We start from the raw sequence: 57,671 nt of genomic DNA on the forward strand, positions 1-57,671 counted from the left end.
ACCGAAGGTCTTTTTGTCATATTCAATTTTCGAATTTTAATTGATATTTCAAAGTTATTTTTCTATTATTATGCCAAATTAGCCCTATGCTATTTTTTCATACGAAACTTTACACTATCCATTAGTATTTGTTTAAGTATTATTTTTCATTTATCACACCTTACATATTAATTTCAGTTATAACTTAAAATATAGATGAATTTGATATACATAAATCTTTTTACAAACAAAAAGAGACTAGTGTATAGCAAATAAAGCTATACACTAGTCTCATTATTTAAGACAAGCCACATGTAAAAACCAGTATGTTGACTTGCCACGTATTTCTTATACGCCAATTACTCCCTAGTGAGTATAACAACCATTAAATTATATCATAAAATATAAATATTTAAATAATCTACTTATACCACCTAAAGACAAGATATCGCAAGCTACATTTATTCATTAGATTTTAAAGCATCTATCATATTTATTTTCCTTAATTTTCTATGCATCATAAACATTACAATTAATGAAAATACAATTGTTAATATAACAGAGTAAATAAAGCTCATTATATATATATTAGGTGAAAGCATCATATTATCTGCTTCTGCTGTTGTAATTACAAATCCATGAAGTATTTTCCCCATGAATACACCTATTATTATACCTAAAGCTGTTAAGATGAAGTTTTCCCTTAAAATATACATAGTTACTTCATAATCATAAAATCCTAAAACTTTAATTGTTGATAATTCTCTAATCCTTTCAGATACATTAATATTATTTAAGTTATAAAGAACAACTAGCGCTAGTCCTCCAGCTGAAATTATTAATATTATCACTACTACATTTAAAGTGTCCATTGATTCATTAGTTGTTTTTGCTAAATAAGAAGTCATTGTAACATTTATGACTTTATTAGATTCCATAAGTTGACTAGCAATATCATCTTCATTGTAATTATCTTGACTTAATTTTATAAATTGCGAATTATAAATAACATCATTATTAAATACATTTTTATAATATTCTTTTGACATATAAATTGCATGAGTTAAATAGTTTTCTGATATGCCTTTAACTTTAATTTTGTATGAATTATTATCTGCATTATTAAAACTTATTTCATCACCAATTTTTACTTCTAATAACTTGGCAAGTTTTTCATTTATTATAGCTCCATCAGTAGTTAACTGATATTTTTCTTTAGTTATTCTATTATTTAATAAAACAAAATTATCAATTTTAGTATTTGATTCTGGAACATATAAAGTAACATTTTGTTTATTTATATTCTCTTTTGAAATACTTACTATTTCTTGATGAATTTTTAAACTATCTTCATATCCTTCTATATTATTTAATTTATTAATATATTCATCTTCATTCTCATTATCTATGTTTTCATTAAATATTACCGTAGCTTGATACTTCCAAAGCTTGTTAAACTGTTTATTTGTTAAATCTCCTATTGAATCCTTAAGACCAAAGCCAGTAATAATCATAGCAGTACATGAAGCTATACCAAATACAGTCATTATCATACGTTGCTTATATCTAAATAGATTTCTAAATGTAACCTTTTCATTAAAATTTAATCTTCTCCAGATAAGTGTAATTCTTTCTAATAGTATTCTTTTTCCTATTTTAGGTGCTTTAGGTCTCATTAATATTGAAGGAGTACTATTTAAATCTACATTTAAAACTATTAATGCAGCTCCAACCGTACATAATATTGATATTATCATTGCTTGAAATATATATGATGAATAATACACTATTGTTAATTCAGGCAAATCATATTGAGTACTATATGCCTTATATATTATTCTTGGAAATAAATTAAACCCTATTATTACACCAAGAATTCCACCTAAAATACTTGCTAATGAAGCATATAGTATATATTTTATAGATATTTCACTATTACTATAACCTAATGCCTTCATTGTTCCTATCTCAATTCTATTTTCTTCTACCATTCTAGTCATTGTAGTAAGACAAATTAAAACTGCCACTATAAAAAATACTATAGGAAACACTGTTGCTATTGAATTAATTCTCTTAACTACATCATAAAATTCAGAGTATCCTGGGTTATCATTTCTATCAAAGAAATAATATTTTACATCATCAATCTTTGGTAATTGACTTTCTATCATAGATATATAGAAGTCACTTCCTATTGCATCCACATAGTTTTTTCTTATTTCCTCTATAGCCTTTATTTTTATTTCTTCAAGCCTTTCATCTGGTCTACTTGAAAATAATTCTTCAATATATTTCATATTTTCTTTCATTTTTTCAGCATATTCATCACTATATGTTTCTAAATCCTTAGTATTTTTAAAGGTAATATATATTTCTGAATAAACTTCCATAGAAAAATCGTTCTTATTTAATATAGCAAAATAATCTACAATCCCCTTACCTACAGTTGTTGTACCTTTTGCTAGCTTTTCTATATATAATGGACTTCTAACAATACCTACAATCTTAAATGAATTATTATTTAATTGATTTTCTATATTATCATCACACTGAATTGTATATGTATCACCAATTTTAAAATCACCATACTTTAAAGCTTGCTCATCTAGTGCTATCTCTCCTATATTTTTTGGTAGCCTACCTTCTAATATCTCTAAAGAGTTTATGTTGACAGATTTATCTTGGTCATATTCCATAAATTTAACAACACTATTTATATTAGTTAAATTGGCATCTATAGTATGTGATGCATAGTAATCTAATATTTTATCATTATTATCTAGTAACTTTAAATCTTCCTGACTTAACCCTACACTTGAAACTATCTTAGCATCCATCAAATTATATTCATTATAAAAATTTTCAATTGCTGCTTTCATATTAGGTCCTGAAGCTTTTATACCTGAATAAAAAGCAACACCTAACAAAATAATTACTAATATCGAAATAAATCTAGCTTTTGATGATTTAATTTCTCTTAATATTGACTTACTATATGCTTTTATTTTCATATTCTCCTCCTACCACTCTATTGTTTCAACTGGTGATGGATTTGAATTAACTTCAATGCTTCTTACTTTAGCATCATTTATTCTAATTACTCTATCAGCCATCGGTGCCAATGCCGAATTATGTGTTATAACAATTACGGTTGTCCCAGTATTTCTGCAGGTATCCTGTAATGTTTTTAATATTTGCTTTCCCGTAGTATAATCAAGAGCACCTGTTGGTTCATCACAAAGTAACAACTTTGGATTTTTAGCTATTGCTCTTGCTATAGCCACTCTCTGTTGCTCTCCTCCTGATAACTGAGCTGGAAAATTATTCTTTCTATGTTCAAGCCCCACTAATTTTAATGTTTCATCAATATCTAATGCATTAGTTACTATTTGTGAAGCCAGTTCAACGTTTTCTCTAGCTGTTAAGTTTTGTACTAAATTATAAAATTGAAAAACAAATCCTACATCATTTCTTCGATATTTGGTAAGTTGCTTACTATTATATTTTGAAATATCCACTCCATCTATAATTATTTGACCTTCATCACAGCTATCCATTCCTCCAAGTATGTTTAATACAGTAGACTTACCAGCTCCACTTGGCCCTAAAATAATAACAAACTCACCTTTTTCTATCTCAAAATTGATATTATTATTTGCTACTATTGTGCTTTCTCCCATTCTGTATCTTTTACATTCATTTATCACTTGTATATATGCCATTTTCTCCTCCTAAAATCATACTTATAGTTATTCATAGTATACGTTTTATACTTAATGATACTATTTTAGTATAATTATATTAGATTTAAATAACAACCATCAAATATACGATAATATTATTACTTTTTAAATAAATCTTTAAGCTTATCTGTAAATGTAAATTTTCTTTCTGTAGTATATTCATTATTACCTAACCTCTTGCTTTCTACTTTATCTAAAATAAGCATTTGGTATTGATCAGATTGTCTCATTAGCTTATCGCATTTTTCATTTAAGTCACTATTAATCTTAATTAACCTACGAATCTCTTCATCACGGTCTGCTTTTTTCTCTTTCTCTAGCTTGGCTATTTTTGCAAGCACTTGTATATAATTAGCTTTATAAACTTTCAGTTCTGCTATTTCAGAACTTTTAGTAGAAGCTTCCTTCACAATCCCTTTTATTTCTCCCACTAAATTATTGAAAGCCTCCTTAGCATTATTTCTAGTAGTTGTTAGTTCTACTATATCTGCTTGAGCTTTTAAGATTTCCTCATTTAATTCTAAATTATTATCTTTCAACTCACTAATAAGTTGATTTTTTTCATTAAGTTTCTTTCTTAATATTGCTATTTCTTTTTTTAAACTCTCTATTTCTTTTTCAAAAAATTCCATGGTATTTTTATGTTTTCTTAAGTTATTCTCATTATCACCTATTGATAATGTTAATTGATTAACCTTTTTTGTTAATATAGCATTTTCTTCTGCATAATCATCTATTATTCGCCTAAGCTTATCTATCTCACTGGCACTTCTTCTGCTTTTACTACTTTTATTGTTGCTAGATACTATATCTTTAGGTTCAACAGTTTCTATATTATCTACCACTAGATCTTTTCTAATATTCTTCTTATTTAGCATAATATTATTTCTCAATATTTCTATATCTGAAAGACTATAATAATTTTTATTACCATAACGCTTAACTGATATTATATTTTTTTTCCTGTAATTATCTATAGTAGTAGGACTTATATTAGCAATCTTACACGCATCCTTTTTATCAAAGTATTCTATTCCTATTTTATCTTTAATATTTTCTTTACAAGTATCTGTACCCCCCATTTCATCCTCCTCTTTAAATCACTGAATACTTATAAAGTTATTATTCTATATTTTTCTTCCAAATCCTTCATATTTTTTTAAAAATTCATTTTTCTTATGCCATAAATAGTTTATATTATACTAATTAAACTTATGTGAATCACTAGTTAAAGATTTTTTTATATCTCTCTAAAGTTCTAATTCTGTCTAATTCCCTATCTTTCTTCATGTACTCTACAAAAAAGTCATTGAGCTTAATGGATTTAAAAACATCATTTAATGCTAAATCCAATTCACTTATGGCCGCATAAAAACATGCTCTATTATAATAAAGAAAACCTTCTTTTGGATTTTCTTTTATTCCTTCATTAATTATTTCTATGGCCTTCATATAGTCTTCTTTTTCACGATAAATTACAGCATAATTAAGATAACTATACGGATAATATGGCTCTACTTCAATTGATTTCTTGTAATATTCTATAGCTGCTTCTTCATTACCTAATTTTTTACTAAATACTCCCATATTAAATAGAATTCTAAAATGTTTCGGTGAAAGTTCCAGCGCTTTTTCCATATATTTAAATGCTAGTCTTGTATCCCCTAATTCGTCATAAATACATCCTAAATTGGCATTTGCCCATAAATCCTTTGAATTTAACTTAAGTACCTCTGTATAGTTTTTAATAGCTTCCTCCTTATTACCAAGTTCATCATAAGCATTCGCTAAAAAGAAATAAGCTTTTTCATATTTATTATCATTTTCTATGGCTTTTTTATAACATTCAATAGCTTCTTCATATAATTCATCATCATCATAAATTATACCTAAACCATAATAAGCTATAGCACAAGTATTATCAATGTCCAATGCCATCTTATACATCTTTTCTGCTGAATTAAAATCAGCAATTTTATCATAAAGAAATGCTAAATCTAAAATTAAATCTATATCTTTTTTCCCATCTGGACAAGCATAAGCTTTCTTTAAAAACTTTAACGCCTTAAGATAATTTTTTTCTGCCACAAAGCTTCTCCCAATCGAAATATAATTTTCAAACATATATGTATTATCCAAAATATCCACCTCTTCTTTATACAACTGCAAAAATAAAAGGCTGTAGTTAAAAACAGCCATTATTTTTTCTAAATATATTAATTAAAAAATACAATTCTATCTTTAATTATATCTTAAATTTATTTTTTTAATCCACCACTTTTCTAAAAATAATATGGCAGTTTACCATAATTAGTATACCGCCATATATAATCTAATCCCATTTTTTTATTTCATCATTAAAACTACTTTTCTTTCGATGATTTATTATAACTTTAGCAATAAATCCACTGGCAAAAACTAAAAATGTTACTGACCATCCTCCCATAATATTAGCCCATAATGGATATCCTGATTCCCTTCCATATATGCCTCCTCCAGCAAATAATGAATATAAATTCCAAATGCAGAATCCAGTTAAAGCTATTGGTGCAATAAACTTAATTGAGCCTATAAACCACCATTTAGGCATTTTATATCCTGATGCATTCCTATTTACTTCCTTTAAAACCTTTGCTGGCTTAAATATCCATCCAATTACTATACATTCTAAAGTGCCTATGATAATCATATTATATTGATTAGTCCAGTTATCAACAATATCTAGCCATGCTAATCCTGATCTAGATATAAATATTAAGGAAATTAAAGCTGCCACAATACATATGGTCATTGTAGTTTTTCTTTTATTTAGTTTAAATCTATCTGCCACTCCTGTTGAAACACCTTCTACTATAGAAAATGCTGAGTCTACAGCTAAAGAAGCTAAGCATAAATAAAATATCATACCGAAGATCGCATTAACCCATCCAGTGTTTGTTAAATTTGCGATTGCTTGTGGAAAAATAATAAAGGCAGTTGCTATTCCTGATGCTGACATATCATTTATAGTCATTCCAACACCATACATGGTAGTAAACATGACAATTCCTGATAAGATACTTACACCTAAGTCAGCAAAAGCAATTACTGTAGCATCTTTAGCAATATTAGCTGAATCACTTAAATAAGAACCATATGCAATCATAATAGCCATCATAATAGATAGACTATAAAATACTTGCCCAATTGCATCAATAACTAAATTTGACATTAATCCTTCATCTATTATTTTAGCAAAATCTGGGGTAAATAGTTTTCCTATACCTTCTATACCACCTGGCATGGAAATACCCTTAATAGCCATTATTATTAAAAATAACAAAGGTAATGTAAGACCTGTATATTTTACTACCCTTCCTACACTAGAAGTTCCTCGCCTTATGCATAAATAAATTAAAGTCCAAGCCACTAAAAGCATTATTATCATAACCCACGGTATTTGAGCTCCTGAAATAGTCCATGAAGTTTCTGTTATATTAGCAAATAAAGAACTTGCTGCTTGAGAATCACCTACCATCCCAGTAAATTTAAAGCTAAAAACAGCCATAGCAATTACCCAAGCAAAAACTACTGCATAATAAGTTGAAATTGCAAAAGCATTAGTTGTAGCTGCCCAACCAACAAACTCTGATTTTTTATTTATGGTTCTAAATGCTCCTGGAGCTCCTTCTCTTGTTTTTCTACCAATAGCTATTTCCATAGTTAACAAAGGAATTCCTAGTGCTAGCATAGCAATTGTATATATCAGTAAAAAAGCTCCTCCACCATATTTTGCAGCCAGACCTGGAAATCGCCATGCATTACCAAGCCCCACTGCCGATCCTATTGCTGCCAAAATAAATGTAGTTCTTGAATCCCATTCTTCTCTTACCTTCAAATTATCACCTCATCAAAATAATAAAATACTTGTAATAATTATATTGATTTGGTAAAAATAAAATTACTTTTTTATAAATCATTTGCAAAAAATAGAAGCTATAATATAAATTTAATAAAATATTATATTCTCTATTTTTTAACTCTATCAACTCCTCTAAAATTATTAATTTCTATTAATTAAAATTAAACTAAAAAATAGGTTCCTGATTATTCATTGAGTATCCATCAGTCTTAACATCTTTAAGCTCAAGTTCAGTATCTTTAACTTCTACATTGCTGAGTTTTTTCACTGGTCCGTAAGATTCATCTAATGAAAGTTCATCTCCCCTTCCTGATATTACCCATAAAGTCCTATATCCCCTTGGAACCACTTCTAACTTTCTTTCACCCTTACCATCAGTGAAGTATATAAGAAGATTACACTTAGTGTTATTAGCATATTCAAATACAGGAGTAAACTTAGTAGCTCCTCCTGATGTCAGCCTTTTCTTTATGTCTCTCACTGATTTTGCCTTATAAACCCTTTTAACTTCCTTGTCACATTCAATGATAGTAATTTCATGATTATAGTTCTTTACAATAGACAACACTTCTTTTATAGCTTGTTTAAACTCTTCATTACTTATACTTCCACTTATGTCAATGGCCACAGCAATTTCAGACTTATGGTTTCGTATTTCCCCTCTTAAATCAAGTCTATTAGGTTGCCTTCTATTTCTTCTAGTTATAGTCTTCTTTTTATTACTTTCTACAGTACCCATAAGTTTCTTAAGCATAATATTCCAAGGTATTTCTCCTTGACTATTTTTTAAGTTAGCTATTAATGACTCCACTTGTGAAGGAATTGTTCCCTTTTGTGATGCATTAATAACTTTTTCCGCAAATTCTCTTAAAGTCTTTTCATCAAACTCATCACTTTCCTGCCACATATCATGCATCTTTTCAGGATTATAAGACTCTATCATAGAATTTGTCATTTGACTATCATCTTCTTCTCCTTCATCATTTTCTTCCATAAGATCCAATTCACTTTGTATTTTTTCAGCATAATACTCTAAGGTATTATATGCTTCCATATTAAGATTATATTTAAGATTTACACCCTTTAAAGTAGTTGAATAAGGAGGTAGATTGTCTAGATATTGATTTACTACTATATCCATTGCTAAATTCACAGTTAATGTACTATATTTATTTTTAAGCTCTTTTGCTCTAGATAAATGAAGTGATAGAACATGATGTATTTCATGCTTTATAGTTGTTTCCATTTGTTTCATATTCAATTGAAGAAACAATATAGGATTAAAATAAATAACATATTTAGCACCTTTAAAACTTACTCCACTGGCACTGGTTATATCAAATCTTATTTCTCTTCCCATTTGAAATAAAAAATATCCATAAAAATTATCCTTGTCTTCCATAAGACTTAAGATAACTTTATCAACTAATTTAAAAAAATCTTCCTTAAACTCTTTTGTTATTTCAGGTTGAAATTTTTCACCATTTCTCTTGGCTTTATACATCTCAGCACTATCTATAAGTTTATTTACTTGTTGATAAAGTTTATTTACTCGCCTTTCAAAATAACTTTCCATATTTTATCCCCTTATCATACTATAAGACTCAAAATAACTTTCAATAAACTTTTCATTATTAAGTGCTTCTTCATATATAACTGGATAATTACTTTTAATATCCTTCATTATGCCTACCATTAAATCAGTTGGATAAACTTTTAAAAATTCAATTAATCTCTCTAAATAAAAATCATTAGACAAGCTTTCAGCAGTTAATTGAGTTTCTAATGCCTTTAAGATATTATTAGCGCATAAATACAATCTAGTATGGCTTTCTTCTTTAACTTTTTCCTTTACCTCTTCACTTAGAAATTCACCTGTAAAAACATCTTCATAAGCTATAAGAGGACTATGTTCTGCTTCCACAAAGCTAATAAATTCTTCTGCAATAACCTTTCCCACATTACCTCTTATTACATTTAAAAATACTGTTCTTGGTATTTCTCCATTACTTTCTTTATAAAGCTTATAGGACTTAGATACTCTTTCATAACTTCTTGGAGTTGCTCTTACATCCTCTTCATTTGACTTATTTAAGTATTCAGGGAATGTAGAAATAAATTCTATTACTTTACTATCTATATTTGATTCTATAGCCCATTTTATCCATGTATTTTTATCACTTTCCATATTAAGCCATACAAATCTATTTTCCTGTGCTGCATCCATATCAACTACTTGATAGTCAAAATCTGCACTATATTTGCTAGATGGATTCATAGCTGCTAGTATGTTTACATTATCATGTAGTTTATAGCCATTTATTTCTCTATTTAATATTAAATTCATTAATTCCTGTTGCACTGTATGTTCACATCTATTGATTTCATCAATGAATAAAAGTACTGAATTCCCTTTTGATATTTCTTCATCAACTTCTCTTAACTTACTATGAACAGCATATACTGTAGTTTTAATTTCATGTAATATCCCATTACTATCAACTTTAGTGTAAGATTCAACAGTAGGAAGTCCACCTATTTCTCCTTCCTTTAATAAGTTTCCATCTATTACAATAAAGCTCCATCCGTTTTTTCTTGATAATTTCTTAGCTAACGCTGTCTTTCCTATACCACTTTCACCTACTACTAAAGGCACATCACCACTGGCTAATACTAATTCCACACTTTTTAATGTATCAATAAAATTCATTTTATGTCCTCCTAAATAATCCTTAGCTTTTCATCAACAGCTATTCTTTTTGCCTTCTTACTGCCATATTCATAGATAAATAATATCTTATCCAAATCTATCTTATCACACTCTCTATCAATGCAACTGCATTTTAAAAAGTCTCTTACATATTTTTCATCAACATCATCTTTTGATAATACCTCTTTCAATACTTCAATAACATCATCTTTTTCAACTCTTCTTACGATATATTTTATTACTAATATATTAGCCCTTAAAAAAGCCTTCATCTTATTAGCATCTAATCCATAAATAAAGTTTATGGCAGCTTCATTATTTTTAACAGCCTCTATTTCTGCCTTAAAACAAGGAGTTTTAATATATCTTAAAGCATCATACTTTGCCTTTACTGCTTCAATTTGAACCGCTTCAGATGGTTCCTCTATATATTTTATAGAATCATAATCTTTTCGTACAGCCATTATTTGCAACTCTTCAGCTACTTCCTTTACATACTGTATTGCCCATCCCCTCTGCTCTATAGCTAGCTTTATAACATCATAACTTGGTTTTTTTATATAATTTAAATTGCTCCATCCAGCAAGAACAGCATATTTCATCATTTCTTCTGATGGATTCTCTACAAACTCTATGGCTCTTGGATTTGATTTTATTGCTATCTCTTCCATTTCCTTTGTAGTATTTTCTATGTATCTTAATAAAAGCCCATCTCTTTTAAGAGCTATAATTTTCATTTCCTCAGTAGGATTATCTATATTTTTTATAGCAATTGGATTTAATTTCAGCATTCCTAATATCTTTGCTTCGTCCATTTTAATTGCTCCTTCCTTTTATTAAGTTTTTACTTAATAATAATTATCTACTAATATTATAAATAGTTTTTTCCTTAATTAAAAGTATAATTTTTTTAATGCATATGAATAAGTAGAAATTAATACTAAATGATAATTTTTATTTTTAAGTAAAAAAGCATGGAATTTAAAAATCTCCATGCTTTTCATCATATATATCTTTATATAACGGTTTTCTACCTTTATAAATCTTCTTTTTTTCCTATTAATTCAGGTTCTTTTGTCTCTTGATTTTCAGTATCATCAGTATCTACAGCGCTATTATCACCAATTGTTGCTACTATTGCATCCTCAACGGCATCTAATCTCATTCCTTCTGGAATAACTAAATCTTTAACAAGTATTTTATCACCAAAATTTAATTTTCCTACATGACATTTAATATTTTCTGGAAGCTTACTAGCTTCACCATATAATTCAACTTCTGAAATTAAAACTTCTAATAATAATTGACGCCCTTCTAGAGCAGATTGTCCATCAAATACCACTGGTATCTTCATCTTAATCTTTTCATTTTTCTTAATATCTTGAAAATCAATGTGTATCACCTTTCCAAAAGGATCTGTTTGTAATTCCTTAACTACACAATTTTCAATATGTCCATTTAAATTTAGAGAAAGAATTGAACTTTTAGCCAATGTTAAAAGTTTGTACATGTCTTTTCTAGTAATCTTAATTGACACTGTATTGTCTAAATGTGATCCATAAAGTACTGCTGGTACTTCTCCATGCATTCTTACTTTTTTACCTTTTTCATTTCTTTCACTTACATTAAATACTACACTTTCCACAATAACCCCTTCTTTCAATTATTGACTACATTTTTATTATAGTGATTATAAAAACTTATTTACTTGTAATTATTTCCATTTATTTAGCTATTAAACTTATTTTGTATAAATTTTCATAAATTCACTTAATAATTTTATTATAATACTTTATAGAAATTATTCCCAGAATAATTTTTACTTTTTTTCCAATAAAGTTTATTCTACCTTTCTTTTTTAAAATTATTATTAAAATACTCTATAATCCTCAAATCTTCTTTTTAATTTACATATTAGATATTTGATAATTACTATTAAAAACTATATAATATTGCTAAATGAAATATATCATACAATTTTGTAAATACATATAAAGGAGATTTAATATGGCTAATAATGAAAATTTAACAAAGAAAACTATTGAGGTTCAAGCACCTAAAAAAATTAAATATCAATGTCTTCACACAACTGAAGAAAAAGAATGTACTTGTATCAGAAGCAAAGGCTTAGTATTAAAGAAAGAATCATAAAATCAAAAAGTATGGCTTAGATAATTGGTAAAGTGGTACCTATGTCAAGGACATTTTAAAAAAGAGAGTTAGGAATTTAAAAGCTGATTTCTGTATTGTACAGAGTTAGCTTTTTTAAATTCCATTTGCAACGATCATTGTTATAATAATCAATATAGTCATCTATAATTAATTGAAGTTCTTGCATCTTTAGCAAATTTTAAATTAGGATTTTCAATTAACTTACTAATATTCTTCTCTTGTTTAGGTTTTGAGTGTCTATATTTCAAAATTAATTCACGATATACTTTGAAACTTTTCTGGTTATTTTTTTTCTTATTATTTTCATCAATAAATATTCCTTTTCTCTAACAACTTTTAGCCCAGATACATTATAGTATTCTAAACATTCATTTAATTTACAAATATCATAATAAATACTTCTTTTAGATACTTCTAGTTTCTGGGATATTTGATTAAGAGAACTATAATATGTAGCTTTTAAAAGCATGTCCAATATTTTTTGCACCTACTATTAATGTAGACAATGATAACTCCTCCTAAATTCTACCTAATATAAATATAGTATATGAAAATATCCCATTTTTTCAAGTAAAACTAAATATGTATATTTTAAAATCAACATATTTAACTTTGTAAAATAAAAAATCAACTATTTTTCATATAGTTGATTTTTTATATAACTACTAAAATATATTAATCTCAAAAAACTTTATTATCTACTTCTTATTTTTCTCTTTATATTTAATTACACATTCTTTACAAATACAAGCCTTACCTCTTAAGTTTTCAGGTATCATTTCTCTTAATTCTTTGGGAACTTCTATTTTCTCACACCAGCAACCATTATGTGTTAAACCATTTTCATATCCACAATTATTATGTTTGCCACAAAGTGGACATATGCTTTTATTAATTTTCATTTTACTTTCTCCTTTATGTTTATTAATTAGCATCTGTGATTTCATATACTTTTTCATTTCATATCAAATCACTTTTATCTTCTTTACACTTTCACTAAACTAAAGTTCTTTTATTTATTTCATAAATAAAATTTTAAACAAACCCTTCTTTTTTCAATAGTATATAATATAAATCTAATGATAGGAGATGAAATACATGTCATTTAATGACTATAATAATGAAATTTCTTGCTGTAACCATTTTTATAATTATGGCAATGATTTTACAGCCTTTAGTAACTCCTGCTTTAACTCACTAGTAATATTATTCTTATTTTTTGGTGGTGGACGAGGTCCAGGTAGCTTTTGGAGCCCTTATAACCAAATATATGGATGTAGTGGCTTTAATTCTGATTGGTGTAATAATACTGGCTTTACGAAGCTTGGAGCCAATACTCCTACTTCACTTAATTCCCTTGGACTTTCTAATGGTAACTACCAACCATAAAATATTCCTAAATCCATCTTCCTAAACTATTTTTTCATATAAAAATAACGCTCAGTAATATTCTAGTTACTAAGCGTTATTATATAAAATTATACTATATTGATTATAAATAGTCAAAGATTAATACTATTTTATTTATCTTCCTCCATGCTATTTTCTGTATCTTCTGCTTTTTCTTGAATACTCTCTACCTCTTCAACTACTTCAGCTTTCACTTCTTCCACAAGTTTTGCTCCACATTTTGAACAATATGCTACAGTATTATCTTGTTCTGTTCCACAGTTACTACAAATTTTTATTCCCTTTATAAGTTGAAGCTCTTTCTTCATTGCTTCCAATACTTGAAGTGACTCTGTTATACATGAACAAATATCCTGTATCTCCGCCACTTGATTTCTAGCATATAGTGTAAAATATTTCTTTCCTAATTCAGTATATAATCCATCAATCTTCTTTTCTTCATCTTTTATCTTATTAGTTAGCTTGCTTATCTCAGCTATTTCCTTAGTTCTTTTAACAGTTTCTTGCCCTACATTAGATATCTTTTTACCAAAATTACTAAAAAACTCTGTCATAAAATTTCTCCTATTTTAATCAATCTATTCATTGTAATTTTATTATTTTTTTATGCTTTTATTACTATATTTAATTAAAGATACTATTTAAAGAATCTTAAATCAGACATAGAGATATTCATTTTTATAAAAAATAAAATAAGCATTCCAATAACTACTTTCTTTACTACCTAATATCAATATGAAACCATTTCTAAAATCTATATGAATCTTTTTTTATTATTTTATTTCTCTTATAACATGTGCTTTCTTATTATTAATCCAGCTATTTTTATCAATTTCAATAAAATAGCCTTGTCCATTTTTAACTTGCCAATTATAAAAGTCCTCATGTGGACTAGAATACTTGTCTAAAATAGCCATTATTGTACCGCCATGAACAATCAAGGCAACACATTCTTCACCTAACGATTGATTTATTATTTCTTCAAAGCACTTCTGACATCTTGTGATAAACTCTTCACGCCTTTCACCATTTGGTATATTGAAAGTTCCACCACTAGCCAACCATCTTTGATAATTAAGGTCATCTTTTAACTGATCATAATTCTTATTTTCAAAATCGCCAAAGTTTGTTTCCTTTAAATCATCTTTTATTATGATTTCTGCTTTAGGATATATCATCTTAGCCGATTCCACACATCTCTTCATTGGACTTGAGTATACTTTATAAGCTCTTGGATAAATTTCTTTTGATATAGCATCAAATAATGAATATATACCATTTAGAGAAAGACTTTCATCTGTAACACCTATATATTTTTTATTTTTATTACCTTCAGTTATACCATGACGAATTAATGCAACACTTAAAGTTGAACTGAAATTTGTCTTTTCATTTCTCTCATCATGTGTATTTTCTTTTTTTATAATTACAGGTACACCAGCCATTACTCTGATAACAATGGCTGCTTTCTTAGCAATATTTGTACATGCCCTTCCTGTTTCTTCTCTCCAAATTCTTTCTTCTTTATCTAAAGGGACAATTCCACAACCAATTTCATCACTAATTATGATAATATCATTATTTTTTTCCAATAGTGCTTCAACAAAAGAAAGTATATTAATATTATCCTTTAAAAGCCTTCTACATAATAAATGGAAATTGTATAATACCCTTTTATTTATATTATTGTAATCACATTCTTCACCATTACAAACATCCTCTTTAGTCAGATTATTCTTATCCAATACATATTTAAGCTTTCCTTGTGCTGTTCCGCCTATTACAAACTCTATCATGGTGTTCCTCCAAAAATAACTACAGCTATTAATAGTATAAATTCTAATATTTGTAAGAAATATCCAGCTAAGTCACCAGTTATTCCTTCAAATTCATTATACGACATTTTCTTATACTTAACAAAACATAAAATTGTCAAAATTATTGTACCAATGGCCAATAATCTATTTATAAATAGCATTATAACAAAAATAATCCCAATGTAAACAAACATACATTTCTTTACCACTTGTCTTTCAGCTGCATTGGAAAACATATATGCAAGACCACTATTTTTCGAACATTTAAATGTAACAATTGCAAATGCACTAAAAGCTCTTGATAGCATAAATACTAGAGCAATAAAAATTATATTATCTATTGTTATATTAACTTCTGTCCAAAAAGAAAATACTGCAATGAAATATACAACACAATATATTAAAGCAAAGGCTCCAATATGAGGATCCTTTAAAATTTCCAACTTTTTTTCTCTACTTTGATGTGAACTTCTAGCATCTACTGTATCACAAAATCCATCAATATGTATTCCACCAGTAATAATTACTGGTATAATAGTAGCAATACCAGCAAATAAAATACTACCTATTGCTAAAAATTTAGCTAAGTACATCCATGCAGCCATTATTATTCCTATTACAAGTCCCACCAATGGGAAAAAGCACATGGCATATTTCATATTTTCCTTTTTCCAATCAATATTAGGCATAGGAATTTTAGAGTACATAGAAAATGTAATTATCATTGATTCTAAAATATTTTTCATCTTTAATCACCTACAATTTCTAAACTTCTATAAGAAGAATTATTTTATTCTTACTTCTATTCCATAAACTATCTCTATAACTTCATCGGCCATAATTGATAACTCTTTATTTATTATAGCTAAATTTTTAATATAATCTTCTGTATCTGCATCATATTTATTCCCATCAGAAAAAATTTCATTACTTACAATAACCAAATTTTCACATTTATCTTTTAATATTCTAATTCCTCTTATAATTTCTGCTACAGCATTTTCTCTACATCTATTTTTATTATACATTTCATTAGCTAATAAATTAGAAATACATTCTAACAGAATTGTACTATCCTTAGTAATATCCTTACTTTTTATGGAGTCTAAACCATAAGGGCATTCTATTGTATGAAATCCCTTTTCTATTCTCATTTCTCTATGTCTTGCTATCTTTTTATGACATTCATCATCATAGGGCATCATTGTAGCAATATATATTAATGAACCTTTTTTTCGAGACATACTTATATTTTCAGCATATTCTGATTTTCCACTGGCTGCCCCACCAGTAACTAATGCAAGCATAAAACTACCTCCTTTAAAAGAATTTAACTATACAGTATTTTTATTTACAAGCTAATTAAATCAGAAACCCCTAATAAAGAAGTTTCTGATTCTTTGCTAAAAACTATATAATTATAAATTAACTTAATGGTTTGTATTTATCAATATTTATTTCTTCAAAGGTGCTCATATTTTTATACACTGTCATGGCCATATCTAATAATGGCATTACCGCTACAGCACCTGTACCTTCTCCTAAACACATATTGCAATCTATAAATGGATTTAAATTCAATTCTTCCATAATTGCAATTGCAGCAGGTTCTTTTGATAAATGAGATGGTATGATATATCCTTTAACTTTTGGACAAATCTTCACAGCCACTAAAGCTGCCACTGCAGAAATAAATCCATCAATGACTATAGGAATATTTAATGCTGCTCCACCAATAAATACACCCACAAGTCCTGCAATATCAAGGCCTCCAACTTTACTTAAAACATCAATCGGATCTTCCTTTTCTGGATTATTAATTTCGATGGCTTTCTTTATTGAATTTATCTTCTTATCTAAACCACTTGATGATAACCCTGCTCCTCTTCCTGTTACCTCTTCCACATTTCTATCTAAAAGAACAGCTGCAATTGCGCTGCTAGTAGTTGTATTACCAATACCCATTTCACCGGTAGCAATTATTCCATATCCTTTATCCTTTAAATCTTTAACTATTTTAATACCGCATTCAACAGCTTCTATAGCCGTATATTTTGTCATTGCAGGCTCTTTAGTCATATTCTTAGTACCATACATCAACTTTTTTTCTATTAGACCATCAATATACATATCTCTTGCTATGCCTATATCAACAGGTATTACATCTACATTTACACACTTTGCCATATTATTAACAGATGTCTCGCCCTTAACCATATTTGCAGCTACAATTGCTGTAACTTCCTGTCCTGTCTGTGTTACTCCTTCTTCAACTACCCCATTATCAGCACACATCACTACAACAGCTCGCTTTTTAAGATTTACATTGGGGTTCCTTGTTATTCCAGCTATCTTAATAACTACTTCTTCTAATAGACCTAAACCATTAAGCGGCTTTGCTATGTTATTCCAACGTTTTTCTGACACTTTCATAGCATCTATATCTAGTTCTTTAATTACTGATAACATATCTTTTAAATAAACTGACATCCTACCTCACCTTTTTATAATCATTACATTTATCTATGAAATTACTTGCAAAGGCAATATTGAAATAATAATGCTACTCAACTTGAGTTAATAATCTTTTCATTACATCCTTAACTTTAGGCATTCCTAACTCTTCTTGCGCTATGACAATAACTGCCTTTATATCATTATCCGATGAATCCATTTTATATGCTGCAAACTTCATTATTACATCATCATCAAGGAATTCTTCTATTTCTACTGCAATTTCTTCTGTAAGAGCCATATACTCTTCAAATAAAATGTCTTCATCTAATTCACTTAAATTAAATTCTTCACTTAACTCTTCATTTAACAAATCAATGTTCATACTTAAATTGAAAGCAACTATATCTTCTCTCTTAGAGCCTTTACTCATATCTTTTATTACTTTAAATTCAGTATTATCCTCAATTAATTTTTTCATATCCATGCTGTCTACAACTCTATTTCCAAATGCTATATACATTAAACTATCTCCTATATTTTTTATTATTTCATTGTTATATTGTTTGTCTTTGGGAATAATCCTTCAAAGAATTTATCAAATCCATCATCACATAATTCAATATTCTCATTATCATTTACATAGAAATTATTCATAGTTCCTACTATTAAATCAAATTTCTTTAAATTGCTTTCTTCTAATAATACATTATATAAATATGCTAAATGATTTTGCATATAAACTTGCATTTCTTTTACTTCTTCATCAGTAAGCTTTCCTTCTTCTTGTAATTTCTTTACTGGTCCATTTTTAAATATAAAATATGTACTTGCTTTAGTAATATTTTTTATATATTCTTGTAAAATTTTTCCTTCCATTATTACAACACCTCATACACTTAATTTTTCACTCATACAGTATATCATATTTACATAACTAATATCAAAATATGGTGATTTTTAATAATATTATCTATAAATTTAGCAAATCTATGCTTATAATATAATAAATAAGTATAAATAAAGGAGATGTTTATTTGAATTCATTATTAAAAACTAATGACTATATTGGACTTGTAGCTAATTCTAATGGTATTGATATAGCAAATAAAGATAAAATCGATACTTTAATAGCATGTCTTAAAGAGCTTGGATTAAATCCCCTTCTTTCATCTATATTTTATAAAAAGCAAGGACCATTTAATGGTACTGGGCAGGAAAGAGCTGATGTACTCAATACATATTTTAATGACCCTAACATCAAGGCTATCTTTGACCTTTCTGGTGGAGATCTTTCTAATGAAACACTAGATTACATCGATTTTCAAACTATATCAGATAATCCTAAGCCTTTTTTTGGCTATAGTGATTTATCAACACTATTAAATGCCATAAATACTAAATCTCATATAGCTACTTATCATTATCAATTAAGACACCTTATAGGTAGAAACTCTCTTGAACAAAAAGAATACTTTTTAAATAGCTTTATGAAGTCTAATATGCCTAAATTTAAATATGAATTTATTCGCGGTTCACAAATGGAAGGTATTGTTATTGGAGGTAATATACGTTGTTTCCTTAAGCTTATGGGCACCAAATATCAACCTGACTTTAATAATAAAATCTTATTCCTTGAAAGTTTAAGTGGAGATTGTGCAAAGATGGCAACATTTCTTAGACAATATAAGCAAATAGGTGCCTTTGATAATCTTAATGGAATCATACTTGGAACCTTCACTGAAATGGAAAAAGAAAAATATAAACCTACCATTGAAGAAATGATTATTTCTTTAGTAGATTCCTCTATTCCTATAGCTAAATCTTTGGAACTAGGCCATGGTGAAGATTGTAAATGTATTATAATTGGCAATCATTATTCATTAAAAAAACAAAAACTGGAAGTTTAATTTCCAGTTTTTATTTCATTCATATCATAAAAATTTTCAGATATAAACTTAAATAGTACTTCACTTAATTTTTCCAAATCACTATAATCTATGTTATCAAGATTATCATTATTAGTATGAACAATATCTATTATATTATCATCACCAAGTACAAGTGATGGGTATCCATACATTCTAAATATTTGATGATCACTGGTTCCTCTGAGAACACCATTTTTAGTTGCATAAATATTATCATTATATGCAACTCCTTCTTCATTAAACAGTTCTCTCATAGCACTATATAATTTCTCAGATTTTACATCATTATTTCCCATTGCTAATTCCATACAATTTTTTGCACCAACACAATCAATATTTATATTATAGCATTTGTTATATTTCTTATTATATTTTTTCATAAATTCATTACTTCCATTTAAACCTGTTTCTTCAGCATTATAGGCAACAATTACAATATCATCTTTAAAAACTTTTTTCTTGGCTTCTACATTTAGTTTTCTAGCAGTTTCTAAAATTACGCTTATACCTGACGCATTATCAATAGCTCCCATTAATTTCTGTCCATTATCACCTACAATATGATCAAAATGTGCTGTTAAAAATACAGCATTTTCTCCTTCAGTTCCTTTTATAACACCTACCACATTATTAATAGCGAAATTCTCCTTACCTCGATATCTCAATCCTGTTTCATTATAAAAGCTTTTTCCATCAAATATATCCAATTCTATTTCTGTAAAATAATCTTTTATATACTCAGCAGCCTTTATATTTTCATCTGTTGCTACTACTCTACCTCTATATTCATCTGAGCATAATGTTTCCATTATCTTTTGAACATTTTCTGTACTTTCAACTTCATACTGTTCTTTATTAATTAATGCCTCAGCACCAATATTACTTAATATAAATATTAGCACTGATAGTAAAACTTTAATTACTATTTTTTTCATTTATCAACTTTCCCTTTACAATAAATATAAAATTTTAAATGACATAAAACTTTTAATTCTATGTCATTTAACCTTCAACTACCTTCTTAATAAATATACTCCTAGAGCACCTAATGCCATTCCAACTCCTAAATACATTAAGGGTTTGGAATCAAATTGCATCATATTTCTAATATTAAATCCTTCATCTTCCTGCTCATCATTTTCATAATCATAATTATCATCACAGCAAAATATACACTCTTTCTTATCATGAATTTTCGGTCTTTTCACTCTTCTCATAATTGCATTTAATTCTTTTTCGAGATTTATTCCTGTACTTAAATTCATTAATTATCACCTCAAAGTTATTATAAACATTTTATTTAAGTATTACTCTCCATATCTTATTCTATTTAATATATTTTTTTATTTTTCTTAAATTTAATTGTTACACTAATTTTTTTTATTGCTTATTCTCATTTACGAGTATTTTATTTAAGACTTTATATGGTATAAATTTTTAAATCATATCTGCTTTTTCATATTAAGTCTAATGCAATATATGATTATAAGAATGAGTAACAACTAGTATATATTTACCTCTTCATAAAAATCTAACAGTTACTTTTTATTATTACTTATACTTATTTACGAGTATTTTACTTAAGTTTATATAAAAAATATTAATACCCTCTTCATAATAGAAGAGGGTATTAATATTTTTTATAATTTTATGTTAATTGCATCTAATAAAAGCTGAGCTGATTCCACATTAGTTGCTAGTGGTACCTTATATACATCACATAACCTTAAAAGTGCCATAATGTCAGGTTCATGTGGCTGTGATGTTAGAGGATCTCTTAAAAAAATTATCATGTCTACATTGTGATCTGCCACTAAAGCACCTATTTGTTGATCTCCTCCTAAAGGTCCACTCTTATATCTATAAATTTGTAAATTTGTATTTTCCATTACTCTAAGACCAGTTGTTCCTGTAGAAACCAATTCAACTTTCTTTAAAATACTTTCATTCTTTTTTGCAAATTGAATCATTTCTTCTTTTTTCTTATCATGTGCTATTAAAGCTATTCTCATTTTCTCATCCTCCATATTCCCTATTTACCTATATACTATCATTATTTGCTATTTAATTCATCTATTATTTTTTTTACATCTTTATATCTAGGATCATATTGATAAACTATATTGAAATATTCATAAGCATCTTCCTTATGTCCCATAATCTTAAAACATCTTGCTAAATTATAATAAACATCAACACTGCCTTCATCTAAATCTATCGCTCTTTCATAATTTTCTAAAGCTTTTTCATAATTCTTATTAGCCATATGATATTCTGCTATACCAATATATACACTACCTATATTTGCATCTAATTTTAGAGCATCTTCAAAATCTGTCATTGCCTCACTAGATTTATGTAAATATTTAAGCTTAATCCAACCTACATTTGCCTTTATATGTGCTGCATCTGAACTACTTAATGTATTTGAACTAAGCACTTTTTCTGCTCTTGCTATCCCTTCTTCATATCTTCCAAGTTTAATATCTATATCTGTAAGATATGCTACTACAAAAAAACTATTAGGATTACTATCTAATATTTCTATAAAGACTTTCTTACTTTCTTCATATCTTTCTAAATAAAATAAAGCTTCACCTTTTAAGCTTTTAGCATAATTAACATTAATAATATTCTTTTCTAGAGCCTCATTTATTTCTTCTACTGCTCCCTCATAATCCTCTAATGCCATTAAAGCATCAGCTACATAAACATGTATTTCTGGATTTTTACTATTTTCTAATTCTTCCATGGCATAAGCAAGAGCTGTTGCTGCATCTTCCTCTAATCTTTCTGCGTATCCCCATAAAAATTCTTCTCTTATTTTCATTTATAAATTCCTCCTAATTAATCGAAGTGATTAAACTTCATAACTATTTCTCCTATGCTCTTTTTTTATCTAATTTTCTATTATATAAATACATATATAATGACGCTCCAAAAATTACTACGTATCCTATTATACTCATATAATCTGGTAATACTCCAAAGATTACAAAGCTAATTATAGCTGAGAAAATTATATTGGAATAATCAAAAATTGAAATTTCTTTTGATGGTGCATATTTATATGCTAAAGTAATTCCAAATTGCCCTACAGTAGCAAATATTCCAGCAAATATCAAGTACATAAACTGCATAATTCCCATAGGTTTATATACAGCTATCATAAATGGTGCTATTACTATTAAAGAAAAGGTTGAAAAATAGAATACAATAGTATAATGCTTTTCCTTTCCTCCCAAAAATCTTAAACATGTGTAGGCTGCCGCTGCACATATTGCTCCTAATACTCCCACCATCGCTGGAACTACTGCCATATTAAATTCTGGCCTAATGATAAATAAAGCTCCTATAAAGGCAATTATTATGGAAATCAACTGTCTTGAATTTATTTTTTCCTTTAAGAATAATGCTGAAAAAATAATAACAAGAAATGGGCTTAACTTATTAAGCATATTTGCATCTGATAAGACAAGATTATCAATAGCATAAAAATTAAATATTATACCTAAAGTTCCAAAAGCTGATCTTGTTATTAATATCTTCTGGTTCTCTCTTTTACCAAAGAAACTCTGCTTATGTTTGATAATAAAAAACATTGCTACAAAACAAGAAACCAGATTTCTAAAAAATGTTTTCTGAAATGATGGTAAATCACCTGCTAATTTTACAAAGGCAGACATCATAGCAAATCCAAAGGCAGAAATTATAATTAAAATTATTCCTTTGCTTCTATTTCCTATCTTATCCATATTGTATATTCTCCTTATAAATTTTTTAATATAATTTAGAATAACATAATTAATTTATAAATTCTACTTAAAAGCTATCTATATGCCCTTATCACATTTCTTATCACTATAATATTTCCTTAATCCTTCAAAAGTTGCTTTTTTTCCTGAAATTATACACTTTTCAACATACTCTTTCAATACATAAATACTCATTTAAATCACCTCTGAATTTATTTATATTCATATATATGTATCTATAATTATGTAAATGACAAAAAAAAGAAATCAGCAAAAATTAATTTTTACTGATTTCTTTATTTAAGATATTAAACCGATTCTAAAATTTTAATCTGCCTCTGTCTCAAACCTATTTTCTTATTAATTATCCATGAGAAAGCAACAAGTAATAAAAACGTAATTCTAAAGTTTGTTAATAAGGAGAATACTGAGAATATTAATGATAATTTATATAATGCCTTTGACTTATTTCTTATTATTATATACTTCATAACAAATGAAAGTGAATCTTTTATAATGAAGTAAAAGAATATTACTTCTACTGACATAATAACTACTCTTAAATAATCCATTGTTATTTCTATATTATAAGCTTTAATAAATTCTACTATGGCTACATATACTATAGAAAATCTATACGCTTCTTTACTACAACATAAAAATGCACCATATTTATTAAATTGCTTTATTATGTTAAATTTTCTTTTAGTATTTTTATCTAATATCCTTAGTTTATTTCCTAAAAACATAGCTCCTAAATAGACCGCAATCACTGTTCCTACTGGTATGGTTGCAATACTTAAATAAATAACCAATGATGAATAATACTCTGGTAATATTATATTAGGATTATATGTACTTACTGCCATTATTACAGTTTGTAGAATTTCTTCTGAATCTTTAATGAGACTGTACCCTGTAAGTGTTGAAAAATATATATCCACAAATATTATTATAAAAGTGGCAAGTACTGATGACAATAATAAATCATCAAAAATACTGCTATCCTTACTAATAAATAATGTACATATAAATCCAATTATCATACCTTGTGCCATCCAAACTGCTGCTATAACATTACCTAATACAAAAAAAACAATTGTCAATGAAGTAATGCTCATAAATAATGCTTGCTTTCTGTCAAGCTTAAAAAATACAATACAAATATATATAGGTACTATTACGTCTAGAAATAAGGTATATGCAATACCCGTACTAATGGCTATTACACTTAACAAAATAAATATAGCTGAGAAAACAGCTGAATAAGTAATATTTTTTGTATTCATAAATATTATCTCTTTCTTAATTATACTCTTTTATCAATATTATCTATTGCAAAATTAACATATTCCATAAATCTATCTACTATATGTTTTTCTGAATATTGATCATCATATAAAATTTCATATAGAGCTGAAGAAAATAATATTCCTACAAAGCAACATCCCATAACCTCCAATGCTTCTTTATCTGCTTTTCCCTTAGTTATATCATTTATTCTATTGGAATTTATATTTACAAGTCTTCTAAGTTCTTGTCTCACTTCTTGATGCCTATTCTTATCTCCCCATATTTGACTCATTATTACTCTAAACAATTCTTTATTTTTATAAACATATCTTAACTGTACTTTAGCTGATATTTTTAACTTTTCAAGAGGATCACTAATTTCCTTTATGGCGTCAAGCACTTCACTCTTAATTACTTTCATTCCTTCATCTATGACAAATTTAAAAATTTCCTCTTTACCCTTAAAATTATAATATAATGTTCCTTTTGCTACTCCTGCTTCTGAAGCTATTTCATCCACTGTGGCACTATCATATCCCTCTATAGAAAACACCTTTATTGCTGCATTAAATATTGCCTTTTTTGTTTTATTCATTTCTTCCTCCCTTTTCTCCATACGCTTTCTTTAAATATCTTCATAAATAGCAGCGACAAACTATTGCTACTACTATACTTTTAATATTTCACTTGTATACTTTTCACAGTTTTCTTTATTAGTAATTATTATTACATCTTCCATTTTACAAAAAGTTATAAAGCTACTTTCATCAAATTTACTTTTATCTGCAAGTAAATATGCCTTGTTACATTTCTTTATTGCTTCTTTCTTTACCATGGCTTCATTAGCATCTGGAGTAGTACAACCATTTTCTACACTTACTCCATTAGCTCCAAAAAAGCCCTTAGTAAAATTATAGCTTTCAAGGTCATCTACAGCCTTTACACCTACAATAGCTTCTGTAACATCTTTTATTTCTCCACCTAAGATAAAAGTTTTTATATTCATATCAACTAATTTTTTAGCATGAGCAATTCCATTAGTAACTACGGTAATATCTTTATTCTTTAAATAATCAATCATATGTTCTGTGGTTGTTCCAGCATCTATATATATATAGTCTCCATCTTCAACCATTTTAGAAGCAAACTTTGCTATTTCACTTTTTTCACTTTTATTTATTTTCTGCCTAAAAATAACCTTATAATCATTCCTAAAGTAATCATCGCCAATGGCTATTGCTCCTCCATGGACCTTTTTTAACTTTCCTTCCTTATCAAGCATTTGAAGGTCTCTTCTAATAGTTGATTCAGAGGCACCAATTTCATCTATAAGTTCTGTCAAAGTTACCATAGAATTAATTTTCAACTTTTCTAAAATTATTTTCTTTCTCTCTTCAACTAGCATTTTTCTTCCTTCCTCTTTATAAGAACAATTCCTTTATTTCATCTTCACTTAATGTTCCAAGTAGACTTCCATCCTTATAATCTCCATTCATTATTTCTCCAATTACTTCTTTTTTATCCTCTTGTAACTTAAGTATCTTTTCTTCAATAGTCCCTTTTGCAATAAGTTTTATTACTTCAACATTACTTTTTTGCCCAAATCTATGAGCTCTATCTGTTGCTTGATCTTCTATAGCTGGATTCCACCATGGATCAAAATGAATTACCATATCTGCGGATGTTAAATTAAGTCCTGTACCTCCAGCTTTTAAAGATATTAGAAAAACACTTACATCATTCCTACTATTAAAATCATTAACAAGCTTTATTCTTTCTTGTGCTTTTGTTGATCCATCTAGATAATAATAATTTATCTTATTTTCATTTAATGTCTTTTTTATACTATCCAATACCGATGTAAATTGCGAGAATAAAAGTATCTTTCTTTCTGCATTAATGGCTTCACTAACAATTGAAACTGCTGTATCTATTTTACTACTTCCGCCATTATACCCTTCAACTATAACAGATGGATCTAAACATAACTGCCTTAGCTTTGTTAAATATGAAAATATAGTTATCTTATCCTTAGTAATATCCTTATCATTCATCTTTTCCTTTATATCGGCAATATAAGATGAATAAACCTTCTTCTGCTCTTCATTCATTTCCACATAATATTTCTTTTCTATCTTATCTGGTAATTCCAACATAACATTTTTCTTAAGTCTTCTTAAAACAAAAGGTTGTATCATTTTCTTAAGCGCTACAGTACCTTCTCTAGTTCCAACAAATCTTTCCTGGAACCGATTTTTATTATAAAGGTACCCTGGCATTACAAAGTCAAAAATTGACCATAATTCTAAGAGATTATTTTCTATTGGTGTACCTGTAAGGGCAAATTTAACTTTAGCTTTTATTTCTTTTACAATTTCACTGCTTATAGATTGAGAATTTTTTATATGTTGTGCTTCATCTATTATACAATAATCAAACTCCTTGCCATCATACCATTCATAATCATTCTTAAGTGTTCCATATGTTGTGAGTATAACATCATAGGAAGATATATTTTCCATAATTTCAACTCTCTCTTCTTTATTTCCATGCAATACAGCAACATTCATTGATGGTGCAAAATTTTCAAACTCACTTTTCCAATTATAAATTAATGATGTTGGTGTCACTATAAGTGATTTTTTATGGTTATCCTGTTCTGAAAGCAAGAATGTTATGGTTTGAATTGTTTTTCCAAGTCCCATTTCATCTGCTAAAATCCCACCAAATTCATAATGACTTAAATTTTTAAACCAATTATATCCAGTTATTTGATAATCTCTAAGCTTAGCATTCAATTCTGTTGGAATATTATAATTAACTTCCTCAATAGTCTTAAGCTTATTAGAAATATGTGATACAATTTCCTTGCCATCTATATAGGACATATTTCCACTTTCTATTGCTTCATTTATAAATGCTGCTCTATTTCTATGAACTCTAATTCTATTATCATCTATTCTATTATCTAAAGCTAATATTTCAGCCAAAGTAAAAAAATCTTTCACCTTTTCATCAGTAAAGTTGACAAATGAATCATTCTTCAATTTATAAAACTTTCTTTTTTCTTTAAAAGCTCTCAAAATATCTGCAAACTCTGATTTATCAATTTCCTCCACTTCAAAGGTAAACTCTAGGAAATTGCTATTACCATCTTTCTTTATAGATCCTTTCATAGATGTAGCTCCATAAATCTTCCTATCTTTAAACCTATCAGAATAAAATACCTCTGCACATTCTTTCACATCTTTTAAATCACTTAAAAAAAATTCATATAAATTCTCATCATTACCATTAAAGATAAATTTTCCTTTATCTCTATAAAATTTATGTCCATTTAAAACATTTTCAATATGTTGTTCTTTATTTAAATTTCTTATTATATATTGTTCATTATTTGGCCCATTAACAAGATTGAAAGACTCTTCACCATAATTCATCTTTACATCAGCCCAAGTGCTTTTCTTATCTCTATCAAAAAATATCTCTATCTTTAAATCTTCTTTTACTATATTTTTCTTTAGGTTATCATCAAGATTAACCTCTTTTGTAATTATATCTAAAGCAGGAATTATCTTAGTAAATACATCTTTCTTCTTTTCACCTTTAAATGATAATTTTTCATTATCCTTTAATGCTGAGTAAAATAATTTATATTTTTGAGCCTGCTTTTTTGATGGTAGATATACTACATCATCGTAAATATACACATCTCCTTTATATGTAAGCGGCTTTGGAAGGTTATTTGCTATGGTTAAATTAATACTGTTATCGCTTTCTTCCAAATTAAACATTAGTGGCATATCTTCTTTCTTTATCTGTATCTTTTTTTCTTCATCTTTCTCCATAAATATTATTTTCTTATGAGATAAGCATTCTAAAAATCTTCTTAATGTCTGTGATGGTATTACTAACATCTTATTTTTAGAAATTAGTCCACTGCTCGTTCTTCCATAAGAAGGACCACTGCCTAATGCTTCATTTAACCCTGCATATTCTTCAATAAAATCAATAATTCTTTCATCTTCCTCTGAAAAGTAATGTCTTTTTGGATCATAAATGAAATTCTTACCATAAATTAATTTTTCCTCATTTATTTTTGCTTTCACAAACTCAGGAATATTTTTCATTACATAAAGATGATTACTACCTATTTTAAAATCTGCTTCAAAAAAAGGTTCGCCTCTAAAATAGCTTTTCTTTTCTAAAGAAACCTCTATATTTAACATTTCTTTTTCATTATCATCTTCATCTAACTGTTCTAACAGTTTTTTGCTATAATCCATATCTATTTTCCTAGGATTTAAGCCTTGATCTCTACTATCTTCTTTAAGCCTTTCTTCTAGGATATCTATAAATCTATAAAATGTTGCAGCTACGTGCTTACATATATAATTTTCATTAAAATCAGCATTATTTCTATAATCAAGGCATTCACATTCTGTATATATTAACTTTAAATTCTTTATGTCTATAGAAATATTAATACTATACATTTCTCTGCTTTCACTAGACATAACCTTACCATAAATATCTAAAGAGTCATACTGTGGGTCTACCATAGATTTAACTTGATGTACTAACCCTTCATTTACAGATCTTCGTCCCCTTGGGAGCCTATTTTTTATATCATGACTTGTCATTAAACTATTTAACTCTCTAATATTCACTGCTCCACCTCACGCTTTTAATAAATTAACTATTATATTATATACCATGTTTTTCTTTTATTAAACATTATTATTTATTAAGTAAGTTGTTAACTTATTTTCTCTTGTATATAATTAAATATAACTACATAAAATTGTAATATACCTTAAGGAGATGATTTATTCATGGAAACTAGTAAAAGTTATGATGAAAATATATTTAATGAAATACTTAGTCTTATAAATAAAAATAAAGCATCTTTAGCAGAAGAAAAACTTAATTCCATTGCTGAAAAAAATGCTATGTGGAATTACCTTTATGGGCTTATACTATTTAATAAATCATGGTATGATAGTGCCCTATCCTACTTTAATAATGCTATATCATTAGATCCATCCAATGTATTTATTAAGGAATCCTATGTTAATCTTATGGCAAGGCATAGACATTATTCTGATGATTACTATAGTAGTGGCTACAGAAGACGAAATCGTGGTTGCTCTTGTTGTTGCTGTGATGACTGTTGTTGCAATTATGAAATAAGCTGTTGTGATCTTATATGCTTAGACCAATGTTGTGAATGTATGGGTGGAGATTTTATTAACTGTATATAAAAAAGTACTGCCAAATAATCCTGGCAGTACTTTTCTTATTTTTTAGATACATATACGTTATTTTTTATATAAAATCTCCATGGAAAATTGATAGCTTCTTCAGCATAATCTATTCCAATTCTTGTGGTTTCAACTATGTCTATTTCTTCCTTATTTCCTTCTTCAATATATAAAGTACTTTCTTCGTATAACCTATGATAATTTTCCTTCTTTGTAATATTAAGTGCCATGCATAATTTAGCAGGTCCATTGGTAAGACTCTTTTTTTGTGTTTTACTTAATTTATCATACTTCTTCTTTAATCTTATTTCTGCTAAATACTCAAAATTATCCAGAGGTTCCACTGCTCTTATAAGTACTCCTGATGCTACATCTTCTTTGTCACTTATGACATTAAAGCAATGATATAATCCATAAATAAAATAGACGTATGATATACCTCCGCTATGAAAAAGTGGCTCTGTACGTTCTGTCCTTCTACCATTGTAAGCATGTGAAGCCTTATCAATATCTCCAATATAACTTTCTGTTTCTACAATTTTACACTTTATAACTTTACCATCTACTTTTCTCACTAAGACTTTTCCTAATAATTTTTTAGCTACAGTTATGGCATCTTCTTCATAAAACTCTTTTGGTAATATCATCTTTTCCTCCTAAATGTATCTTTCTTATTAGTATTTTAACTTACTATTCAAAATATTATAACTTATTATTGGCTATTATAACTAAGCACTCATTTACCATATTTAGAATATACTATACTGAATTATCAAATCTTTAAGGAGATTTATTTAATGAATCCATATAAAATTTTAGGCATTCCGCCTACAGCATCAAAGGATGAAATAGAAAATGCTTATGAAAGAATCGTAGATACTTATCAAATTGATAATGCTGATTCTGATGATTATTATTTGATGGAAGATAAAATTTCTGAAGCTAATGAAGCATATAACACACTTATCAATGACTTAAAGTATAAAGAGATTAGAAGTCTCATTGAAAATGAACAATTTATTTCTGCTGAAACAGAATTAAATTTAATTTCTGATAAGAATAATGCTGAATGGAATTATTTAAAGGGTTTTGTCATGTTAAAGAAAGGTTGGGTACAATCTGGAGTAAATCATTTAAAGACTGCTGCTGAATTAAACCCAACAAATCCTGAATATAAAGAAACCATGGCTATTTTATCAAGAAAGATCAACACCATAAAGCAAAATTATGCTAGAGCTGCTGCCGCTGCCAATATTAAAGCTAATCAAAATAATATGAACATGTGTGGTGGAAATAATGGCGGTGGTAACGGCATGTGCGGAGATATGGGTAATTTAGGAAATATGATGGGTGGAGGGAATCCTTTAGCAAATATGATGGGCGGCAATGCTAATCCAATGGGTAATAATCCAGCTGGTGGTGCAGTTCCAAATGGAGGAATGGCTCAAAATCCTACTGGTGGTAACGCAATGAATGGCAATCCTTTACAAAACATGCTACTTCAAAGCCTATTCTCAGGAGGAAATAATGGTGCTATGAACATGTGCGGCAACAGTGGTGGAAAAATGTGTTAAGTAAGGTGGCTAGTAAATAAATGTTTGGTTATATTACACCACTATACAATGAGTTAAAGCTTGGAGATTACTATTATTTTAAAAGCTATTACTGTGGTCTTTGTAATACCATAAAAGAAAACTTTGGCAATCTTCCTCGATTAACCTTAAATTATGATTTAACCTTCATTGGTTTCCTTTTAGATGGGCTAAGCAATGAACCTATCAATACTAAATCAATTCATTGTCTTAAACATTTAACAACTAAAACTATAATCTGTCAACCTACAAATGCATTAAATTATATTTCTGCCGTTAATATAATCATTTCCACCTTAAAGCTTAAAGATGATATAGTAGATGATGGAAGTATTAAAGGTAGACTATTTTATACACTTTTTATTCCAGCTGATAAGAAGGCCAAAAATCATTTAAAATCACTTTTTTCCATTATTGATGAAAATATGACCATCTTATCTGAGTATGAAAAAAATCTTAATTTTACATCATTAGATGAAGTATGTCATCCCTTCAGCGTAATAATTGCCTCCATCCTAAGTCTATATCCATATAGTTTTCCAGATGACAATGCTAAAATACGAGAAACTCTCTATAATCTTGGCTACTCAATTGGAAAATGGATTTATCTAATGGATGCCTTAGATGATTGGCATGATGATTTAGATAATGATAAATTTAATCCACTAAATACCATATATAATGGAAATAGCATTCCTTTTGAAGATATTATAAATTTAGTAATTGAAGATATTGACTTTATCATTTTTAGCTGCTTAAATAACTGTAGCGAATATATTAAGGCTCTTCCTTTTAAAAAACATTATCCAATTATTGAAAATGTTATTGACCTTGGAATGCCTAAATCGTATTATGCTGTAATATTTAAGCTTAAAGAATTATTAAATTTAAAAGAAACTAGTGTCACATAAAGTTAGACACTAGTTTCTTTTAAATTTAATATGTTTTTTTATTTTTCATAAATAACAATATCTCTCATACTATCTTCTTTTATAACATCATCTTCTATATCATATACATTAGTGATAGTAACCTTCTTAACTTCTCCCTTTAACTCATCAGCCCTTGCCATAAAGTAAGTTTTTACTTTCTTATCAAGTTTAACTTCTTCTAACATAGGTGTTTTGTATTGTCCCTCCGTTGTTTCTACTACAACTTCACATAAATTTCCTTCCTTACCAAAGCTATATGCTTCTGAACTATTATTTGATATATCAGCCCTTAAAATATATCCATCTACTAGCTTTATGATTTTTGATAAATATATATTAAGCTTTCCTGAAACTATTTCTGGAGCTTCAACATTAATACACTCTATTACTCCATCTGGTGAAACAGCCCATCCATCGTCTTCTTTTATCATGGCATAAGTATATGTGTATGGAACTTCTTTTCCCTCTTCCATAATTGCCATATTTACCACTGCTTTTTCTATGTTTTCATCTATAGCTTCAATACTTTCAGTTTCAGACTTAGTAATTTGAGCATTTTTTCTATTGGCTTCTAACATCTTTACTACTGTGCCACTACTATAGCCTACCGAATCTAAATATACATCAGAATATAATGAAACCATGTTTTCTATGTCATTTGCTTTATTATATTCATTAAATAAGTTTATTACCTCTTCGGCACTTTCAGCTCTAACTGGTGTCACATCTTTTGTAGTACATCCTGTGAAAAGGGTAGCAATGATTCCTGTTGATACTAATCCCACAACTAATCTTTTGGTAAATTTCATATTATTCTCCTTTACGTATATATTTTCCTTTATTAAGCATAACATAAATAACTTTATTTTTCAGCATTGACTTAAAAAAAAGATAATGTTTACAAATTATTTATTTTATGATTGAAGCCTTCATTCTCTGAAGGCTTCAACTTCTATATAGATCTTATATAAAATCCCTTATTATATATATCCTTATCATACTTTATCTCAATACCATTACATATTTTTTCATATTCCTTATGTACTACAAAAGTTATTCCATCTACTGATTCTTCAATATCATTTTCACCTTTGAAATCTACATATATTTCATATGCTGGCTTTCCACACCCAATGAAAGGCTTAACTCTTATATAATTCTCATTACTATTTTTTATCATTTCCTCTAATGCATTTTTAGCTTTTTTATCAAAAATTATCTTCAAAAAAACATCTCCTTTGTCTATAATATATATTTATTATATACTATAGACAATATTTTAGCATTAGGAACTTTTCATATTTTATAAAAAGTCCCTAATACCAAGATATCCTTTTATATTTTTCCATTGATGTTAATAATTAATGGACTTTTGATAAACCAAACTCTTCATGTAAAAGATTTATGGCAATTTCAATATCCTTAGTATAGATAAGGCACCATATAGTCATATTAGAATCTGTTGTCTGTAATACTTCAATATTATTATTTTGCAGCACATTTATTATCCTAGCCATAATACCAGGTACCCCTGTCATTCCTGCTCCCACTATAGCTATTGTGCTACATTCCTCAATTATGCTATATTTAATTCCCACCAGTTCTAGTATACTACATACATTTTCCTTTTCTGATTTATCTACTGTAAAAAATTGATGTGCTGGAAAGATGTTGATAAGATCTAAACTTATATGATTCTTTGCAAGTATTTCTAATAAATTTTGATAGACCTTTATATTGCTATTTTCTGATAACCTTATCCTCACTTGAATTCTGTTATTAAGATAAGTTATACCTGTAATATATCTTCTTTCATTACCTATGGTATTATTACTTACTAATGTCCCCTTTGATTCACCCATGGTATTTTTTATAAATAGAGGAATATTGCCCTTCTTTGCTAAGTCTATAGCTTTAGGATGTATTACTTTAGCTCCTTGATCTGCCAATTGAAAAACTTCATTATACGTTATTTCATCAATAAGTGAAGCATCTTCAACTATTCTTGGATCTGCTGTCATAATCCCATCCACATCAGTATATATTTCTATTTCTTTTGCATTTACAGCATTACCTAGAATACATGCTGTAGTATCGCTTCCCCCTCTACCTAAAGTAGTAAAATATCCATCTTTAGTTATTCCTTGAAAACCTGTAACAACAGGAACCTTTCCTTCTCTTACCACTGATAGTAATCTATCTATATCAATGCTTATATACTCAGCCTCGCAGAAATTATCATCAGTAATTATTCCAGCTTGTCCTCCTGTTAATGGTACTGCTTGAATTCCTTCATTATATAAAGCATTTGCTACTACAACAGAGCTTATAATTTCACCGCAGCACATCAAGAGATCTTTGGAATTTCTATTGGATTCCTTAAATTTATCATCTATAAGAGTCAATAAAGTATCAGTGGCATATGGTTGTCCTTTTCGCCCCATAGCAGATACAACCACTATAGGTGTAAACCCATTATCAATTGCCTCCTTTACTTTAACCGCTACCTGTTTTCGCCTGTCCTCTGTAGATACAGATGTACCTCCAAACTTTTGTACTATTATATTCAAGGAAATCTCCTCCTTAGCTAAGCTTTAGCTCTTTTAATTTTTCCTTCTTCTGCGGAGATTACTATTACGTTAGCACCAATTTTAGTAACGCATTCCCAAGGTATTTCTACAAATTCCCTGCTACCTCCAAAAAAGCTTAACTTATTACTGCTAACACCTACAACCAAGAATTTTAAGCATCCTTCTTCATCTATTATAAAGTCAATATTTTGAGAACTATCATATTTTTCTGCACATTCTAAATTAAATATTTCAAATTTCTCCAAATCACTAATAAGTTTTTCGGAACTATCTGCCTTTTTTTCATAATATTCAAAATCTTTCATAAACGAATTACCTCCTTGCTTTTCATAAAATTTTATGCTAAAAGGAGGTAATTTATTACCTAGGTAACTTTACTAACCCAGTGACATAATTATTATACTCTTTTGTCATTTACAATCAAATCTCTATTGTACGCTACGTCAGAAAGTCCTACTATTTTATTTAATCCATCAATTTCTACATCTTGACCCACATATGATGCACTTATTATTCCCGGCTTAAAGCACTCTTCCAATACATAGTTTATGTCTTGCTTATTTATTTTGTTAATCTTTTCAGTAACTTCTTCTGCTGTTTTTATCTTATTTTGTAATAACAAACATTTAGCATTAGCAAACATTCTTGATGCAGTGCTTTCTAAACCTAAAAGATAACCAGAAATAAGTTTTTCTTTATTTATCTTAAGCTTTTCATCACTAATGCCTTTATCTGCAAAAAGTTTAAGCTCTCTACTTATAACTTCTAATGCTTTATTTGCAAACTGTTTACTTAAACCAGTATAAATATTTAAACTTCCAACACCTATATAAGGCTGTGAATATGAATATATAGTATAGCAAAGTCCTAACTCTTCTCTTACCTTTTGAAATAAAACTGATGAAGCTCCTCCACCAAAAATATTATTTAATAAAGCAAGTGAATATGCTCTTTCATGAGCATATGGAAGTCCCTTTAAACCAATATTTATATGAAGCTGTTCAATTTGCTTATTTACATAAGCTGCCCCTCCTAAAAGGTTTACTTCTTTATAAGTTGGTATATATATTTCATTTTTATCCCAAGAACCAAAATAATTTTCCATTAATTTTTTTAATTCATTTTTATCAAATTTTCCACATATACTTATTACTGAATTATGGGGAGTATAATGTTTTTTTACATATTCCTTAATTTTACTGCTATTTAATGATTTAATTATATCAATAGTTCCTAATATTGGATCAGCAAGAGGATTATCACCAAATATTACCTTTGAATGGATATCTTCTAGAACATCTTCTGGATTATCCTCACTCATATTTATTTCTTCTATTACAACGCCTTTTTCCTTTTCAATTTCCTCATCATCAAACTTTGCATTAAGAATCATATCTGAAAGTACATCTAGGCAAAGATTTAAATGTGTATATAATGATTTTGTATAATAACAAGTTGTTTCCTTGCTAGTATAGGCATTAATTTGTCCACCTACATTTTCTATGTGCTGAACTATTTCTTTGGCACTTCTCTTATTAGTACCTTTAAAAAACATATGCTCTATAAAATGTGAAATTCCATTAACTGAATTTTCTTCATTTCTTGATCCATTTTGAACCATAACTCCAACACTTACCGAATTCACATGTTCAATATATTCAGTAACAACTCTTAATCCGTTATCTAATGTATATATCTCAAACATAATTACCTCCACTTTTATAGTTTGATTTTAGTTTATTTTAATTTATACTATTTTATTCTATATACTAAAAAAAGAGAATTTTAATAATTCTCTTTCACATAATAAATATTATTTCGCTGAATAAATACTATTGTTCAGTTGTTTCCTCTTCATCTGGTAATGCATCTTTTCTAGAAAGGTTTATTCTGCCTTGTTGATCTATTTCAGTTACTTTTACAAGTATTTCATCACCAACAGATACTACATCTTCAACTTTATTTACTCTTGCTTTATCTAATTTAGATATGTGGCATAATCCTTCTTTATTTGGTAATATTTCAATAAATGCTCCAAAAGCAGCAATTTTTGTAACTTTACCTAAGTAAACTTCACCAACTTGAACTTCTTTTGTTAATCCTTCAATAATTCTTATGGCTTCATTTACCCCTTCATGATCAGGTGATGAAACAAATACTGTACCATCCTCTTTAATATCTATCTTAACACCAGTATCCGCAATAATCTTATTGATTACCTTTCCACCAGCACCAATTACATCTCTTATCTTTTCTGGATCAATACTTATAGTACAAGTCTTAGGTGCAAATTTAGATACTTCCTTTCTGCTCGCTGGAATGCATTCCTCTATCTTATCTAAAATAAATATTCTTGCTTTTCTAGCATCAGTAATTGCTTTAGAAATTACATCAAAGCTTAACCCCTTAATCTTAGTATCAACTTGGATAGAAGTTATACCTTCTGTTGTACCTGCAACTTTAAAGTCCATATCTCCAAAGAAATCTTCAATTCCTTGTATATCTGTTAATACTTCTTCATGAGCTAAATCTTCTGAAGTTATTAATCCCATTGCTATACCAGCTGCTGGTCTCTTTATTGGAACACCTGCATCTAATAATGCTAGTGTAGAACCACAAACTGAAGCTTGAGAAGTTGATCCATTGGAACTTAATACTTCAGATACTAATCTTATAGTGTATGGGAATTCCTCTTCTGAAGGTATTAATGGTTCTAAAGCTCTTTCAGCTAAAGCTCCATGCCCTATTTCTCTTCTTCCTGGTCCTCTAAGTGGTCTAACTTCTCCAACTGAATAAGCAGGGAAGTTATAGTGATGCATATATCTCTTAGACTCTACTTCACCAATACCATCTATTATTTGGATGTCACCTACAGCTCCTAAAGTAGCTACAGTCATAACTTGAGTAAGACCTCTAGTGAATAAACCTGTACCATGAGTTCTAGGTAATATTCCTACTTCACATGAAATCTTTCTTATCTGATCAAATGCTCTTCCATCTGGTCTTCTCTTATGGTTAAGAAGCATATCTCTTACAACTTCTTTTTGCATAGAGTAAACTATTTCATTGATATCTCCTAAACAATCTGCATACTTCTCTTGGAATTCTTCTATGATTTTATCATTTACAATATCCATAGCAGCATTTCTTTCATCTTTATCAGTAATCCACATTGCTGCTTTAATCATCTCACCAGCAAACTCTTCTATATCAGCTTTTAATTCTGAATTTGGTTTATAAAGAACTGGTTCTTTCTTTTCTTTACCAAACTTAGCCATAGCCTCTTCTTGGAATGCTACGATATCTTGACATTTTTCAAAACCGTATTCAATTGCTTTGATCATTGTTTCTTCTGGTATTTCATCTCCACCAGCTTCAATCATCATTACTCTTTCTTTTGTTGCACAAACAGTTAATTGAAGAATACTTTCTTCTCTTTCTTTTAATGTTGGATTTAAAACAAAGTTTCCATCGATTAATCCTACTTGGACAGCTCCAACAGGTGTTGTGAATGGAATGCTTGATAGGCATAATGCCATAGATGCAGCATTAATTGCTAGAATTTCTGGTAAGTTATCTTGTTCTACAGAAACAACTGTACAAACTACTTGAACATCATTTCTATACCCTTTTGGGAATAATGGTCTAAGAGGTCTATCTACAGCTCTTCCAAAAAGAATTGCATTTTCTGAAGGTCTACCTTCTCTCTTGATGAATCCACCTGGTATTTTACCAACTGAATATAATCTTTCTTCGTATTCAACGCTAAGTGGGAAGAAATCTATTCCTTCTCTAGGTTTTTCTGAAGCGTTAACATTTGTTAATATAACTGTATCTCCATAGCTCATGAATATTGCTGCATCTGAAAGCATTCCTACTCTACCAGATTCAACTTTCATTTCTCTTCCAGCTATGTTTTTTGTAAGTACATTAGTCATTTTTTATAACCTCCCTTCAGGTCTTTCGGTTAATTTTTAATCTTTAAAATAATAGAGCGGATAAAACCCGCTCTACAGACTATCTTCTTAAGCCTAATTTTGAAATTATAGCTCTGTATCTTTCGATATCTTGAGCAGCTAAATACTTTAAGAATCCTCTTCTTTGTCCTACCATCATTAAAAGACCTCTTCTTGAGTGGTGGTCTTTCTTATGAGTTCTTAAGTGAGCTGTTAAAGAGTTGATTCTTTCAGTTAAAAGTGCGATTTGAACTTCTGGTGAACCAGTGTCTCCTTCATGTCTTCCGAATTCTTTAATTATTTCTTGCTTTCTTATTGCGTCCATTATGACACCTCCGTAATATTATCCCCTTATATCCATGGTATAAGTTAAAGCTCATATCTTAGATATAGGTTTGTTCATCAGTTATTATATCAGACTAATTTAATATTGTAAACAAATTTTATTTTAATAGTAATTTTGTCGTTTAGTACAAAATAAAATCAATATTAAATAATAATTCCATTTTTTTCAGCATAACTTTTATCTACATTTAATTGATTTACCAGTTCTTCTAAGCCATTAAATTTTATTTCTTCTCTAATCTTATTAATAAAATATAAAGTTATATTCTGCCCATATATGTCTTCATTAAAATCAAGAATATAAGTCTCTATAGTTAATTCTTTCCCATTTACTGTAGGATTATGCCCTACAGAAGTAATTCCTTTAAAAATTTTTCCTTTAATAGATACATTGGTATAATATACCCCCTTTGCAGGAATACATTTGCTTTTGTCTATTTCTAAATTTGCCGTTGGAAATCCTATTGTTCTTCCAAGCTTCTTACCATGAATTACCTTCCCTTCAAGAGAATATGGTCGTGCAAGCATATTAAAAGCTTCTTCCATATTACCATCAATTATAGCTTCCCTAATTCTAGTTGAACTTACTACTGAGTCATTATATATACAAGGCTCCATAACATATAAATCAAAATGATATTTAGATTTAAGTTCATTTAACAACTTAATATCGCCAGCATTTTTATAACCAAACTTAAAATTAAATCCTACTACAATACCCTTGATATTAAAGCTTTCACACATATTTTTAATAAAGTCTTCTGGGCTCATTTTCATAGTCTCTTTATCAAATTTCTTAAAGGCTAAGATATCTATCCCCTCTTTTTCTAAAATAGATATCTTTTCTTCATTAGTCATAAGTAAATTCAATGTACTATTTGTATTAATAAATTTTCTAGGATGATTTTTAAAGGTATAGACAATTGACTGCCCTTCACCTTCTTCAGCCAGCTGCTTTATCTTACGTATTAGAGATAAATGCCCTTCATGCAATCCATCAAAACTGCCTAAGGCTACAAAGTTTTTTCTATTTTCTTTCTTTAAAATAGCATCTTCTAACACTAACATTATTTTTCTCCTAAGTTATTAATAATTTAGTAATCTTAAATCCTTTATCATTCTTGCTTCCAAGACCTAAGAATTTCTCTCCATCATATACGCGATATAGTTTTTCATTTTCAACTTTATCATTTGTATATCTAGTATCTCCAACTCTTACTCCATTTACTAAAAGCTTTGCATACTTATGATTGATATTAATTCTTTCATAATGATTTAATGCTTCTTCTATGGAAATTAAATACTGTGAATAATTTTCGCTAGTAAGATCCTTAATATTAATTGAATCTTCCTGCTTAAATACTGATGTTTCAGCTCTGTTAAGCTCTGTCATTGCTGCATAAACTCCAAGCTTTTCACCTATATCATAACAAAGACTTCTTATATAAGTCCCTTTTGAACATGTAACCTTCATTGAAATAAAAGGATTATTTATTTTTATATTTTCAATATTATAAATAGTTATATTTCTTCCTTCTCTTTCAACTTCAATTCCCTGTCTTGCTAAAGTATATAATCTAACACCATTTTGTTTAAGAGCAGAATACATAGGTGGTATTTGAGAATATTCACCTAAAAAGCTTTTTATTGCCTCTAAGATTTCTTCATCAGTTAAATGACTAGTTTCATGACTTTCAAGAATATCACCTTCATCATCATATGTAGTAGTTTTAATCCCTAGTTTAAATTCTACTTCATATACTTTTCTTGAATCCATGATATAATCTATTATCTTTGTTGCTCTTCCAATACATACTGGCAAAACACCTGTAGCTTCTGGATCAAGGGTACCTGTATGACCAACCTTTCCAGTTGAACAAATTTTTTTTACTTCTCTAACAACATCAAATGATGTCATTCCCTTAGGTTTAAAGATATTTATAACTCCATTCATATCTTATAACTCTTCCTCTATTTTGCTTAATATTTTATCCCTAGCTTCTTCTAATGTTGAATATTTTATAGCTAATCCTGCAGCTTTAGTATGTCCACCTCCGCCAAAGTATTCAGCAATCTTTCTTACATCAACATCATTTTTTGATCTAAGGCTAGCTTTAATCTTATCATCTGCTTCTTTCACTAATAAGGTTACTTCTACACCTTTTATCTGCAATCCATAAGATATAATATCTGAAGTATCTCCTACTTCTATACCAAACTCTTTTCCAGCATCTTTAGGTAGTTCTATTAAGGCAACTTTATCATCACAAACAAGCTGCATATTTGTAAGAACTTTGCCTACAAATCTCACTCTATTAAAATCCTTATTATCAAAAAGACTTTGATAAATAAATGTATTATTTACACCAATTCTCTTCAGTTTAGCAGCAATTTCTAAAGTTCTATATGTAACATTAGAATGTCTAAAAGCTCCTGTATCTGTTACTAACGATGTATATAAACATGTTCCTATTTCTTTACTTATTTCATCATCTTCTTTAAAAACAAATCCTAGCTCCAACAGTAATTCATAAACTATTTCTGCTGTAGCTGCAGCATCTATATCTACGTAATTTTCATTACCATACATATCATTTGATAAATGATGGTCTACATTTAATAATACTTTATTATAATTTTCTAAATTGGCACATATTCTTTCATAATTACCACAATCTAAGACTATAACTACATCTGTATCATCTATTGGTTCATACACTTCACCAGTTACATCTTCAGCACCTAAAAGAAATCTTAAATTTTCTGATAGTGCCTCCTTAGAAAGTACATAGCAATCTTTATTTAAGTATTTTAATCCATTATAAAGTGCAAGAACACTACCTACTGCATCACCATCTGGTGATACATGGTAGGTAATGCCTATCTTCTTTGCACTTAATAAAATATCTTTAATTGTTTTAATTGACAATTATTTACCCTTATTAACCTTATGAATAAGTTCTTCAATATGCATTCCATAGCTTATTGAGTCATCTAATTCAAAAATTATTTGAGGATTATGTCTTAAATTAATTCTTATGCCAATTTCTTTTCTTATATATCCACTTGCATTTTTTAATGCAGTGAAAGTATTATTCTTTTCTTCTTCATCTTTTCCAAATATACTTACAAATACCTTTGCATATCTTAGATCCTTAGTAACTTTTACTGCTGTTACAGAAACCATTGCAGTAAGTCTTGGATCTTTGATTTCATTTTGGATTATATTACTAACTTCTCTTCTGACTTCTTCGTTTATTCTTCCGCCTCTATAGTTAGCCATTTAAATCACCTCTTAAAGCTCTTTTCTTTTTACAGCTTCCATTGTAAATGATTCGATTATATCTCCCTCTTTAAGATCATTGAATCTTTCAACACTTAAGCCACATTCGTATCCTTTATTAACTTCTTTAGCATCATCTTTAAATCTCTTTAATGAAGCTAAGACAGATTCAAAGATAACTATTCCATCTCTTATTACTCTTACTTCAGAGTTTCTTACTATTTTACCATCTGTTACGTAACATCCTGCAATAGTACCTACGTTAGATATTTTGTAAGTCATTCTTACTTCCGCTTTACCATTTATAACTTCTTTGTACTCAGGATCAAGCATACCAATCATAGCAGACTTAACATCTTCAATTGCATCATAGATGATTCTATATGTTTTGATATCCACTCCATCTTTTTCTGCCATAGCTACTGCATTTGAATCAGGTCTAACATTGAATCCAATCATTAATGCATTTGATGCTGCTGCTAAAGTTATATCTGTTTCTGTTATAGCACCTACTGCACCATGGATAACCCTAACCTTAACATCATCTGTTGAAAGTTTCTCTAAAGATTGTCTTATTGCTTCCACTGAACCTTGAACATCAGCTTTAACAATAATGCTTAATTCTTTAACCTTCCCTTCTTGGATTTGGCTATATAAATCTTCAAGTGATACTCTATGTGATGCTTGATGGCTTTCAGTTTTGATTTTATCTTTTCTGATTTCAGCCATATTTCTTGCAGTCTTTTCATCTTTAACAACTACAAATCTGTCCCCAGCTGCTGGAACTTCTGAAAGACCTAAAACTTCTACTGGTATAGATGGACCTGCTGATTTAATCTTTTTACCCATATCATCAAACATAGCTCTTATTCTTCCATATGTAGATCCAACTAAAATAGAGTCTCCTACATGTAGTGTACCATTTTGAATTAATAGTGATGCAACAGCACCTCTACCTTTATCTAACTTAGCTTCAATAACTGTTCCCTTAGATTTTCTATTAGGATCTGCAGTTAATTCTTGCATTTCTGCTGTTAAAAGAATCATTTCAAGTAATGAATCTAAGTTTTCACCAGTTTTTGCTGAAACTGGTACACAAATTGTATCTCCGCCCCAGTCTTCTGCTACTAAACCATGTTCAGTTAATTCTTGTTTAACTCTATCAACATTTGCTCCTGGTCTATCAATCTTATTTATTGCAACTATCATTGGAACATTAGCTGCTTTACAGTGACTTATAGCTTCTTTAGTTTGTGGCATTATACCATCATCAGCAGCAACAACTAAAATAACGATATCTGTTACTTGTGCTCCTCTAGCTCTCATGGCAGTGAAAGCTTCGTGTCCTGGTGTATCTAAGAATGTTATCTTTTCACCATTTAAAGTAACTGTGTAAGCACCTATATGCTGAGTGATTCCACCTGCTTCTGTATCAGTAACTTTAGCTTTTCTTATAGCATCTAATAATGAAGTTTTACCGTGGTCAACGTGACCCATTATTGTTACTATAGGCGGTCTCTTTTCTAAGTTTTCTTCTACTACATCTGTATCTTCTTCAAATGCTTCAAGTTCTGTTTCTTCTTCTTTTCTTTCAGCTATAACTTCATATTTTTCACAAAGCTTTTCTGCTGTAGCAAAATCGATTTCTTGGTTAACTCCAGCCATTACACCTAAGAATATTAAGTTCTTAATAACATCTGCTGTTGGTTTTCCAAGCTTTTCGCATAACTCTTTAACTGTAATAGTATCACCTATTTCAACTACTCCACATGCTGCTTCTGCATTTCTTTCGATTTCTTCACGCTCAATTTCTTTCTTAGTTTTCTTTTTCTTTCTTACACCTTTATTAACTTCTTCAGCTAATTGATCTTCATATTCATCCACTATAGATTTCTTTTCTTGTGGTATTCCATTTTCACCTATAAGTTCTTGAATTAGTGCAGCATCTTCATCTTCTATGACACTCATATGATTTTTTACCTCTACACCAAACTCTTCCATTAATAAAGTTATTAAGTCTTTTGAACTTACATTTAACTCTTTTGCCAATTCATATACTCTGATTTTTGACAATAAAATCACCCCCGGTTAATTTGTTCCTGAATTCTCTCTGTATAAAAACATTAACTTTTCAGCCATATTCTTGTCAGTTATTGCTAAAATTTTAACTTCTTCTCTTCCAATAGCAAAACCTAATTCTTCTTTTGAAAAATCTTCTATTAATCTTATATTCTTTGCTATGCAATGGTTTTTAAATTTCTTTTTGGTGCTATTTGAAGCATCATCAGATATTATAATTAAGAAAAAATCTTTCTTATTTCTTTGTTCATCGCATCTGCTATAGCCTTCAACTATATTCCCAGCTCTTTTAGCTAATCCTAAAAAATTAAAAAATTTATCCATTTAATATCTCATTCCTTAATCTGTTATAGATTTCTTCATCAATGGCTATATCGAGATTTCTACTTAGCCTTTTAGCTTTAAAGGCTTTTTCAAGACATTCTATATTTCTACAAATATATGCCCCTCTTCCAGATTTCTTACCTGTAAGATCCACTGTTACTTCTCCTTCTGGAGTTTTAACTACTCTTATAAGCTCTTTCTTAGGCTTCATTTCCATGCATCCAGTGCACATTCTTAAAGGTATCTTCTTTACTTTCATAGTAAATCCTCCTTTAGTTTTCTAATGCCTCTGCTTGTGATTTACTCTTAATGTCGATTTTCCAGTTAGTAAGTTTTGCAGCTAATCTTACATTTTGTCCTTCTTTACCTATAGCAAGTGAAAGTTGGTTGTCATCAACGATAACTTTAGCAGATTTAGTTTCTTCATCCACTGTAACGCTTAATACTTTTGCTGGGCTTAATGCGCTTGCTAAAAATTCAGCTGGATCTTTACTCCATTTGATTATGTCGATTTTTTCACCTTTTAACTCATCTACTATATTTTGTACACGAGCACCCTTAGGACCAACACAAGCTCCCATTGGATCAACATTTTCATCATGAGATACTACTGCAATCTTACTTCTTGAACCAGCTTCTCTTGAAATGCTCTTTATTTCAACAACACCTTCATATATTTCTGGAACTTCTAGTTCAAATAGTCTCTTAACTAATCCTGGATGAGTTCTTGATACAACAACTTGTGCACCCTTTGAAGTATTTTTAACTTCAACTACATATAATTTTACCTTTTCGTTAAATCTATATTCTTCTCCAGGAATTTGTTCGTTTGGTCCGATTACAGTTTCCAACTTACCAATATTAACAAATACCATACCTTTATCTTGTCTTAAAACTGTTCCAACGATGATGTCATATTCTAATTCTTTGTATTCGTTGTATATGATACTTCTTTCTGCTTCTCTTATCCTTTGTGTTACAACACCTTTAGCAAGTTGAGCTGCAACTCTTCCAAAATTCTTTGGTGTTACTTCGAAATCAACTACATCATCTAAATCGTAGATTGGTCTTATAGCTTGTGCTTCTTCAAGTCCAATTTCAGTTACATCATCAAATACTTCTTCTACAACTATTTTTTGAGAATATACATGGATTTCTCCTGTTTCCCTATCAATTGTTACCTTTACATTTTGAGCTGAAGAAGTTGGCCCAGCATAATTTTTCTTGTATGCTGCTACTAATGCATCTTCAATTGTTTCAAATAATAAATCTTCACTAATCCCTTTATCTTTAACTATCTCTTTAAGAGCACCTATAAATTCTTGATTCATTTATATTTCCCCTCCTTGTTATATTTCCCCTTCTAAGTTTACGGACTTAATTTTATCTTTTGGAATATTTATTTCTTCTGCTCCTTCAACTGTTATTGAACTCTCATTATTTTCCTTAAGTATTCCTTTTATGGTCTTAGTTCCTTCAACAGCTTTAGCAAGTTTTACTAAGACTTCACTTCCTATAAATCTTGTATAATGTTCGTTGGTAAATAATGTTCTGTTTAATCCAGGAGATGAAACTTCTAAGAAATATGCATCTGTAATAGGATCCTTCTCATCTAATACATCACTTACTCTTCTTGAAAGTGCTTCACAATCATTTAATGAAACGCCTCCATCTTTTTCTATATATATTCTTAAATAATATTCTCCGCTTTCTTTCACATATTCAATGTGATAAATACCATAGCTAAGCTCTTCAGCTATTGGCTTAACTATTTCAGCTATTTGTTCCACTAAGGCATTAACTTTCATTTTTTACCCTCCTTTTCAATATTCAGTTTTTTCGTAATTTAAACATAGGTACATAAAAACGCAACTAGAAAAGTAGTTGCGTTAAAATAGAAAGAGCAGGTGTTTACCCCTACTCTATATCTTTTAGCTATTAGTAAATTACTTCCTTTAACATATTATCACACTTTACTAACAATTACAAGGGGTTATTATTTGCAACCTTTCCCCCTATTAAAACTTTACCCAAAAGCAAGTATTTTTATTCATAGCTCTTTTTTAATTCTATTATTCTTCTTTTTCTCTCACTCTTAAAGGAATCCCCATTTCATCAGCTAAGCTCTTACATCTTTCAATTTGTTCATCACTTATGACATTAACAACTGAAAAAGCTACATCACCAATATTTTCTTTGACATACTTGGAAAACTTAATCATAGCATAAAAGGCTTCTGCACCAAACTTTGGTCTTGTTACTTTCAAATATTCATCTGCTGTTGGTGCATTTAGACTTATTGAAACTGCATCAATACATCCAACAAGCAATCTTGCTGTATTATTCTCCTTATGGATTAAATCAGAAATACCAGTTGTATTTATTCTTACTTTCACATTTGATATTGACTTAATGTATCTAGCTACTTCCACCACTTCATGTATCCTAACTAACGGCTCTCCATAACCACAAAAAACTACTTCTTTATATGAATTAAGCTCCTGTTTCTTAAGCTCATCTACAACTTCACTAACAGAAGGATCCCTATCAAGCCAAAGACTTCCACTGCCTTTAAGTCCATCCATTTCTTTTCTAATACAAAAACTACAACTACACGGGCATTTGTTAGTTATATTTATATATAAGCTATCTCCTATTGTATATAATATATTCATCATTTTTTCACCCCCTTTATACTTCCTTCAAAAAAACCTTGCTTTTAAATTTCACTTTATCTAGTGCCAAAGCTGCCATAACAAACACTAATCCACTTCCCACAGGTTGGACTAATGTAATAAAACTCATATAAAAAGCAGCTAGAAAATTACCATACATTATATACTCAGCTAAGCAATACAATATTACACCTGTAAAACCTGCTAAAAAAACTGCTAAAATATTTCTCTTACATAATATATTTTCTTTTTTCCTTGTGAAAAACAATACTAATATCGGCTTAATAATAATTGTTGGTATTACCCATACAGCTGCTCCACTAATCAAATCTGCAAGTCCTGCTCCTATAGCTGACGCCATCATGGCATAAGGTAATGGTAGTATAGATGCTGCCATATATATAAATGCATCTCCCACATGTACATATCCTCCATTGACTCCTACAGGAATATGAAAAGATGTAGTTGTAATGCATATGATAGCTGCTAAAAGAGCTGATATTGCTAATGCTTTTACTTTGCTATGCCCATTAATCATATAAACAACTCCTTTAAAATTGGTTCAAATACAACACCATTTTTCACATCAATTTTCTTTGTGTCAGAATAGCTTATTGCTTTATAGACAAACTCCGAAGCTTTCTTAACAGACTCTTCAAAACCTTTTCCTCTCATCAGCATACCACATATTATTGAGGCAAATATATCACCAGTTCCTCCAAATGATCTATCTGAATGATTATTAACTATAATATACTTCTTATCTTCATCCATATCATAAGCAAAATTTATTATTTCACTTCCTTTTATAATACCTGTAATGACAACTTTTTTAGGGCCTAAAACACCTATTCCTTTAGCTATTTCTTCAATTTCCTCTAAAGAATATTCTCCATTTTTATATTGCTTACCTAAAAGAATACATGCTTCAGTAATATTAGGTGTAGTTACAGTTGCTAGTGATACAAGTTCTTTCATTTTACTGCACATAGCTTCTGTGTAAGTCTTATAAATAGTCCCATTATCTCCCATTACAGGATCTATTAATACAAAGGAGATATTTTGACTCACTATAAGTTCCTTCACTATATCAATTTGCTTTTCAGAGCCTAAAAATCCACTATATACCCCATCAAAAGCAAACCCCATTTCATCCCAGCTATTTTTATAGTTAATCATTTCTTCCGTAAGATCCAAAAACGAAAAATTTGAATAACCTGTTTGACATGATAGTATTGCTGTTGGAAAAGGACAAGGTTGCACTCCTAATACAGATAATATTGGTATCACCGCAGTAAGAGAGCATCTACCAAGACCTGAGATATCGTGTATTGCAACAACTTTTTTTATATCTTTTATCATTTTCCTCACCTGCCAAAATTATTATATGAAAAATATAACATATAATTTAGCTAGCGGCAAAATGTACCCATACATTATATTAGATCACTATTCTAAAGAATATTAATTATCTATATTGCTCAATAAGTTTACTAAAGGCTGGCAATGAATTTACTATTGTTTCATAAGATACACAATAAGCTAATCTAAAATATCCTTCTTTTTTAAATACTGATCCTGGCACTAATAATATATTAAATCTCTTTGCTTCTTCACAAAACTTCTTATCATTTTCTATTGGACATTTAGGAAATAAATAAAATGCCCCTTTAGGCTTTTCACACTCTATTCCTAGACTTGTTAAATGACTATAAATTAAATCTCTATTCTTTTTATAAATATTTATATCAACTTCTAAATTTAAAGATCTTTTAACTACCTTTTGAAATAATGATGGTGCATTAACAAATCCTAAAATTCTATTAGCAATACTTAAAGCCACCGTCACTTCTTTAAAATTCATCATCTTGTCATTTATTACTACATACCCTATTCTTTCTCCTGGTAATGAGAGAGACTTACTATAAGAATAACATACAAATGAATTATCATAATAATTTAATATATAAGGCACATCTATATCATCATAGACAAGTTCTCTATAAGGTTCATCAGCAATTAGATAAATCTCCTTATGGTATTCTAGCTCCTTTTCTTTTAGTACAGAACATATGTCTTGTATCACCTTACCACTATAAATTACTCCTGTAGGATTATTTGGTGAATTTATAATTACAGCCTTTGTTCTTTTAGTGATACTTCTTTTTAAGCTTTCAATATTAGGAAAAAACGTCCTTTCATCTGTATCAACAACAACTTCCTTACCATTAAAGTTTTTGATGTAATTACTATATTCACCAAAAAAAGGTGCAAATAATATAACTTCATCATCATCTTCTAAAATGCTCTTTAATATTATATTAAGCCCTCCTGCAGCACCACAAGTCATTACTATACTGCTTTCATCAAGAGACAAATGATATTTTCTATTTATATCATTTGCAATTGTTTTTCTTACATCCTCATATCCTGAATTACTCATATATCCATGAAGACTTAATGAATTTTCATCAGAGATAATTTCACCTATAATATTCTTTATTTCTTCTGGTGTCTCTACATTAGGATTTCCAAGACTAAAATCATAAACATTTTCCTTGCCATACTTTCTAGATAGTTCCTTTCCTTCTTCAAACATAGCTCTTATTGTAGCTCCGTTTTTTATTAAAGCTCTCATATGCTCAGTTATCATTTTTAACCCCCTTTTATTTGTAGTATGAAATTATCATTATTTCTATCTACCCATTCTTTAGGTAAATAGAAGTTTTCCTGCTTTTCATCATTTATTTCAATAGGATTTCCTGCAGCTATTTCATTAAATACTGGTATTTCTCTTAAATTCTTTCCTGATATATTTTCTTCATTTAAATATATTTCTTTTTCTATAGAGTTATCATCTATTTTAAACTCTAGAATATTTTTATTCTTTAAATTTAAATATTTATATTCATTCATATATCTAACTGTTTCCTTCTCATTAAACTGTTAAAACTTTCCACTTTTAGTATTTTAAAAGCTTCTTCATCAGTAATAAGCTTAATTTTTACATTATAATAGCCTTTAGCATACATAGATACTATTTTGGTAAGATATAAAATTTTCACTCGTTTTTCTTCAATTGAAAATAAAAAATAAGAATTGTTCTTTTCAAATTCTTCATTTTCTCACCTTCTTTAATCTCATATGTATGATAAAAACCCCAAAGAACCTTTGGGGCTATATTATAATTCTATTGATTTAACGGTAGCTTGTCAATTATTTAGTTATTTTTTCTTGTAGGTATTTGTCTATGGCTTTTGCTGCCTTTTTACCTGCACCCATAGCCAGTATAACTGTAGCTGCACCTGTAACAGCATCTCCACCTGCATAAACTCCTTCTTTAGTAGTGAGACCTGTTTCTTCGTCAGCAACAAGACATTTCCACTTATTAATTTCTAATCCATCAGTCGTAGAAGCAATAAGTGGGTTTGGTGATGTTCCAAGAGACATTATCACTGTATCTACTTCAATAACAAACTCTGAACCTTCAATGGGCATAGGTCTTCTTCTTCCTGAATCATCTGCTTCTCCTAGAACCATCTTTACACATTTTATTCCCTTTACCCATCCGTTTTCATCACTTAATATTTCTACCGGGTTAGTAAGTATATGAAAAATTACTCCTTCTTCCTTTGCATGATGTACTTCTTCTTTTCTTGCTGGAAGTTCTGACTCACTTCTTCTATAGACTATATGTGATTCAGCTCCTAATCTTAACGCTGTCCTTGCTGCATCCATGGCAACATTTCCACCACCTACTATTGCAACCCTTTTACCAATTTTCACAGGAGTATCATAATCCTCTCTAAAAGCTTTCATTAAATTTACTCTCGTTAAAAATTCATTGGCAGAAAATACTCCATTGGCACTTTCTCCAGGTATACCCATAAATTTTGGCAGTCCTGCACCTGAACCGATAAATACAGCCTTAAATCCCTCTTCATTCATTATTTCATCAATAGTTATTGTCCTACCTACAATAACATTTGTTTCTATATTAACACCTAATTTTCTGATATTATCAATTTCAGCCTTAACAACTTCTTCCTTAGGAAGTCTAAATTCTGGAATTCCATATACAAGCACTCCACCTGGTTCGTGAAGCGCTTCAAATATGGTAACATCATACCCTTTTTTAGCTAAATCACCAGCACAAGTAAGCCCTGCAGGCCCAGATCCAATTATAGCTACCTTTATATTATTTGACTCTTCTTTAAAAGATACATCAACATAATTTTCCCTAGCCCAATCTGCTGCATACTTTTCTAGCTTTCCTATGGCCAATGGTTCCCCTTTAATTCCTAATACACATTTTCCTTCACATTGACTTTCTTGAGGACATACTCTTCCACAGACAGCAGGAAGAGAACTATATTTAGCAATTTCTTTAGCTGCTCCTTCAATATCATTATCCTTAATATAATTTATAAATTCCGGTATATTTATTGATACAGGACATCCTTCTATACATTGAGGATTTTTACAATGAAAGCATCTCAATGCTTCTTTAACAGCTCTCTCATTATCATATCCCAAGCATACTTCCATAAAATTTTTAGCTCTTTTTCCCGGTTCTTGTTCATTAACTGCCACTCTTTTCATTCTATCTGACATCGCCATTAATTTCCACCTCCACAACCACAGCCGCCATGCTTATGAATAATTCCTTCTTCCATTCTTAAAAGCGCTCTTCCTTCTTCTGTCTTATATAAAGTTTGTCTTCTCATAGATTCATCAAAATCCACTAAATGCCCATCAAATTCTGGTCCATCAACACAAGCAAATTTTACTTTGCCTCCAACAGTTACTCTGCAAGCTCCACACATACCTGTCCCATCCACCATTATTGGGTTTAAGCTTACTGTAGTCTTAATATTTAACTCCTTAGTAAGCTTGGCCATAAACTTCATCATAATCATTGGCCCAATTACTATGGCATGATCATATTTTTTATTTTCATTATTCACTAAATGATTTAGCATATCTGTAACTCTTCCATTAAATCCATAACTACCATCATCAGTGGATACATAAAGATTTCCTGCAACCTTTTTCATTTCGTCTTCTAAAATAATAAGATCTTTTGTTCTTGCTCCAATAATCACATCTGCTTTTATTCCTTGCTCATAAAGCCACTTAACTTGCGGATATACCGGAGCTGCTCCTACACCTCCAGCAACAAATAAAATATTCTTTCCTTTAAGATTATCAACAGCTTCATATATTAGCTCACTTGGTTGCCCTAAAGGCCCTGCAAAATCCTCTACATAATCTCCTATTTCATATTGTGCCAATTCCCTTGTGGCAGCACCTACAGTTTGAAACACAATAGTTATAGTACCTTTATCCCTATCATAATCTGCAATGGTTAATGGAATTCTTTCTCCTTTTTTATCATTTCTTATGATTATAAATTGACCTGGTTTTGCTGATTTTGCAACCCTAGGTGCTTCTATATCCATTAAGTATATATTGGAGGTAAGATATCTTTTGTCTGTTATTTTATACATTACTTCACTTCCTTAACAATTTTTAAATAAAATTATAGTTCAACATCATTTCCATAGTATGTGCAGACTAACAGTTTTTCCATTGTCTTATCATCAATTGTTCTAGGATTTGATGATGTACATGCATCAAGAACAGCATTATGAGCTATAAACTTAACATTTGAAGTAAACTCATCTTCAGTAATTCCATATTCTTCCATAGATGCAGGTATACTTAACTTTTTATTAAATTCCCTTATCTTATTTATCAATAAATCTGTAGATTCTTTATTATCTTTTCCTTTTACTCCTAATACTTCTGCAATATCTGCATATCTATCTTCACAAGTTTTTCTATTATATTGGATTACATACGGTAAGAAAATAGCATTAGCACATCCGTGAGGTATGTGGAATACTGCACCAACTTTATGTGCCATTGAATGAACTATTCCAAGTAATGCATTACTGAATGCCATTCCTGCAAGACATTGTGCTTCATGCATTAATGCTCTACATTCTTCATTTCCTTTATAAGACTTTATTAAATTTTCATCAATCATTGATATAGCTTTTAGAGCTAAAGGATCAGTAAAATTAGATCTTAAAGATGCAGTATAAGCTTCTATTGCATGAGTAAGTGCATCCATTCCTGTATGCGCCACTAATTTAGGTGGCATTGTCTGTGCTAAATCTGGATCAATAATTGCAATATCTGGAGTTATATTAAAATCAGCTATAGGATATTTTATTTTAGCCTTATAATCAGTGATTACAGAAAACGCTGTTACTTCTGTAGCTGTACCTGAAGTTGATGGTATTGCCACAAATTTAGCCTTTTGTCTAAGTTCAGGAAGTCCAAAAGGTACCACTGCTTCTTCAAATGTAAATTCAGGATATTCATAAAAAATCCACATTGCTTTGGCTGCATCTATTGGAGATCCCCCTCCCATAGCAACAATTAAATCCGGTTCAAAATCTCTCATCATTTCTGCACCCTTCATAACTGTTTCCACTGAAGGATCTGGTTCAACACCTTCAAATAAAACAACTTCCATTCCAGCTTCTTTTAAATAGCTTTCTACCTTATCTAAGAAGCCAAACCTCTTCATTGAGCCTCCACCAACTACAACTATAGCCTTTTTAGCCTTAAGAGTCTTTAAAACTTCTAATGAACCTTTTCCATGATAAATATCTCTTGGTAATGTAAATCTTCTCATAATATTTCTTTCCTCCCCTATATTCATATATTTTTACTAACTTTAATACTAAAGTTTATTTTTAGTATTAATTACATAATATACCAAAATTATTTTAAAAAAAAGAAGTTTTATGCTTTTTTATACATAAAACTTCTTAACTTTAAATTATTTATTAAATTCCCTACAGTTATCATCCATATCTTTTATTATATTGTTTATAACATCCCAAGATGCAACTGAAGCACCAGCAGCTAACATATGTCCACCACCGCCATATTTAAAAGCAATATCATTTACTCTAGGTCCATTAGATCTAAATTCACAAAAGATGCTTCCATCTTCTTTTTCAGCAAAGAAATGCCAATTTATTATCCCTGCTGTATCTTGAAGTGCATTAACCATTCTTACTGCTTTTATAGGAGTTAATCCATATTTGACCACGTTATCATAAGTAATTTTTAAATAAGCTACTCCATTTTCTGTTTTTTCATAATTGCTATAGATAAAACCTAAGAATTTTAGTTCTTCTTCTTTTCTTCTATAGAGATTAGCGTAAATATCTTTTGTTTGTAAATCAAAAGTTATTGTTGGCAGTTTTTTAAACAGCTCTGTTGGATTATCTACATAGGCAAATCTTCCTGTATCGCCAATAATACCTGTATATAATGCTTTTCTACCATTATATTCAATCTTTAATCTATCACTATTTGCTAAGTAAAAATCTAATATCATTTCACTGCATGATGAATATTCAGTATCTACCCATGTTAAATCTTCAAAAGGAGCATCAAAAGGTTTATGATGATCAATTTTTATTATATAACCACAATCCATAAAGCTTTGATTATCTACTCTTTCTTTATTAGACACATCCACAATAATAGCCAAAGTATCTTTATCACATACAACACTTTCATCCATAGTTCCAATATATCCTAATTTTTCTAAATGTTCTCCTAACAAATATACCTTCTTATCTGGATATGTACTTTCTATTATACTTTTTAATCCATTTTGTGAACCATATGAATCTGGATCAGGAAATACATGTCTAAATATCGCTATTTTATCAAATTCTTCTATTTTTTCTAAAATATTCTTGATTAATATTTTTTTCATAAGCTATACTCTCCATTATTATTTTATGTTAAGCATTATTATAATACTTAACATATTATTATATCAAATTTCTATTTAAATTCAAGAAAAAACCTACCTAGCAAACTAGGTAGGTAATATTTTATATAAATATTATTAGTTACGTCCTATTGATGTTTGAACTTGTGATACTATATCATCAACTAAAACTTCAACATCTTTAATACTTCCTGACATAAACGCTTCATACTTTTCTTGAGCTACTGTTCTTGCTGATTGAGCATTGTTTATAGCTGGTGTATAGTATGCATATGGAAGTGATTTTTGAGCTACATTGTATACTTGGCTGTATAATGAAGTTTCATCATTTAAAATATTTTTAACTATTTCTGTTTCAACTGCTGATTTTCTTACTGGAAGATATCCTGTAGCAGTTGCAAATTTAGCAGTATTTTCTGCATTTGTTGCAAACTTTACAAACTCGTAAGCAGCATATTGAGCTTCTGCACTTACATTGTTAGTTACAAATAATGAAGCTCCTTGTTGCATAACTGCTTTATCTTTTCCTTCAAATACAGGTACTTCTACAACCGCAATTTCAAAAGCTCCATCATTGTTTAAGTATGCATATCCTGCTGAAGAACCTTGGTAACATAACATTTTTTGATTAACAAAAGGATTTGAAAGGAATTTATCTTCCCCAGCAATTCTGAAAGCTCCACTTTCTGCTTGTTTTTGGAAGAATGTCATATATTCTCTAACCCATTCATTATCAACATTAATAGTACCTTTTGAGTCAACAAAATCAAGTCCATCCATTTTTAATGATGAAATAAAAGCATTTGAAGAAGAGTCAAAACCAAATCCTGCTACACCTAATTCTGTAACAGCTTTATTAGATATTTCTGCTAACTTTTCAAAAGTTAAGTCTTCTAAATCTTCTAAAGTATACCCTAAACTTTCTAACATGTTTTTATTAACATATAATACTTCTGTTGATTTAGTCATTGGAAGTCCATAAACTTCTCCGTTATTCCATTGAGATGTTTCTTGAATGAATGCATCTACAAAATCATCCATTTCATCAGCCATACCAACATTTTTATCATTGATAAATGAAGATAAATTAACTAACTTCTTGTCTTCTATCAATCCAGTAGCTACGTCTGGATAAACATTTATAATAGCTGGTAAACTATTTGATTGTGCTGCTGAAATTACTTTTTTGTTAAGGTCTACAATAGATCCTTGGCTAATGGCGTTTACTGTAATTCCTTTATCATTTGTTGCATTAAAATCTTCAATTATTTCATTTAATACCTCAGCTTGTCCCCCATTCATATAATGCCACATTTCAATTGTAATTGGTTTAGTTAATTCTGTAACCATATCACCATTTTCTGATTTACTAGAACATCCAGCTAATGATGTCATCACTAGTGTACTAGAAAGTAAAGTTGCTAAAAGTCTTTTTTTCATTAAAGTCACCTCTGTAATAATATTTATATATATTTATATAAAGAGATAGGCTATGAACCTCACTCTAAATATCTTAACCCTTTGTTCCACCTAATGAAATACCATTCATAATTTTCTTATGTAAGAATACATAAACACCTACAATTGGAACTGTTATTATAGATGATGCTGCCATTAATAACTCATATTGATTACCT

The 57,671-nt window shown here is 29.1% G+C and carries 62 protein-coding genes and 1 pseudogene (1 of these 63 running past the window's edge); 6 read left to right on the forward strand and 57 right to left on the reverse strand.

Annotated elements, in window-relative coordinates:
- Positions 1 to 440: 440 nt before the first annotated feature.
- The 9 genes from H8R92_RS08820 to H8R92_RS08860 all read right to left on the reverse strand — a co-directional run bounded on the left by H8R92_RS08820 (position 441) and on the right by H8R92_RS08860 (position 11,978).
- A complete protein-coding gene (locus H8R92_RS08820) occupies positions 441 to 2,990 on the reverse strand; it encodes an ABC transporter permease (RefSeq protein WP_022212421.1) in 2,550 nt (849 codons plus the stop codon).
- A 9-nt stretch (positions 2,991 to 2,999) separates the two neighbouring features.
- Positions 3,000 to 3,701, reverse strand: a complete 702-nt coding sequence (locus H8R92_RS08825) for an ABC transporter ATP-binding protein (protein WP_022212420.1) — start codon at positions 3,699 to 3,701, stop codon at positions 3,000 to 3,002.
- 119 nt (positions 3,702 to 3,820) lie between these two features.
- The gene (locus H8R92_RS08830) at positions 3,821 to 4,804 is read right to left on the reverse strand and encodes a MerR family transcriptional regulator (protein ID WP_186835246.1); all 984 of its coding nucleotides are present in this window, start codon (positions 4,802 to 4,804) and stop codon (positions 3,821 to 3,823) included.
- A gap of 142 nt (positions 4,805 to 4,946) precedes the next feature.
- On the reverse strand, positions 4,947 to 5,864 hold the full coding sequence (locus tag H8R92_RS08835) for a tetratricopeptide repeat protein (protein ID WP_186835286.1): 918 nt from the start codon (positions 5,862 to 5,864) through the stop codon (positions 4,947 to 4,949).
- Between the two features lie 190 nt (positions 5,865 to 6,054).
- Entirely contained in the window at positions 6,055 to 7,599 is a 1,545-nt protein-coding gene (locus H8R92_RS08840; protein WP_186835247.1) for a sodium-dependent transporter, read from the reverse strand.
- A 190-nt stretch (positions 7,600 to 7,789) separates the two neighbouring features.
- Positions 7,790 to 9,199 carry a vWA domain-containing protein gene (locus tag H8R92_RS08845; RefSeq protein ID WP_186835248.1) on the reverse strand — a complete coding sequence of 470 codons (1,410 nt, stop codon included), beginning with the start codon at positions 9,197 to 9,199 and terminating at the stop codon, positions 7,790 to 7,792.
- A 3-nt stretch (positions 9,200 to 9,202) separates the two neighbouring features.
- Positions 9,203 to 10,333, reverse strand: coding sequence for an ATP-binding protein (locus H8R92_RS08850; RefSeq protein WP_186835249.1), 1,131 nt, complete (start codon positions 10,331 to 10,333; stop codon positions 9,203 to 9,205).
- A gap of 11 nt (positions 10,334 to 10,344) precedes the next feature.
- Positions 10,345 to 11,148, reverse strand: coding sequence for a hypothetical protein (locus H8R92_RS08855; protein ID WP_186835250.1), 804 nt, complete (start codon positions 11,146 to 11,148; stop codon positions 10,345 to 10,347).
- A gap of 221 nt (positions 11,149 to 11,369) precedes the next feature.
- On the reverse strand, positions 11,370 to 11,978 hold the full coding sequence (locus tag H8R92_RS08860) for a 50S ribosomal protein L25 (protein WP_186835251.1): 609 nt from the start codon (positions 11,976 to 11,978) through the stop codon (positions 11,370 to 11,372).
- Between the two features lie 362 nt (positions 11,979 to 12,340).
- Between H8R92_RS08860 and H8R92_RS08865 the strand changes: the two genes are divergently transcribed.
- Positions 12,341 to 12,484 (forward strand): hypothetical protein, encoded by a 144-nt coding sequence (locus H8R92_RS08865; protein ID WP_022212412.1) that lies wholly within the window; start codon positions 12,341 to 12,343, stop codon positions 12,482 to 12,484.
- Between the two features lie 68 nt (positions 12,485 to 12,552).
- Here H8R92_RS08865 and H8R92_RS08870 read toward each other — a convergent pair.
- From H8R92_RS08870 to H8R92_RS08880, 3 genes and pseudogenes are all read right to left on the reverse strand, one after another.
- Positions 12,553 to 12,656, reverse strand: a pseudogene (locus H8R92_RS08870) (IS3 family transposase); the annotation flags it as partial.
- Positions 12,657 to 12,755: 99 nt separating this feature from the next.
- On the reverse strand, positions 12,756 to 12,992 hold the full coding sequence (locus H8R92_RS13515) for an HTH domain-containing protein (protein ID WP_366461443.1): 237 nt from the start codon (positions 12,990 to 12,992) through the stop codon (positions 12,756 to 12,758).
- 211 nt (positions 12,993 to 13,203) lie between these two features.
- Positions 13,204 to 13,407, reverse strand: a complete 204-nt coding sequence (locus tag H8R92_RS08880) for a cysteine-rich CWC family protein (RefSeq protein WP_186835253.1) — start codon at positions 13,405 to 13,407, stop codon at positions 13,204 to 13,206.
- A 196-nt stretch (positions 13,408 to 13,603) separates the two neighbouring features.
- Here H8R92_RS08880 and H8R92_RS08885 point away from each other — a divergent pair, with 196 nt between their 5' ends.
- On the forward strand, positions 13,604 to 13,894 hold the full coding sequence (locus H8R92_RS08885; protein ID WP_186835254.1) for a hypothetical protein: 291 nt from the start codon (positions 13,604 to 13,606) through the stop codon (positions 13,892 to 13,894).
- Between the two features lie 131 nt (positions 13,895 to 14,025).
- Here the strand turns inward: H8R92_RS08885 and H8R92_RS08890 are convergent, their stop codons facing one another.
- From H8R92_RS08890 to H8R92_RS08920, 7 genes are all read right to left on the reverse strand, one after another.
- On the reverse strand, positions 14,026 to 14,469 hold the full coding sequence (locus H8R92_RS08890; RefSeq protein WP_186835255.1) for a zinc ribbon domain-containing protein: 444 nt from the start codon (positions 14,467 to 14,469) through the stop codon (positions 14,026 to 14,028).
- Positions 14,470 to 14,688: 219 nt separating this feature from the next.
- Positions 14,689 to 15,711 (reverse strand): bifunctional adenosylcobinamide kinase/adenosylcobinamide-phosphate guanylyltransferase, encoded by a 1,023-nt coding sequence (locus H8R92_RS08895; RefSeq protein WP_186835256.1) that lies wholly within the window; start codon positions 15,709 to 15,711, stop codon positions 14,689 to 14,691.
- Positions 15,708 to 16,478, reverse strand: coding sequence for an adenosylcobinamide-GDP ribazoletransferase (locus tag H8R92_RS08900; RefSeq protein ID WP_022212405.1), 771 nt, complete (start codon positions 16,476 to 16,478; stop codon positions 15,708 to 15,710). The genes H8R92_RS08895 and H8R92_RS08900 overlap by 4 nt, the downstream gene beginning before the upstream one ends.
- 39 nt (positions 16,479 to 16,517) lie before the next feature.
- A complete protein-coding gene (locus H8R92_RS08905; RefSeq protein WP_186835257.1) occupies positions 16,518 to 17,039 on the reverse strand; it encodes a bifunctional adenosylcobinamide kinase/adenosylcobinamide-phosphate guanylyltransferase in 522 nt (173 codons plus the stop codon).
- Between the two features lie 118 nt (positions 17,040 to 17,157).
- Complete coding sequence (gene cobT / locus H8R92_RS08910; protein WP_186835258.1) at positions 17,158 to 18,222, reverse strand: nicotinate-nucleotide--dimethylbenzimidazole phosphoribosyltransferase; 1,065 nt, start codon at positions 18,220 to 18,222, stop codon at positions 17,158 to 17,160.
- A 73-nt stretch (positions 18,223 to 18,295) separates the two neighbouring features.
- Positions 18,296 to 18,709, reverse strand: a complete 414-nt coding sequence (locus H8R92_RS08915) for a hypothetical protein (protein ID WP_022212402.1) — start codon at positions 18,707 to 18,709, stop codon at positions 18,296 to 18,298.
- Between the two features lie 23 nt (positions 18,710 to 18,732).
- On the reverse strand, positions 18,733 to 19,065 hold the full coding sequence (locus H8R92_RS08920) for a hypothetical protein (protein ID WP_022212401.1): 333 nt from the start codon (positions 19,063 to 19,065) through the stop codon (positions 18,733 to 18,735).
- A gap of 158 nt (positions 19,066 to 19,223) precedes the next feature.
- On the opposite strand from H8R92_RS08920, the gene H8R92_RS08925 reads away from it, so the two are divergent.
- Positions 19,224 to 20,096 (forward strand): S66 peptidase family protein, encoded by an 873-nt coding sequence (locus H8R92_RS08925; RefSeq protein WP_022212400.1) that lies wholly within the window; start codon positions 19,224 to 19,226, stop codon positions 20,094 to 20,096.
- Here the strand turns inward: H8R92_RS08925 and H8R92_RS08930 are convergent.
- The 9 genes from H8R92_RS08930 to H8R92_RS08970 all read right to left on the reverse strand — a co-directional run bounded on the left by H8R92_RS08930 (position 20,093) and on the right by H8R92_RS08970 (position 29,835).
- The gene (locus tag H8R92_RS08930; RefSeq protein WP_022212399.1) at positions 20,093 to 21,052 is read right to left on the reverse strand and encodes a M28 family metallopeptidase; all 960 of its coding nucleotides are present in this window, start codon (positions 21,050 to 21,052) and stop codon (positions 20,093 to 20,095) included. The two genes, H8R92_RS08925 and H8R92_RS08930, sit on opposite strands and share 4 nt — an antisense overlap.
- A 78-nt stretch (positions 21,053 to 21,130) precedes the next feature.
- Entirely contained in the window at positions 21,131 to 21,382 is a 252-nt protein-coding gene (locus H8R92_RS08935) for a hypothetical protein (protein ID WP_186835259.1), read from the reverse strand.
- Between the two features lie 375 nt (positions 21,383 to 21,757).
- Complete coding sequence (gene mgsA / locus H8R92_RS08940; protein WP_022212397.1) at positions 21,758 to 22,129, reverse strand: methylglyoxal synthase; 372 nt, start codon at positions 22,127 to 22,129, stop codon at positions 21,758 to 21,760.
- A 41-nt stretch (positions 22,130 to 22,170) separates the two neighbouring features.
- Positions 22,171 to 22,947 (reverse strand): tetratricopeptide repeat protein, encoded by a 777-nt coding sequence (locus H8R92_RS08945; protein WP_186835260.1) that lies wholly within the window; start codon positions 22,945 to 22,947, stop codon positions 22,171 to 22,173.
- A gap of 52 nt (positions 22,948 to 22,999) precedes the next feature.
- On the reverse strand, positions 23,000 to 23,872 hold the full coding sequence (locus H8R92_RS08950) for a DMT family transporter (RefSeq protein WP_186835261.1): 873 nt from the start codon (positions 23,870 to 23,872) through the stop codon (positions 23,000 to 23,002).
- A 308-nt stretch (positions 23,873 to 24,180) separates the two neighbouring features.
- Positions 24,181 to 25,161: a YybS family protein gene (locus H8R92_RS08955; RefSeq protein ID WP_186835262.1), complete on the reverse strand. Its 981-nt coding sequence runs from the start codon at positions 25,159 to 25,161 to the stop codon at positions 24,181 to 24,183.
- Between the two features lie 20 nt (positions 25,162 to 25,181).
- Positions 25,182 to 25,760, reverse strand: a complete 579-nt coding sequence (locus H8R92_RS08960) for a TetR/AcrR family transcriptional regulator (protein WP_186835263.1) — start codon at positions 25,758 to 25,760, stop codon at positions 25,182 to 25,184.
- 72 nt (positions 25,761 to 25,832) lie between these two features.
- Positions 25,833 to 26,570, reverse strand: coding sequence for a DeoR/GlpR family DNA-binding transcription regulator (locus H8R92_RS08965; RefSeq protein ID WP_022212391.1), 738 nt, complete (start codon positions 26,568 to 26,570; stop codon positions 25,833 to 25,835).
- Positions 26,571 to 26,586: 16 nt separating this feature from the next.
- The gene (locus H8R92_RS08970) at positions 26,587 to 29,835 is read right to left on the reverse strand and encodes an SNF2 helicase associated domain-containing protein (RefSeq protein ID WP_186835264.1); all 3,249 of its coding nucleotides are present in this window, start codon (positions 29,833 to 29,835) and stop codon (positions 26,587 to 26,589) included.
- Positions 29,836 to 30,000: 165 nt separating this feature from the next.
- Here H8R92_RS08970 and H8R92_RS08975 point away from each other — a divergent pair, with 165 nt between their 5' ends.
- Positions 30,001 to 30,429 carry a tetratricopeptide repeat protein gene (locus tag H8R92_RS08975; protein WP_022212389.1) on the forward strand — a complete coding sequence of 143 codons (429 nt, stop codon included), beginning with the start codon at positions 30,001 to 30,003 and terminating at the stop codon, positions 30,427 to 30,429.
- A 35-nt stretch (positions 30,430 to 30,464) separates the two neighbouring features.
- Here the strand turns inward: H8R92_RS08975 and H8R92_RS08980 are convergent, their stop codons facing one another.
- Positions 30,465 to 31,076, reverse strand: a complete 612-nt coding sequence (locus H8R92_RS08980; RefSeq protein WP_186835265.1) for a DNA-3-methyladenine glycosylase — start codon at positions 31,074 to 31,076, stop codon at positions 30,465 to 30,467.
- A 150-nt stretch (positions 31,077 to 31,226) separates the two neighbouring features.
- On the opposite strand from H8R92_RS08980, the gene H8R92_RS08985 reads away from it, so the two are divergent.
- The gene (locus H8R92_RS08985) at positions 31,227 to 32,003 is read left to right on the forward strand and encodes a J domain-containing protein (protein ID WP_022212387.1); all 777 of its coding nucleotides are present in this window, start codon (positions 31,227 to 31,229) and stop codon (positions 32,001 to 32,003) included.
- A gap of 20 nt (positions 32,004 to 32,023) precedes the next feature.
- A complete protein-coding gene (locus H8R92_RS08990; RefSeq protein ID WP_186835266.1) occupies positions 32,024 to 32,932 on the forward strand; it encodes a DUF5685 family protein in 909 nt (302 codons plus the stop codon).
- A 38-nt stretch (positions 32,933 to 32,970) separates the two neighbouring features.
- Here the strand turns inward: H8R92_RS08990 and H8R92_RS08995 are convergent, their stop codons facing one another.
- From H8R92_RS08995 to H8R92_RS09130, 28 genes are all read right to left on the reverse strand, one after another.
- Positions 32,971 to 33,762, reverse strand: a complete 792-nt coding sequence (locus H8R92_RS08995) for a hypothetical protein (protein WP_186835267.1) — start codon at positions 33,760 to 33,762, stop codon at positions 32,971 to 32,973.
- A gap of 143 nt (positions 33,763 to 33,905) precedes the next feature.
- Positions 33,906 to 34,178 (reverse strand): hypothetical protein, encoded by a 273-nt coding sequence (locus tag H8R92_RS09000; RefSeq protein ID WP_022212384.1) that lies wholly within the window; start codon positions 34,176 to 34,178, stop codon positions 33,906 to 33,908.
- Between the two features lie 136 nt (positions 34,179 to 34,314).
- A complete protein-coding gene (gene dapG / locus H8R92_RS09005; RefSeq protein ID WP_022212383.1) occupies positions 34,315 to 35,523 on the reverse strand; it encodes an aspartate kinase in 1,209 nt (402 codons plus the stop codon).
- Between the two features lie 17 nt (positions 35,524 to 35,540).
- A complete protein-coding gene (locus H8R92_RS09010) occupies positions 35,541 to 35,849 on the reverse strand; it encodes a YlmC/YmxH family sporulation protein (protein WP_186835268.1) in 309 nt (102 codons plus the stop codon).
- Between the two features lie 92 nt (positions 35,850 to 35,941).
- On the reverse strand, positions 35,942 to 37,249 hold the full coding sequence (locus tag H8R92_RS09015) for a M16 family metallopeptidase (RefSeq protein ID WP_186835269.1): 1,308 nt from the start codon (positions 37,247 to 37,249) through the stop codon (positions 35,942 to 35,944).
- 127 nt (positions 37,250 to 37,376) lie between these two features.
- Positions 37,377 to 39,482: a polyribonucleotide nucleotidyltransferase gene (locus H8R92_RS09020; protein WP_186835270.1), complete on the reverse strand. Its 2,106-nt coding sequence runs from the start codon at positions 39,480 to 39,482 to the stop codon at positions 37,377 to 37,379.
- 79 nt (positions 39,483 to 39,561) lie between these two features.
- Positions 39,562 to 39,825, reverse strand: a complete 264-nt coding sequence (gene rpsO / locus H8R92_RS09025) for a 30S ribosomal protein S15 (RefSeq protein ID WP_022168177.1) — start codon at positions 39,823 to 39,825, stop codon at positions 39,562 to 39,564.
- A gap of 164 nt (positions 39,826 to 39,989) precedes the next feature.
- On the reverse strand, positions 39,990 to 40,913 hold the full coding sequence (locus H8R92_RS09030; protein WP_186835271.1) for a bifunctional riboflavin kinase/FAD synthetase: 924 nt from the start codon (positions 40,911 to 40,913) through the stop codon (positions 39,990 to 39,992).
- A 10-nt stretch (positions 40,914 to 40,923) separates the two neighbouring features.
- Complete coding sequence (gene truB, locus H8R92_RS09035; protein WP_186835272.1) at positions 40,924 to 41,799, reverse strand: tRNA pseudouridine(55) synthase TruB; 876 nt, start codon at positions 41,797 to 41,799, stop codon at positions 40,924 to 40,926.
- A 3-nt stretch (positions 41,800 to 41,802) separates the two neighbouring features.
- Positions 41,803 to 42,774: a DHH family phosphoesterase gene (locus tag H8R92_RS09040; protein WP_186835273.1), complete on the reverse strand. Its 972-nt coding sequence runs from the start codon at positions 42,772 to 42,774 to the stop codon at positions 41,803 to 41,805.
- On the reverse strand, positions 42,775 to 43,128 hold the full coding sequence (rbfA, locus tag H8R92_RS09045; RefSeq protein WP_022212376.1) for a 30S ribosome-binding factor RbfA: 354 nt from the start codon (positions 43,126 to 43,128) through the stop codon (positions 42,775 to 42,777).
- Positions 43,129 to 43,140: 12 nt separating this feature from the next.
- Positions 43,141 to 45,201 carry a translation initiation factor IF-2 gene (gene infB, locus H8R92_RS09050; protein WP_186835274.1) on the reverse strand — a complete coding sequence of 687 codons (2,061 nt, stop codon included), beginning with the start codon at positions 45,199 to 45,201 and terminating at the stop codon, positions 43,141 to 43,143.
- Between the two features lie 15 nt (positions 45,202 to 45,216).
- Positions 45,217 to 45,531: a 50S ribosomal protein L7ae-like protein gene (locus tag H8R92_RS09055; RefSeq protein WP_022212374.1), complete on the reverse strand. Its 315-nt coding sequence runs from the start codon at positions 45,529 to 45,531 to the stop codon at positions 45,217 to 45,219.
- Positions 45,524 to 45,790 (reverse strand): RNase P modulator RnpM, encoded by a 267-nt coding sequence (gene rnpM, locus H8R92_RS09060; RefSeq protein ID WP_022168184.1) that lies wholly within the window; start codon positions 45,788 to 45,790, stop codon positions 45,524 to 45,526. The genes H8R92_RS09055 and rnpM overlap by 8 nt, the downstream gene beginning before the upstream one ends.
- Positions 45,791 to 45,803: 13 nt before the next feature.
- Positions 45,804 to 46,862, reverse strand: a complete 1,059-nt coding sequence (gene nusA, locus H8R92_RS09065) for a transcription termination factor NusA (RefSeq protein ID WP_186835275.1) — start codon at positions 46,860 to 46,862, stop codon at positions 45,804 to 45,806.
- 18 nt (positions 46,863 to 46,880) lie between these two features.
- Positions 46,881 to 47,339 carry a ribosome maturation factor RimP gene (gene rimP, locus H8R92_RS09070; protein ID WP_186835276.1) on the reverse strand — a complete coding sequence of 153 codons (459 nt, stop codon included), beginning with the start codon at positions 47,337 to 47,339 and terminating at the stop codon, positions 46,881 to 46,883.
- A gap of 264 nt (positions 47,340 to 47,603) precedes the next feature.
- A complete protein-coding gene (locus tag H8R92_RS09075) occupies positions 47,604 to 48,209 on the reverse strand; it encodes a TIGR04100 family radical SAM protein (protein ID WP_330606905.1) in 606 nt (201 codons plus the stop codon).
- Between the two features lie 13 nt (positions 48,210 to 48,222).
- On the reverse strand, positions 48,223 to 48,744 hold the full coding sequence (locus tag H8R92_RS09080) for a TIGR04002 family protein (RefSeq protein WP_022212370.1): 522 nt from the start codon (positions 48,742 to 48,744) through the stop codon (positions 48,223 to 48,225).
- Positions 48,741 to 49,568 (reverse strand): pyridoxamine kinase, encoded by an 828-nt coding sequence (locus H8R92_RS09085; protein WP_022212369.1) that lies wholly within the window; start codon positions 49,566 to 49,568, stop codon positions 48,741 to 48,743. Before H8R92_RS09085 ends, H8R92_RS09080 begins: the two co-directional genes overlap by 4 nt.
- 106 nt (positions 49,569 to 49,674) lie before the next feature.
- On the reverse strand, positions 49,675 to 50,859 hold the full coding sequence (locus H8R92_RS09090; RefSeq protein WP_022212368.1) for a pyridoxal phosphate-dependent aminotransferase: 1,185 nt from the start codon (positions 50,857 to 50,859) through the stop codon (positions 49,675 to 49,677).
- A gap of 2 nt (positions 50,860 to 50,861) precedes the next feature.
- A complete protein-coding gene (locus H8R92_RS09095) occupies positions 50,862 to 51,122 on the reverse strand; it encodes a LexA family protein (RefSeq protein ID WP_186835277.1) in 261 nt (86 codons plus the stop codon).
- A complete protein-coding gene (locus H8R92_RS09100) occupies positions 51,119 to 51,271 on the reverse strand; it encodes a hypothetical protein (protein WP_186835278.1) in 153 nt (50 codons plus the stop codon). Before H8R92_RS09100 ends, H8R92_RS09095 begins: the two co-directional genes overlap by 4 nt.
- A gap of 151 nt (positions 51,272 to 51,422) precedes the next feature.
- Positions 51,423 to 52,826 (reverse strand): NADPH-dependent glutamate synthase, encoded by a 1,404-nt coding sequence (gene gltA, locus H8R92_RS09105; protein ID WP_186835279.1) that lies wholly within the window; start codon positions 52,824 to 52,826, stop codon positions 51,423 to 51,425.
- On the reverse strand, positions 52,826 to 53,716 hold the full coding sequence (locus tag H8R92_RS09110; protein WP_022212365.1) for a sulfide/dihydroorotate dehydrogenase-like FAD/NAD-binding protein: 891 nt from the start codon (positions 53,714 to 53,716) through the stop codon (positions 52,826 to 52,828). Before H8R92_RS09110 ends, gltA begins: the two co-directional genes overlap by 1 nt.
- 32 nt (positions 53,717 to 53,748) lie before the next feature.
- Positions 53,749 to 54,915 carry an iron-containing alcohol dehydrogenase gene (locus tag H8R92_RS09115; RefSeq protein ID WP_022212364.1) on the reverse strand — a complete coding sequence of 389 codons (1,167 nt, stop codon included), beginning with the start codon at positions 54,913 to 54,915 and terminating at the stop codon, positions 53,749 to 53,751.
- A gap of 147 nt (positions 54,916 to 55,062) precedes the next feature.
- Entirely contained in the window at positions 55,063 to 56,016 is a 954-nt protein-coding gene (locus H8R92_RS09120) for a DHH family phosphoesterase (RefSeq protein WP_022212363.1), read from the reverse strand.
- A gap of 135 nt (positions 56,017 to 56,151) precedes the next feature.
- The gene (locus tag H8R92_RS09125) at positions 56,152 to 57,474 is read right to left on the reverse strand and encodes an extracellular solute-binding protein (RefSeq protein WP_022212362.1); all 1,323 of its coding nucleotides are present in this window, start codon (positions 57,472 to 57,474) and stop codon (positions 56,152 to 56,154) included.
- A gap of 73 nt (positions 57,475 to 57,547) precedes the next feature.
- Positions 57,548 to 57,671: the 3' end of a carbohydrate ABC transporter permease gene (locus H8R92_RS09130; protein WP_022212361.1), read on the reverse strand. It continues 704 nt past the right edge of the window; only the last 124 of its 828 coding nucleotides appear in the window; the start codon falls outside the window, past its right edge — the gene reads right to left on this strand; it ends in the stop codon at positions 57,548 to 57,550.

It is taken from the genome of Clostridium lentum, assembly GCF_014287815.1.
Classification (GTDB): Bacteria; Bacillota; Clostridia; order Clostridiales; family Clostridiaceae; genus Clostridium; species Clostridium lentum.

Excerpts from the sequence above, each read along its gene's own strand:
- H8R92_RS08820 (WP_022212421.1), bottom strand. The coding sequence starts at position 2,990 with ATGAAAATAAAAGCATATAGTAAGTCAATATTAAGAGAAATTAAATCA.
- H8R92_RS08825 (WP_022212420.1), bottom strand. The coding sequence starts at position 3,701 with ATGGCATATATACAAGTGATAAATGAATGTAAAAGATACAGAATGGGA.
- H8R92_RS08830 (WP_186835246.1), bottom strand. The coding sequence starts at position 4,804 with ATGGGGGGTACAGATACTTGTAAAGAAAATATTAAAGATAAAATAGGA.
- H8R92_RS08845 (WP_186835248.1), bottom strand. The coding sequence starts at position 9,199 with ATGGAAAGTTATTTTGAAAGGCGAGTAAATAAACTTTATCAACAAGTA.
- H8R92_RS08850 (WP_186835249.1), bottom strand. The coding sequence starts at position 10,333 with ATGAATTTTATTGATACATTAAAAAGTGTGGAATTAGTATTAGCCAGT.
- H8R92_RS08855 (WP_186835250.1), bottom strand. The coding sequence starts at position 11,148 with ATGGACGAAGCAAAGATATTAGGAATGCTGAAATTAAATCCAATTGCT.
- H8R92_RS08865 (WP_022212412.1), top strand. The coding sequence starts at position 12,341 with ATGGCTAATAATGAAAATTTAACAAAGAAAACTATTGAGGTTCAAGCA.
- H8R92_RS08880 (WP_186835253.1), bottom strand. The coding sequence starts at position 13,407 with ATGAAAATTAATAAAAGCATATGTCCACTTTGTGGCAAACATAATAAT.
- H8R92_RS08885 (WP_186835254.1), top strand. The coding sequence starts at position 13,604 with ATGTCATTTAATGACTATAATAATGAAATTTCTTGCTGTAACCATTTT.
- H8R92_RS08890 (WP_186835255.1), bottom strand. The coding sequence starts at position 14,469 with ATGACAGAGTTTTTTAGTAATTTTGGTAAAAAGATATCTAATGTAGGG.
- H8R92_RS08895 (WP_186835256.1), bottom strand. The coding sequence starts at position 15,711 with ATGATAGAGTTTGTAATAGGCGGAACAGCACAAGGAAAGCTTAAATAT.
- H8R92_RS08900 (WP_022212405.1), bottom strand. The coding sequence starts at position 16,478 with ATGAAAAATATTTTAGAATCAATGATAATTACATTTTCTATGTACTCT.
- H8R92_RS08905 (WP_186835257.1), bottom strand. The coding sequence starts at position 17,039 with ATGCTTGCATTAGTTACTGGTGGGGCAGCCAGTGGAAAATCAGAATAT.
- cobT (WP_186835258.1), bottom strand. The coding sequence starts at position 18,222 with ATGTCAGTTTATTTAAAAGATATGTTATCAGTAATTAAAGAACTAGAT.
- H8R92_RS08915 (WP_022212402.1), bottom strand. The coding sequence starts at position 18,709 with ATGTATATAGCATTTGGAAATAGAGTTGTAGACAGCATGGATATGAAA.
- H8R92_RS08920 (WP_022212401.1), bottom strand. The coding sequence starts at position 19,065 with ATGGAAGGAAAAATTTTACAAGAATATATAAAAAATATTACTAAAGCA.
- H8R92_RS08930 (WP_022212399.1), bottom strand. The coding sequence starts at position 21,052 with ATGAAAAAAATAGTAATTAAAGTTTTACTATCAGTGCTAATATTTATA.
- H8R92_RS08935 (WP_186835259.1), bottom strand. The coding sequence starts at position 21,382 with ATGAATTTAAGTACAGGAATAAATCTCGAAAAAGAATTAAATGCAATT.
- mgsA (WP_022212397.1), bottom strand. The coding sequence starts at position 22,129 with ATGAGAATAGCTTTAATAGCACATGATAAGAAAAAAGAAGAAATGATT.
- H8R92_RS08945 (WP_186835260.1), bottom strand. The coding sequence starts at position 22,947 with ATGAAAATAAGAGAAGAATTTTTATGGGGATACGCAGAAAGATTAGAG.
- H8R92_RS08950 (WP_186835261.1), bottom strand. The coding sequence starts at position 23,872 with ATGGATAAGATAGGAAATAGAAGCAAAGGAATAATTTTAATTATAATT.
- H8R92_RS08955 (WP_186835262.1), bottom strand. The coding sequence starts at position 25,161 with ATGAATACAAAAAATATTACTTATTCAGCTGTTTTCTCAGCTATATTT.
- H8R92_RS08960 (WP_186835263.1), bottom strand. The coding sequence starts at position 25,760 with ATGAATAAAACAAAAAAGGCAATATTTAATGCAGCAATAAAGGTGTTT.
- H8R92_RS08965 (WP_022212391.1), bottom strand. The coding sequence starts at position 26,570 with ATGCTAGTTGAAGAGAGAAAGAAAATAATTTTAGAAAAGTTGAAAATT.
- H8R92_RS08975 (WP_022212389.1), top strand. The coding sequence starts at position 30,001 with ATGGAAACTAGTAAAAGTTATGATGAAAATATATTTAATGAAATACTT.
- H8R92_RS08980 (WP_186835265.1), bottom strand. The coding sequence starts at position 31,076 with ATGATATTACCAAAAGAGTTTTATGAAGAAGATGCCATAACTGTAGCT.
- H8R92_RS08985 (WP_022212387.1), top strand. The coding sequence starts at position 31,227 with ATGAATCCATATAAAATTTTAGGCATTCCGCCTACAGCATCAAAGGAT.
- H8R92_RS08990 (WP_186835266.1), top strand. The coding sequence starts at position 32,024 with ATGTTTGGTTATATTACACCACTATACAATGAGTTAAAGCTTGGAGAT.
- H8R92_RS08995 (WP_186835267.1), bottom strand. The coding sequence starts at position 33,762 with ATGAAATTTACCAAAAGATTAGTTGTGGGATTAGTATCAACAGGAATC.
- H8R92_RS09010 (WP_186835268.1), bottom strand. The coding sequence starts at position 35,849 with ATGAAAGATTTTGAATATTATGAAAAAAAGGCAGATAGTTCCGAAAAA.
- H8R92_RS09015 (WP_186835269.1), bottom strand. The coding sequence starts at position 37,249 with ATGTTTGAGATATATACATTAGATAACGGATTAAGAGTTGTTACTGAA.
- H8R92_RS09020 (WP_186835270.1), bottom strand. The coding sequence starts at position 39,482 with ATGACTAATGTACTTACAAAAAACATAGCTGGAAGAGAAATGAAAGTT.
- rpsO (WP_022168177.1), bottom strand. The coding sequence starts at position 39,825 with ATGGACGCAATAAGAAAGCAAGAAATAATTAAAGAATTCGGAAGACAT.
- H8R92_RS09030 (WP_186835271.1), bottom strand. The coding sequence starts at position 40,913 with ATGTTAGTGTTAGAAGATGCTATTTTAAAGAAAGAAAATAGAAAAAAC.
- truB (WP_186835272.1), bottom strand. The coding sequence starts at position 41,799 with ATGAATGGAGTTATAAATATCTTTAAACCTAAGGGAATGACATCATTT.
- rbfA (WP_022212376.1), bottom strand. The coding sequence starts at position 43,128 with ATGGCTAACTATAGAGGCGGAAGAATAAACGAAGAAGTCAGAAGAGAA.
- H8R92_RS09055 (WP_022212374.1), bottom strand. The coding sequence starts at position 45,531 with ATGGATAAATTTTTTAATTTTTTAGGATTAGCTAAAAGAGCTGGGAAT.
- rnpM (WP_022168184.1), bottom strand. The coding sequence starts at position 45,790 with ATGAAAGTAAAGAAGATACCTTTAAGAATGTGCACTGGATGCATGGAA.
- nusA (WP_186835275.1), bottom strand. The coding sequence starts at position 46,862 with ATGAATCAAGAATTTATAGGTGCTCTTAAAGAGATAGTTAAAGATAAA.
- rimP (WP_186835276.1), bottom strand. The coding sequence starts at position 47,339 with ATGAAAGTTAATGCCTTAGTGGAACAAATAGCTGAAATAGTTAAGCCA.
- H8R92_RS09075 (WP_330606905.1), bottom strand. The coding sequence starts at position 48,209 with ATGATGAATATATTATATACAATAGGAGATAGCTTATATATAAATATA.
- H8R92_RS09080 (WP_022212370.1), bottom strand. The coding sequence starts at position 48,744 with ATGATTAATGGGCATAGCAAAGTAAAAGCATTAGCAATATCAGCTCTT.
- H8R92_RS09085 (WP_022212369.1), bottom strand. The coding sequence starts at position 49,568 with ATGATAAAAGATATAAAAAAAGTTGTTGCAATACACGATATCTCAGGT.
- H8R92_RS09090 (WP_022212368.1), bottom strand. The coding sequence starts at position 50,859 with ATGATAACTGAGCATATGAGAGCTTTAATAAAAAACGGAGCTACAATA.
- H8R92_RS09095 (WP_186835277.1), bottom strand. The coding sequence starts at position 51,122 with ATGAATGAATATAAATATTTAAATTTAAAGAATAAAAATATTCTAGAG.
- gltA (WP_186835279.1), bottom strand. The coding sequence starts at position 52,826 with ATGGCGATGTCAGATAGAATGAAAAGAGTGGCAGTTAATGAACAAGAA.
- H8R92_RS09110 (WP_022212365.1), bottom strand. The coding sequence starts at position 53,716 with ATGTATAAAATAACAGACAAAAGATATCTTACCTCCAATATATACTTA.
- H8R92_RS09115 (WP_022212364.1), bottom strand. The coding sequence starts at position 54,915 with ATGAGAAGATTTACATTACCAAGAGATATTTATCATGGAAAAGGTTCA.
- H8R92_RS09120 (WP_022212363.1), bottom strand. The coding sequence starts at position 56,016 with ATGAAAAAAATATTAATCAAGAATATTTTAGAAAAAATAGAAGAATTT.
- H8R92_RS09125 (WP_022212362.1), bottom strand. The coding sequence starts at position 57,474 with ATGAAAAAAAGACTTTTAGCAACTTTACTTTCTAGTACACTAGTGATG.